The organism is Arthrobacter sp. 05T442 (assembly GCF_056395945.1).
In genome coordinates this window covers 1-48932 of sequence record NZ_JBFTKM010000025.1, presented here as the reverse complement: position 1 = coordinate 48932, position 48932 = coordinate 1, and the positions used below count along the sequence as shown (strand labels likewise).

Here is a 48932-nt window from a genome sequence, read left to right as displayed (position 1 = left end):
TCCAGACCCCTTCGCCCTCGACGACGAAGCGGAACGCGTTCTGGGAGTGCCGGTGTTCCGGGGCGGTTTCCCGGGCACCAAGGTACTGGATGGCCGCCCACAGCGTCGGGGTGGCGTACGGCGTCCCGGCCAGGCCCGGGTTCGCCAGGTCAATGGCACGGCGTTCCCCGCCGCGGCCCACAGGAACCAGATCCCCGGCCCGGGCCGCCAGCGGATACAAATCGCTCCACCGCCAGACATGCGGCACTGCCCTGGGCGTCGGGACCATCGGCATCAGGTCCGCGATCTCGGTCCAGAGCGGGATCAGGTTCTCCCGGTCAAAATCGCGGTACAGCTCCTTGAGCTGGGCAGCCTCCTTCGGAGTCGGTTCCGGTTGAGCATGGCCGGCAGCTACTGACTCATGGGTTGGGTTATCAAGCATTGTTTTCCTTCCGTCTATTAAGACCCAGGGCCCGCGGTACTGCGCTGGCCCTTGTCTTGTTGAGGTGCTGACGAGGACCGCCATCTCCGCACTGGGCTCGAACTTGAGCCTGAACGCACCGATCCACACACTTCTGGGCCGGAAGGAACGGGCACTGGCCTGAGTGCAGATGCCACTGGCGCCGATCGAGGCGCGGATCATCAACGACCTCATCCAAGTGGGCCGCCGGCATCACATCAGGTTGATGTCGTGCAGCGACGTCCCGGCGATGGTCGGCGGATTGGCGGTGCATCCCTGCCTCCCCTGATGTCTGTCCGGCCTGCTCATGCTTCCGTCAGGCGCCTCAGTACTCGCGGGAGCATTTACAGCCCCAATCCGTACCCGCATTCGTAAAGCGCACTTTCTGTATCGCCGGGCACATCCGGCCGCGACGCAACCACGGCGGCTTCCGAACGGGGGAGTTGGAACGGCAGGCGGCCCTCGGGATTGACTGACCCGGTAAGGGCCTGGAGGACTGCCGTATCCGAAGCCCCGTACACAGCGGCGATGGCAGCACAATGCGGTTCCAACGGCGTCAGCACTGCGGGGCGGTCCAGGTGCGGCACCAGGATCACGGGAACTGCGGCTGCCAGCCGCTGAACCCGGTCGATTGTTTCGTGGTCGAATTCCAGGCTTCCGGCGTGGAAGCTGGACTCCAGCATGTAGTGGTCGCGAAACTCGAAGGGCGCTGCTACCCGGACGATTGCCACGTCTGCCATGGCGGGGTCACCGGCCACGGTGAAGCCGGCTTCCGCGAGCGACTCATGAGTCATTTCGTCGGAATAGACGCGGAGGCCAGACTTCAGGGGCAGGACGGGTGCCCCGTTGCGGGCGGCGTTTTTCAACACGGTCACGGACCGGGCCTGGGCCCGCTGGCCGGCTTCCACGTACTCGGCAAGCCCTGTACGTTCTTCGGCCTGGGCCTCGTCGACGTAGGGGTCGTCGAAAAGTCCCAGTTCAAACTTGACCTTCAGCAGCCTGCGGACCGACGCGTCGATGCGCTCTTCGGTGATCCGTCCGGACCGGACCAGGTCCACCACGATCTCGGGACATTCCTCACCGCCGAACTGGTCGCAGCCCGCTTCGATGACCTTGAGCACCCGCTCCTCCTCGGAGAGGTGCTCGACACCCCAGGCCCGGGGAGGCAGCTGCTTACCATGCAGGCGGGATTCAGTGACGAGGCTCCAGTCGGTGCACACGACGCCGTCGAACCCCAGTTTTTCGCGCAGGAGTCCGGTGATGATCTGGCGGTTGAAGCCGAAGCCCACCTCTTCGACCGGCTCCCCGTCCAACTCCAGGCCAACGGGCATGCCGTAGTACGGCATGATGGCCGTCACGCCGTTGGCGATGACGCGCCTGAATGGCTCAAGGTGGTGCTCGAACATGCCGCCGGGATATACCTGCTCGCGTCCGTAGGGGAAGTGCGGGTCTTCGCCGTCGCGCTGGGGCCCTCCGCCGGGGAAGTGCTTGGCCATGCAGGCAACGCTGCGGTCGCTGAGTTGTTGGTCTTCGAAACCTTCCAGGTAGGCCAGGGCCAGGCGGGCCACCAGGTCAGCGTCCTGGCCGAACGTGCTGTATTGGCGTGCCCAGCGGGGTTCAGTGGCAAGGTCGATGGTGGGGTGGAGGGCGGCGCGGATGCCGATGGCGGTGTATTCAGCCCGGGCGATGGCTGCGAACTCGCGGACCAGTTGCTCGTCCCGGACGGCAGCGAGGCCGAGCGGCTCTGGCCACGCCGAGAAGTATTCGGCGGTGAAGGAAGCCCCCCAGTTCTCGATGAAGGAGTGCCGTGGGTCGGTTGAGAGTGTCACGGGGATACCGTGCGGGCTTGAGTTCATCGCCAGCCGCTGCAATTCGTTCACCCACCGGGCCGCGAGCCGTGGTTCGGGCACGAAGTGGAAGTTGAGGTGGTTGACGAGTTTGTCGGCGACAACTTCCTGAAGTCCCGCACGGCCGGCGCGCGGGCTCTCATCCCCGAGTTTTCCGCTTTCGGCGGCGCTGACCATGGTCTGGAACATCAGGCCGGCCTTCTCCTCGAGGGAGAGGCGGCCGAGGAGGTCTTCGACCCTTTCGGTTGCGGGCAGTGTGGGGTTCTCATACGGGTCCATGATGCCGTTGCCGTTGAGGTCCCTGAAGACCGTTCCGTCCGGCGCGCGCAGGAATTCTGGCGCAAGGTCCACGCTCATGCTGCCTGCTCCGAGCTTGTGGCGATGAGTTGGCGACGGGCTTCGCGCCGCTGGGCGGGGTTGGGTACGGGGGCAGACATGAAGAACCTTTGCGTGTAGGGGTGGATTGGTTGGGACGTCACTGGGCCAGTCCCGTCATCTTTGCCTCGGTGCGTTCCGGTCGGAGCCCTTGGGTGCTTTACAGCGTGGTCGGGATCAGCGAGGTCAGCTGGGCGACCTTTCCTAGAGGGCCATGTGTGACAGGGATCTGCTGCACGGTGTTCGGGGCTCATCATTTCGGCTCTTTCTGGCAGTCATACGCCGAGACAGTCGTGTCCCCGGAGGGGCGGGCGTGCTGCTAGCCGGCGAGGGCCCCGGCCTGTATCTGCTGCTCGGCCTGTTCTGCGAGTAGTCGCTGCCGGTTCGCGCGGTTCTGCGCCTGGCGACGAGGGTCGGGGATCGGAGACGCTAAGAGTAGTCGCTGGGTGTACGGGTGCTCGGGATGGCTCGTCACCGCCTCGCCGTCTCCGGTCTCCACGATCTCGCCGCGGTGCATGACCGCGACCCGGTGGCTGATGTAACGCACAACGCCCAGATCGTGCGACACGAAAAGGTACGCAACACCTAGCGACTCCTGCAACTCGATGAGCAGGTCAAGTACCGTCGACTGGGTCGAGAGGTCGAGCGCCGAGACCGGTTCATCGCAGACTACCAGCTTGGGTTTAAGTGCGAGGGCTCTCGCTATCGCCACCCGTTGGCGCTGCCCGCCGCTGAACTCGCGAGCAAACCGGGCGGATGCGTCCTGGGGCAGGCGGACACGATCCAGGAGCTCATGCACCCGCCGCTCGGCCGAGCTTCGATCAACGCCGGCCGCTCGTAATGGCTCGGTCAGGATGTCACCGACCGACATGCTCGGGTTGAGAGATGTATATGGGTCCTGAAACACCACCTGAAGGTGCCGGGCGATGTCGCGGCGCTCCGTCCGGGAAGCGTGTCCGATCTCCTGCCCCTCAAAGCGGACCGAGCCACGGCTGACGGGTGCGAGGCCGAGGATGGCGCGACCCAGAGTAGTCTTCCCGGAACCGGATTCTCCCACCAGCCCAACCGTTTCGCCCTCCTTCACGTCGATGGACACGCTGTGCAGAGCGCGGAACGGCTTCGCCCGGAATCCCTTTGCGGGGTATTCGACGATCAGATCGCGGACGGCGAGAAGTGGCTCAGGCATTGGTTTCCTCCAGATTTGCGGTGGTACGGGCCGCCCGTGACGGTCGGCCATCAAGCATCGAGCCGAGCAGGGTCTTGGTGTAGTTGTGCTTCGGAGCCTCGAAGATCGTTGTGGCATCCCCGGCTTCAACAATTTCGCCCTGAGACATCACGAGTACCCGATCACAGATGTCGGCGACGACGCCAAAGTTGTGGGTCACCAGAAGCACGCCAAGGTCCTTCTCCTGCTGGAGCCCACGCAGCAGGTCAAGGATGTCGGCCTGAACAGTGACGTCAAGCGCTGTGGTGGGCTCATCGGCGATGAGCAGCTCCGGATCGCAGGAGACGGCGCCGGCGATGAGCACGCGCTGGGCCATGCCGCCGGATATCTCGTGCGGGTAGGAGTTGTAGGTCCTGACGGGATCGGGGATCCCCACGTGAGCCAGCAGGTCGAGTACGCGCTGTCGGGCCTCACGGCGGCTCATGCCGAGGTGGACGCGGACTACTTCGCTCAGCTGGAAACCGACCTTGAACGAGGGATCCAGGTTACTCATCGGTTCCTGCGGAATGTACCCGATCCGCTTGCCGCGCACGGTGCGGAGGAAGGACAACGGACGGCCGACGAGAGGTTCGCCGTCGAGCAGTATGGTGCCCGAGGAGATCTCTCCGCCTTGCGGAAGCAGTCCGAGGATGGACAGGGCGACCTGCGTCTTGCCCGATCCTGATTCGCCCACGAGGCCCAGCACCTCGCCGCGGGCGATCTCGATGGATACGCCGTGAACAACCTCGGTGGCACCGCCGCCGTACGCCACCCGGAGGTCACGGACAGTGAGCAGGTCGTACGCAGAGGTGGCATCCTCGGCTGAACCAGGGCGCGCCGGTGGGATTGGATGCGCTCTGCGCGCCCGGCGCTTGTGCGCCGGTTTGGGAGCTCCCGGCTGGAGAGCGTCCCGGAGGCTGCCTGCGAAGAGCGCGAGCGATCCGGAGGTGAGGGCAAGGGCCAGACCGGGCCAGAAAAGCATCTGAGGTGCCTGGAAAATGTTGAGGAAGCCCTCGTTCAGCATCGAACCCCAACTGGCGGTGGCGGTGTCGCCGAATCCCAGGAACTCCAGACCGGCTTGGATGTCGATGGAGATGGCGAGGACGATAGCGCTGTGCAGGATCAAAGGTCCCTTGACCACCGGGAGTACGTGACGCGTGATGATTGTAATGTCGCTGAGGCCAGAGACCCGGGCGGCATCTACGTAGAGTTCGTTGCGTACGCCGCTCACCGTGGCGCGGACCAGCCTGTATGCGCCCGGCGAAAGCATCACTCCGAACACGATCATTGACACCCAGATCGAAGGACCGACCACGGTCCGCAATGCGAGCAGCACAACGATCGCGGGTAGCGCCTGGATGAGGTTCGACGCCCACGAGGCGGCTGAGTCGAAGGCGCGCCCGTAGTAGCCGGCGATCAATCCGGTGGGCAGTCCGATGACGAGCGAGGTGACGAGGGCTATCGTGGCACCGAGGAGGCTCACTTGGGCGCCGTATAGCAGTCGGGACAGCAGGTCCCGCCCCGCGCTGTCGCCACCCAGCGGGTGACCCACGGAGGCCGGCGCGAAGATGTCCGAGAGCGAGGACCGGGTCGGGTCCTGCGGTGCGAGGAGGGGGGCGAACGCGGTGATCAGCAGGATGAGCAGCAGCGTGGCAAGCGAAATGATGCCGACAGGACTGCTGAGTACTTTGCGCACGACTCCGCGACGAGGGGCCATTTTAACAACGGCAACTGGCGGAGTGGGAATGATTTGGCTCACGCGAGACGCACCTTCGGGTTGAGCAGACCGATCGCTAGGTCGATCAAAAGGTTCACAAGGACGACGATGACCGTCATGACGATAACCACGCCCATGATCACCGGCACGTCTCCGTTCACCGTCGCCTGGGTCGCCGCCAGGCCAAGTCCGGGCAGTGCGAAGATGCGCTCGATGAACACCGCGCCGCTCAACGTTCCAATGAAGGTCAGCGCAACAACGGTGAGTGCGGGAGCGCTGGCATTGCGCAAGACGTGGCCGAGCAGTCGGCGGAGCGGCAGGCCCCGGGCGTTCAGGGTGCGCACGTAATCCTGCTCGAGCACGTCGATAACCGCACCGCGTACCTGCTGCGCAACTCCGGCCACTGCCCCGACCGTCAGCGCCGCGATGGGGAGTGTGATCGACGTCGCCCACCCGCCCGGGGAGGTGGCGAATGGGACGAAGCCGGTCGCCGGGAAGAGCCGGAGGTTCAGGGCGAAAGTGGAGACGAGCAGAAGCGCGAGCCAGAACCCGGGCACGGCGAAGCCGACGATGGCTAGAACCTGCAAGGCGTTGTCCAGGATGCCGCGGCGCATCGCCGCCGTGACGCCGAGGGCGAAGGCGAGGGTCGCCGAGATGATGATCGCGCCAATAACCACGGTCAGCGTGATAGTTAAGCGGCTGGTCAGCAGGGAACCGACAGGCTCGGCCGTGAACCACGAGCGACCAAGGTTACCGGTGACCAGGCGGCCGACGTAGTCGAAGAACTGGTTGAGGAGCGGGCGGTCAACGCCGAGCTCGGCGGCTTTCGCGGCAATTTGTTCCGCGGTCGCGTTCTCGCCGAGGATCTGCCGTGCAGCGTTACCGGCGTTCCCGTACATGAGAAAGAATGTGAGGGAGGGGATCAGGGTTGGTGGGGGGGGCCGGCCGGCCCGCCCCACGACGAATGGTTCTACGAGCCCGCGGGCGCGTAGTTGTAGATCGCAGGAACGTTGAGTCCGGTTTGCAGTGTCACGTTGACGTCGGTGGCGACGAAGTACTGCTCCTCGACCCACAGCCACGGGTCGAACCAGGCGTTGTCAACGAGGAACTTGTTCATTTGCCGGACGAGCTCGCCGCGCTTGTCTTCCGGCGTGGACGGGTACTGCTCGATCAGGGCGGTGAGTTTAGGGTCGCTGGTGTGCAGCGGGTTCCAGACCGCGCCCTTGACGAGGTAGTTGTTCATCACGACCCAGTCAGTGGGGGTAGAACCGAGGACAGCGGGCGAAACCGCATACTTGCCGCTCTGGACGCCGGCGAAATACTGCGGGATTGTCCCGAGGTTATCGAAAGTCACGCGGATGTTGAGCTGGCCGAGGCTGTTTTTGATGTTTTCCTGAGCAGCCGGGGTTGTGTTGGCGTTAATCGGGATCGTCAAGGCGAAGCCGTCCGCGTACCCGGCATCCTTCATCAGCTTCTTGGCCTTGTCAACGTCGTAGGAGGAGGCCTGATTAAGGGATTTATCGTAGCCGGGCGAGGCCTGGTTGAAGACTTGGGTGTTCTGCACTCCTGTGCCGTTGAAGAGCGCCTTCTGAATCGCGTTCACGTCGAAGGACATCGCCATGGCCTGCCGGACCCGCACGTCGCCGAGCGCGGGGATGATCGAGCCAGTGCGGTCGTAGAAGATCATGCCGCTCCAGGCCAGGTTGGCATCCGGAGTCAAATGCTTAATTCCGGCCGCGTCGGCTGCCTTGCGGTTGTTGGTGGCGGTGAGGTTGGCTGCGTCGACCTGCTTGCTCTGCAGGGCGTTCAGGAGCGAGACTTCGTCCGGGAAGATTTTGAAGACAACCTTGGCGAACTTCTGCAGCTCAGGTTTCCAATAGTCCTTGCGTGCGGTGAAGGTGTAAGTGGAGCCCTGAACGGTGGCGGCGGGGTCCATCACGTACGGGCCTGACCCGACGGGCGTCGTCGCGAGGCCCTTTGGGTCCCCCAGTGCGTTCGGGCTCGCCATGCGTCCCGCCGCATCTGAGAGGCTGTAGATGATGTCGGGGTCCGGTGCCGAGTACTTCAGCGTGATGGTGTCCTTGTCGACCGCCTCCACAGAGTCGAGGCGGGCCAATTCGCGTGCGAGGGGGCCGGTGCCCGCCTTGAAGCGCTCGAGGTTCGCCTTGGCCGCCTCGGCGTCGAACGCTTTGCCGTCGCTGAACGTCACGTCTGTCCGTAGGTTCAGCGTGATCGAGGTATTGTCAGCAGCCAGTTTCCAATCGGTTGCGAGCATCGGAGAGTAGCTGCCGTCGGGCTGGCGCAGAATGAGCGAGTCATAGGGTGCCTGCGCGTAGGGCACGAAGTTGCTTTCGCCGACACCTGCCGGATCGAAGGTCTGCGGACCCACGATGCTGCCGAGAGTCAGGGTCTTGGTAGGGGCGCCTGCGGCACCGCCATTGCCGGCAGGTGCCGATTCTCCACCGCTGCAGGCGGTGGCGCCTACTGCTAGGCCGACGGCAAGTGCCGCGGACGTAAGGATGCGACTGCGCATCGAGTACTCCTTCGTATTCCAGTTCAAGTGCGGTACGTTGGCGACGGCGTCGCCGGACCCCTGAGGACCTGTGTGAGTCAGGCCTTGAGGACGATTGAGCGCATCGCCTGGGCGATGCGGAGGGCGCGTGCGTCGGCGCCGCCGGGCGGCGGCGTGCGGCGCACGGTGTAGCCGAAGCTGATCTGCGTTTCCGGGTCGTGGTAGCCGAGGGCTCCCCCTGCCCCGTCGTGACCGAACGCACGGAACCCGCCAAAGACGAGGTTCGGGGCCGGCTTTTGAAAGACGATCCCGTACCGCCGCTGGATGCCGATGACCTCATCGGTACCCACTACCTGGGTCTGGGCCATCTGCTCCACCGTGTCGGACGATAGCAGCGGTGTTTTGGAGATTCCGACGACCGCCTCTGCGAACAGCCCCGCTATTCCGCGCGCGCTTACGCTCGCGCCGATTGCTGGTTGCCCCACCGAGCGGTCCCTGCGCTGCAATTCCCGGCGCTGATCCTCCGTCTTCGGTGCGGCGATAGAGCCGAAAGTGTACCGGCCGAGTTGGCCGTCGAGCCGAGGGAACGGAACCTCTGCCATTGCGGCGATGGGTGCTGAGGGAAGGAGGTCGACGGCGCGAGGCTCGAGGGCCTTTGGCAAGCCGAGAAAGAAGTCGATGCCGCGGGGCGCCCGGATCTCGCGCTCGAAGAACTCAGCCAGCGTTAGCCCAGTGATCCGGCGGACCAGTTCGGATGCCAGGACCCCGATGGACACGCCGTGGTAGCCGAACGCCGCGCCGGGGCGCCAGAGCGGGCGCTGTTCAGCGAGGACAGCCGCGGCGCGGATGGTGTCGCCCATTTCGTCGTGGCTTAGCAGCGGCACGGCCTGCGGGAGACCTGCCTGGTGAGAGAGGAGCTGTCGGACCGTAACCCTGTCCTTGTCGCCAGCTGCGAATTCGGGCCAGTACTGGGCAACAGCGGCGTCGAGGTTGATCTGCCGGCGCTCAAGCAGGAGAGCGATGCTCATAGCGATTGCGTTCTTGGAGACAGAGTAGGGAATCACGAGGCTGTCCCGCTCCACCTGGCCGACGGCGATGTCGACGACAAGCTGGCTGCCTACGTAGGCCGCGATTTGGACGTCGTCATCCTCGAACGCTCCTCCGTCGAGGAGTTCCTCCAGTAGGGGCGCGAACGCAGCGTCAATGTCGGACTGCACCACCGAATTCGTCATGGCATCTAACTCCTTTGTCTGCCGCCGCGATCTATACTGACCGCCGGTTAGGAACTATACTTACCGGTGGTTAGTATTCTGTCAAGGACGTCTTATATGTCGTCGCCACCTGTTCGACCGATGAAGTTGGAGCCTTCCATGACCCGCAACTGCTGTCCGAATCGCCGCGCCGGAAGGAGCTTGACGTGAAGGAGTCACCGATGCTGAATTCGAACCCGGAAGCACCACCACGTTCCGGTCCCTATCTGAAAGGGTTGGCCAAACGGCGCGAGATTCTCGAGATCGCGCTCGAGCTCATAGCGGAGAACGGCTACGCGAACATCAACCTGCAGCAGATTGCGGACACGGCGAAGATCACCAAGGCGGGGCTGCTTTATCACTTCGGCTCGAAGGAGAACCTCCTCACCGAGGTGCTGCGCCGACGGGATGAGCGGGACACGGCGACATTCGCAACCGCTGCGACGACGGAGCCGCGCATCACGAGGATAGTGCGGCATAACAGTGAAGTGCCCGGACTGGTCGAGTTGTACTCCGCGCTGCTGCAGGAGGGAATCGCCCCCGAACACCCGGCCCACGACTTCTTCATCCAGCGTTTTGGGCGCGTGATAGGCAATGTTGCAGAAGACGTACGGCGCGGTGTCGAGGCGGGAGTGTTGCGTCCTGGGCTCGAGCCGGCGCTACTTTCGCGGATCCTCATCGCGGTTTCCGATGGTCTCCAACAGCAGTGGCAGTACGACCGCTCGATCGACATAGCCCACCACCTCGACTACCTTTGGTGGCTGCTCGGTGCCGGCGGGAGCGCCGGGACCTCAAGCGTACAAGGTGAGGCAGGGGCGGAGTGAGCGGCGCGATGTCGGCGTGATGAGGGGCAGCTCGTACCTGTGCCACGACTCCTGTTGCAACAGGCACCGGTTGGCGGCCCGCACCTCCAACACGCCGGAATCGTCAAGCGGAAATTGCGGATTCCGTACCGTCGCCCTGGATCAGGGTTAGACGGACAGCCATGTACTGACGCGCCGGAAGATCGATACGGAAGATCCCGCTACGCTGCCCGTCAAGCGCCTCGACGGTCATGTTCCAAGTGTCGATAATGTCCACAGTGCATGCCGTGTCCGGCGGAAGCATGATGGTCCGGTAACTGGGGCGGTTGAAGCCAAAGTACAGGAGTTCCATGACTCCCGGCACTCCACCGCGGGGAGTGTCCCAGTCTCCTGGTAGCGGGTCCCACACGCCACCGGGGGTCTGGGACAGGAGATCGGCAAGAAACCGGATGCGTGGGGGACTGTCACCCACGAGTTGTCCGCCTTTAGACCACCACAGTTCCTCGGCGTCATTCAGGTACGTTTCGCCGTGCCCGACGTAGCCGCCGCGTACGGCACCTTCCCAGAAACGGCGCACCATTTCTTCGCCGGTGATGTTGCCCCAGCCCTGGTCGATGTCGCCCTCGTAGGCGCACTCATCGATGACGACCGGTTTGCCCCAGGCTTCCCGCCACTGGTCAGTGTTCTCGGCGGTGCGGTAGACGTCGATCCGCTGGGTGCTCGCGTGGGTTATCCAGGGCTTGGTGTAGTCGTAAAAGCCGAAGCAGTTATGGATGGACAGCAGGTGCGCCGACGGATCATTGGTGGTGATGACCTCGGCCATCCGCTCCCAATCGTCCGTGGTCTTGGTGCGGAGCAGGTCGTATTCATTGGCGAGGGACCACCACACGTTGCGGTGGGCGGCCAGCCGCCGCACGACGTACCGGACGAAGAGATCGTCGGCGTAGGGGCCCATGTCCGAGAAACCCCAGCGGTCATAAGCGTGGAACAGGATGAGGTCCGCTTCGATGCCCAGCCCCGCCAGCTCAAGGATCCGCCCTTCGAGGTGACGAAAGAATTCGGGGTTGAACCGGGTGAAGTCCCAGCCGTCGCCGGTGCGCTCGTAAGGAAACAGGTCCGGTTCATTGGTGTTGAACAGGTAGGACTTGGGGAACACGCACATTCTGAGTTTGTTGAAGGGCGACTGGGCCAACGTCTGGAGTGTGCGCTCCTGGACCTCGGCCGGCTGGTGCGTCCAGGCGTAGGCAGTGGTGCCGATCGGGCTGTAGCGACGGCCATCAGCGTGGGCGAAATGGAACTGGTCGGCCACCCCGACCGGACCGTGGTTTCCCGCCGCTGGAGCGGAACACCGGAAGCTGCCCCCAAGCCCGTCCATGGAACGGGCGTTCGAGATCGTCCGGAACGTCCAGGTTCCGGGCCTATCGGGCATGAACCGGACTTTGTAGACTCCCTCGCCGTCGTAAAACCCGCCAATGCGGCGTTCAGCGGACTCAGTTGAACCAGTGGTGCCGGCGGAGCCGTGCTGGACGAAGACCGCGCTGAGATCCACGTCAGTGAACGGGTTGCCGTGCGCAGGACCATCAATGACCACCTCGAACGCGTCCCAGCGGGCGGCCTCTGCCACATGACGGCAAGGAGCGGACCCGCGCGCCACGGACTCGGGTTCATAGTCATGCCGGGGCTGCGCTCGGGTGCTCGGCAACGGCTGCCCGCTATCTCGTTCCGGAACAGTAGCCATCCGCTGCCAGAGCTTCTCAAGCTCATCAGTCCTGCTGCTGAGTTCGGCGTTCATGCCGATGACCTGGCCCACCGGCAGTCCCCTGAGCTGATGCAGCATAGGGGAGTTGACGATGCCAGGCAGGTAGTTCTGGATCATTGCCCGCGCGGCCCGATTTGCGAGGACATCGCTGAGGGGACTCTCCGGAGTTAGCTTCATTGATGTTCCTTTAGCGGTCGTGCCGGGATGGAAACAGACTACAAGCACGGGTGGCCCGGTGGGCGGCATGCGCCGGCACCGGGCCACACCGAAGCGTTAGTGCTTGACGGCGTCCAGCTTGAGCATCTTGGCGATGACGCCGTCCAGCTCGGAGTCGTCGAAGATCTTCTTCCAGTCGTCCTTGATGATGGTGTCCTTGCCGTACTGGATGGCGATCTCGCACGCCTCGGAGAACGGGTTGGAACCGCGGAGGGCGTTGGTGAGGGCAATCTGTACGTGGCCGAACAGCATGGCCTTGGCGGCGTCCTCCGGGACGCCGGCGGTGTGGATGGTCTCGTGCAGCGCCTCGTTGAGCAGGGTGCCGATCATGCAGGCAACCGTTTCCACCAGGGTGGGCTCAAGGATGGCGAGCTGCTTCACGGTGACCCAGTGGACGTCGATGACGGGGGCGTAGATGGTCCGGATGACGGCCTCGGCCGAGTCGCGGGTCGCTGCCGGTGCGTCGTCGTCGATGGCGGCAACGACGTTCTGCGGGGCACCTTCGCCGCCGAAGGTGTCGGCCCATTCTTCCTTCGTGGTGCGCTCCAGGAACACGGAGGGGTGGCACGGGTGTGCAACGGCCTGGACGACGTCGTCGCGCTTGGCCAGCAGGCCGGCGTAGGCTGCGGCCGGGTCCAAAGTGAGCAGGATGGCGCCGGCCTTCATCTGGGGGACGACGCCTTCGGAGACAACACCCAGGACGGTGTCCGGGACGGCGAGGATGACCACGTCGGCGCCCTTGACGGCCTCTTCGGTGGACGTGATGTCGCGGCCCTCGGCCTGGATCCGTTCCTGGCCGGCGGGGGAGTTCTCACTGTAGAACACGGTGTGGACGCTCTTCTGGAGGTTCCGGGAAACGCGCATCCCCATCTTGCCACCGGCTCCGATAACGGCGACGGTCAATTTTTCTGCTGACATTTCACTTGCTCCTTAGGAATTCGATGCTGTGCTGGGTCCACTGGTTTTCGAGGCGTATCGTTTCCGCCTCGGAGTCCTGCCACGGCAGCCAGTGTTCGACGATCTGGTTGATGTTTCTTTGGTGGGGGCGGAATTTGCTGACCATGTAGTCGTAGTCGAGCAAGCCTTCGCCGAGCGGTGCGCCGGCATAGGTGAAGCCGACCCACCCGTCCTTGCGGCTGAAGGCGAAGTCCTTGAGGTGCATGTTCAGGACGTAAGGCGCGACGGCGTCGATCACCTCGCGGGGCATCTCCAGCGCCGCGACGGTGTTCGCCGGGTCGCTGCAGATGCCCAGATTTGGGCTGTCCACGCCGCGGATGACCTCAAGGATCCGGGAGGTGGGGACCTGTTCGTAGGTCTCCACCGCGATCTTGACCCCGGCGGCTTCGAAGTCAGGCAGTACGTCCTTGAAAATTGCCGCGGCTTCCTCCGCCGTCGGGGTGTGGCCCGGGACGTTGAACATGGTCCGCAGCAGGGGCGAGCCCAGGATCCCGGCGATGTGCAGGAACTTCCGCAGGTGCTCCGGGCGGATGCCCTTGGTGCCGAGCTCCAGGGAGATGCCCAACCGGTCAGCAGTGGCCCCGACGGCTTCCAGTTCGAGGTCGGTCATGGCTTCCAGCGGGGCGTAGTCGCAGACCTGGAACAGGTCCACGCCAAGGTCCGCGGTCCGCTCCAGCGCCTGGTGGATGCTGAGTGGCCCGCTGACTTTGTCGGAGAGCTGCCAGAAGAACGCGTAGCTGCTCAGGCCGATTTTTGAACTCATGCGCCCGCCGCCGTTTCAGCCAGCAGGCCAAGCCGTGCGGCGGTCTCGTCCAGGATGGTCTTCAGGGCCTTCGGGTCGTGGGCGAAGCGGCCCAGAAAGAGGCCGGCGACGGCGGAGTCCAGCCTGGTGATGAGGCCGGGGCCGGCGCTTCCGCCATAGATGACCCGGCTGTTCCCCTGCCCGGGGAGTGTGCGCAGGTGCGCGTCCAGTCCGGCGATGACGGCGCTGATGTACTCCGGCGTTGCAGGTTCCGGGGCGCCGATGGCCCACTGCGGCTCGTAGGCCACGATGGTGCGGCCGGCGGGTCCGAGCGACTGCGCGCGGGTGAGGGCGCCGTCAATCTCGGCAGAGCACCCGGCGATGGCTTCCTCGACGGATCCTTGCTGCAGCTCTCCGACGCACAGCACCGGGGTGAGTCCATTGCGGTAGGCGGCAGCGGTCTTCAGTCCGATGATCGTGTCGTCCTCGCCGAAGATCCGCCTGCGCTCGGCATGGCCCACTTCGGCGTAGCGTCCGCCGAGTTCCGCGACGGTCTTGCCGCCCACCTCACCCGTGAACGCGCCTTCGTCTTCCCAGAAGATGTCCTGGGCGCCGGCAGCGGCTCCGGCCGCACCCAGGATTCGTGTGGCCTCCGGCAGGACCGGCAGGCTGGGGAGCACGAACAGCTCAATGTCCCCGCTTTGGACGGCCGGGTGCGCACGCGCAATGGCAGCCACGTCGAGGCAATAGTCGACTGCGCGCTGGTATCCGAAGTACATCTTCAGGCTGACCCCGACGATGGCCTTGGGCCCGGTTGCGCCGACGGCGCCGCCCGAGCGGTTCTTAGCAGGAAGTGACACCTTCATAGTCCTTAATCAGGGAGACTTTTTCGGCCGATGCCGAGGTCTCGTCGAAGGTGTACGTGAGCCACTCGCGGGCGAGCCGGCGGGCGAGCTCAAGCCCCACCACCCGCTGACCGAAGGTGAGGACCTGGACGTTATTGCTCAGGATGGAGCGTTCGACGGAGTAACTGTCGTGGGCCGTGACGGCGCGGATTCCGGGGACCTTGTTCGCGGCGATGGCCACGCCCAGTCCGGTGCCGCAGACCAGCAGGGCCCGGTCGGCCTTGCCCGCGGCAATGAGTTCGGCGGCGGCAATGGCCACGGACGGGTACGGGGTGTGGCTGACGGCGTCGACCCCGACGTCGGTGACGGAACCGACCAGGTCGGAGGCCTCCAGATCTGCCTTCAGGGCTTCCTTGTACTCAAAACCGGCGTCGTCGCAACCGACGACCATGCGCAGTTTGGCGCTCATGCTTTCTCCTTAGGGGTTGTCCGCTCGATGAGCATGTTGTGGATGGCTCGGATGATCAGTGCCATGGAGACCGCGCCCGCGTCCGGGGTGCCAAGGCTCTTCTGGGCGTGGGGTCGGGCGCGGCCCATGAGGGGCAACAATTGGGCGGTGTCCTCGGCGGCCTGTTGGGCCGTGGCTGCAGCGGTGCCCCAGGCGTCCGTGAGGGACTTGCCCGCTTTCACTGCGGAGGCCAGGGCGTCGCGGAAGGGGACGAGGACATCCACCAGGGTCTTGTCGCCCGGCTTGGCTTTGCCAAAGTCCATGATCGCGGCCGCGGCGCCCGCCACTCCGGCGGCGACAGCGCCGGCGTCGGGCGCTTTGGTGTCTCCCATGGCGTCGCCGAGGGCCCGCAGGCCCATGCCCCAGAGGGCGCCGGACGTGCCGCCGCCCTTGTCCGCCCAGGCGTCCGCGGCGACATGCAGCGTGGTGGCGGCGCCGGCGCCGCGTACGACGGCGTCCGTTGCGGCGTCGACGGCGGCGCGGACGCCGCGTTCCATGCCGATGCCGTGGTCACCGTCCCCCGCGATCGCATCGATCCTGCCCAGCTCGTCGGCGTTGGCGTCCACGACGGCCTTCGCCGCGCCGAGGGCGGCGAGGACGCAGGCTGCGCCGGCACGGGATGCCGGGGTCGCTTCCGGGATGGACAGTTCGGCCTGGGCTCCCTGGCCGGGATAGGCAGCGTCGTCGCCGGCTTCAAGAGCTTCGGCAGTGACCGCACCGCGGCGGAAGGCCGGTGCGTCGGCGGGGGCGTTCCAGAGCGCCTCGAGTTCGTCGTCGAGCCAGAAGAGGGTGAGGGAGGTGCCGGCCATGTCGAAGCTGGTGACGAGTTCTCCAACCTGCGGGTCCACGGCCTCCAGGCCGGCCTCGGACAGGAGCTGGGCGACGCGGCGGTAGAGAACAAAGAGCTCTTCGTATTTGACGCTCCCGAGCCCGTTGAGGATGGGAACAACGCGGACGCGGGCTTCGGCGCCCTCTGAACTGTCTGCGACGCGGATGCCGTCGGGAATTTCGGTGAGGAGTTTGGCGACGAGCAGTTCGGCGAGGTCATCCGCCGTCGGGATGTCCGTCTCGTCGATACCGGGCTCGCCGTGGATGCCCATGCCCACCGCCATCCGGCCCTCCGGGACGGAGAACAGCGGGTGGTCCGCGCCCGGCAGGGTGCAGCCGGTGAAGGCGACGCCGAAGGAGCGCGTGCGGTCGTTGGCCCGCCCGGCGATTTCCGCCGTGGCGTCCATGGAGTAGCCGGCCTCCGCGGCGGCAGCGGCCACCTTGAACACGGTCAGGTCGCCTGCAATGCCGCGGCGTTTGGCGCGCTCGGCCAATGGGGCAGAGGAAACATCGTCCGTGACGGCAATGCTCCGGCAGTCGATGCCTTCCTTGCGGAGGCGGTCCTCGGCCTGGTTGAAATGCAGGACGTCCCCGGCGTAGTTGCCGTAGCCAAGGAGGACACCGGCGCCGTTGTTCGCTGCCTTGGCCACGTTGTAGACCTGCTGGGCGGAAGGGGACGCGAAGAGGTTGCCCATCGCCGCGCCGTGCGCCATGCCCTGTCCCACCAGGCCGGCGAAGGCCGGGTAGTGGCCCGAGCCGCCGCCGATGACCAGCGCCACGGTGTCCGGGGTGCTCCTGGTGTTGCGGACCACGCCGCCGGAGACACGCCGTACCCAGCGTCCGTGGGAGGCGACGAAGCCCTCGATCATTTCGTCAGCGAAGGCTGCGGGTTCGTTGAACAGGCGGGTCATGGGAAAGCTCCTGGGCCTAACGGGGAAAGTCTGACGGGGGTAGTGCAGGTTGGTGCGGAGGCGTCCGCGGGTAGGGCGGACGCCTCCGGGGACGGGGCCTGTTACGGCTCGGCGTGGAGTCCGGCGCCCTTGGGGTCCAGCGCTTCGGCGGGGACGCCGTCGCTGACCTTGCCGGCACGGCTGAGCGCCACCATAAGGATGCAGGAGAGGAGCATGAAGCCACCCACCACAAACATCGGAACGGTATAGCTTCCGGTCCAGTCCTTGAGCCAGCCGGTGATGTAACCGGCGCTGAAGCCTGCGAGGTTGCCCACCGTGTTGATCAGGGCGATTCCTGCGGCGGCGGCCGCGCCGGTCAGGAACTGCGTGGGCACGGTCCAGAAGTTGGGGAGCGCCGCGAAGATGGCCACGGCCGTAATCGTGATGACGGCGATGGTGGCTGCCGGCGAGCCGGCGAACAGTGCCAGCGGGATGCTGACGGCGCCGAGCAGGGCAGGGACCGCGATGTGCCAGGTCTTGACGCCGCGCCGGGAGGCATCCCTTGACCAGAAGTACAGGGCGAAGGCTGCCGGCAGGTAGGGGATCGCGGTGATCAGGCCCTTCTGTAAGACATCGAACTTGGTGCCGTAGAGGCCCTCGAAGCCGGAGATGATGGTGGGCAGGAAGAACCCGAGGGCGTAGAGGCCGTAGATGAAGCCGAAATAGATCGCGGAGAGCATCCACACTCGGCCGTTGCCGAACACTGTGCGGACGCTGACGTGCTTGTTGCTGGCCGCCGTGTCGTTCTTTTCCTTTTCCAGTGCGCCGGTCAGCCAGGTCTTCTCATCCTGCGTCAGCCACTTGGCTTTGGCCGGCGAATCGGCCAGGAAGAACCAGGAGATGACACCGATGAGGATGGCCGGGATGGCGACGCCCAAGAACATGACGCGCCAGCCTTCGAGTCCGAAGAGGCCGTGCTGCTGGATGAGGAGGCCTGCCAGCGGGGCGCCGATCACGGTGGTGAGCGGCTGGGCCAGGTAGAAGAGGGCGAGGATCTTGCTGCGGTGCCGGGCCGGTACCCAGAGGCTCAGGAAGAGGATGGCGCCCGGGAAGAAGCCGGCCTCGGCCACGCCCAGGATGAAGCGCAGGATATAGAGCTGGTCCACGTTGCCCACCCAGGTGAAAAGCAGGGACACGATGCCCCAGCTGACCATGATCCGGGCCAGCCAGCGGCGGGCGCCGAACTTGTGGAGGGCCAGGTTGCTGGGAACCTCCAGCAGGATGTAGCCGATGAAGAAGACGCCGGAGGCAAAGCCAAACTGAGCCGCGGACAGCGCCAGGTCTGAGTTCATGCCGTTCGGGCCGGCGAACGAGATGGCCGTGCGGTCCAGGTAGTTGATGAAGAACATCAGGGCGACGAACGGCACAAGCCGGATCGCTACTTTCCTGATGGCAGATTTTTCGACCACCGATTGTGTGGTGTCCACGTTGACTCCTAGCTGTATGTGTTCCCCTGCTGCGTCCTTCACTGGAGCTTGGGGGTCTGTCTCTACGCCGACGAAGGTCAGGGGGACCAGCCGGCTGCAAAAGCATGTGACTTCCACCATAAGAGCGATTCGTAAATTGGTCAACCGGTTGACGTGTTGTTTCTGGAAGAGGGCGCTTCGGCCGGAATCAGCGGCGCCGTTGCTACGCTTGGGCTGTGTCCATAAACTCCGCCGCGTCGACGGCCAAGATCAGCGCAGCACTCGGTTCCGTGGGCCAGGGTTCGGTTGTCTCCGAAGTTGCCGAACGTCTGCTTGCCTATTTCACCAGCGGTGAAATTGCCGTTGGCACAAGGCTTCCGGCGGAGCGCCAGCTGGCGGCCTCCCTCGGCGTGGGCAGGTCCGCAGTGCGCGAGGCGTTGGCCGCACTGGAAATCCTGGGCATTGTCATCGTCCGTCCCGGGTCCGGCACCTATCTTCGCGATGGCATCTCCGAACTCCTTCCCCGCACGCTCAGCTGGGGCATGATGCTGGGGGCTCCGCGGACGCGTGAGCTGGTGGAACTTAGAAGCGGTCTGGAAGTGCAGGCCGCCCAGCTCGCCGCGGAACGAATCACGGATGAAGCTCTCGAGCGCATGCGCGGGAACCTGGAGACCATGGCCCATACCCTGGCTGACCTCGCTGCCTTCGTGGAGGCGGACGCCGCTTTCCACCGTGAGGTTGCCGCGAGCTCCGGCAACCAGGTGCTGGAGGAGCTGCTGCAGAGTATCCGCTCGCTGCTGAGGATATGGGTGGACCGGGCGCTGAATGATGAGGGGCACGCGGCGGCGGCCCTCGCGGAGCACCAGGAAATTTTTACCGCCCTTGAGGCGCGGGACCCCGAGGCAGTCACCAGGACAATGCGGTCGCACATGCAGACCGCCTCCCGGCGGCTGCTGGCCGGCTTTGACGCCTCGCAGTAGCCTTCCTCTCTCGTGATGAGCCGGTTGTCCAGATATTGGTCAACCGGTTGACTGATCACCCCGATGTGCCGATAATCGGGTAGGGCCTGCCTCACGGGCCCTCCACGAATTTGCACCAGCAAACGCCGGGCACCCGGGCCGCAGCAGCCCCGGGCATGGCAGAGAGCAGCGACGTGTCCTTCCAGCCCCTGACCGATCCGCCGGAACTATCTCCCTCCCTCCAAGCCCGCCTTTCACCCCCGCTCCGGCTTCTGTCCGCGGGTCCGTGGTCCGCCCAGCTGGTCGGTGACGAGCTGGCGCACCTCAGCTATGGAGGCCTCCCGGTCCTGCGCGCCATCAAGGCAGTGGTGCGCGATCAGGACTGGCAGACCCCGCAGCCCTCCCTCTGTGATGTTGAGATCAGTCAAGAGGACACGGGTCTCCACGCGCGTTGGACCGTCACGTATGCCGGGCACGGGGTGGAATACAACGGACTGCTGACGGCAGATTTCACTCCGGCCTCGGTGGAGGTAACGTTCGAAGGAGCTGCGGTCCAGGCGTTCCGAAGCAACAGGATTGGGCTGGTGGTCCTGCACCCGCCTGCTGATGCAGGACGCCACATCACCGTGGAACACCCCGGAGGGAGCACCACGGCCGCACACTTCCCATCTGACATCAGTCCGCACCAACCGTTCATGGACATCGCTGCCCTGGAATGGGCCGACGCCAACACCGCTTTCCGGCTGTCATTCACCGGCGACGTCTTCGAGACCGAGGACCAGCGGAACTGGACGGATGCGTCGTTCAAGACCTACAGCACACCGCTTGCGCTGCCGTTTCCGGTCGACGTCGCGGCGGGGGACACCGTCCGGCAATCTGTCCGGCTTGAAGCCGCCACGTTCGCGCCCCAGGGAGCAGTGGAGGGGGCCGCGGCCAGCACTGCCGGGAGCGGTCCTGCCGCGTCCAAGCCCCTGCACGCCAGCGTGGGCGGAGCAACGGGTCGCGTTCCGGCCGTTGCCGTCGGCGCGGGCCCCCGTCCCGCCGTGCTGCCTCCTTTCCAGGGGCTGGACGCCATCCTGGTGGAACTTGTTGAACAGCCCGGGGCTGCAGCCCGGTCCGGCTGGCCTGCGCAGCTGAAGGAGGCGGCAGCAGCGGCGGCCATCCACTCTTCGGGCCTGGACATCCGGGCAGAGACCGTTGACCCCGTCGGCGCCGTTTCAGACCTCGCGCCGCACTTGCCGCGCGCCAAGCGGCTCGCTGTTTTCCACCCCGCGAGCCACCTCACCGAACCGGACACCTGGCAGGACCTTAAGGCGGCCGTACGCGCTGCCGGTTTCCGCGGGAGCCTCCTCGCCGGTGTCCGGTCCCATTTCACGGAACTGAACCGCAACAGCGACCGCACCCCGCTGGACTCAGACACCCTCACGTTCAGCATCACCCCGCAGATGCACACCAACGAAGCCGCACACATCGTCGACAATGTAGCCATGCACAAGGTCGTGGCGCAGAACGCGCTGCGGCTGGGCGGCGGAAGGACCGTCCATGTGGGTCCGGTGACACTCCTGCCCCGGTTCAATGCAGTGGCGACGTCGGGGAATGCCCCGGAGGGCGAAGCGGATGAACTCCAGGCCGAGCCGTTCGCGGCGGCCTGGCTGCTGGCGAGCATTGACGGGCTCACCGTGGACGGGGTAGCGTCCGTCAGCTACTTCGAGGCGTCAGGGCCGGGCGGTATCTCCGACCACACAGGCCGGCTTAATCCCGCCGGCGAACTCCTCAAGGAAGTCGCTGCTCTCCGGGGCAACGTTGTCTTGTCAGTGGAAGCGGATGCTGCCGTGCCCGGGATGAGCTCTCCGGTAACGCTGTACCCAGTGCAATCATCCGCTGGCCTCATGGTTTTCGCGGCCAACCTCTCCGGGTCGGCTGTCGATATCGAGCTGCAGCTTCCAGACGGCGTTGCCGCCACCGATGGCCGGTGCGCCGCCTTCGGGCATGAGCGCGGGTCTGTCATTGGCTTCCGTGCCCACGACGACGGCGGCCCCGCGCAAGCGTGGCTGGGCCTCGGACCCTGGGCTGCCGGCGTCGTACGCTTTTTGTCGCACGGCTGAGCCTCTCCCATATGTTGCTGCCGGCTTCCGACGGCGGTGTGCGACCACGTGAAAGGAGACCCATGGGTCTGCGTCTTGAAGGAAAAACTGCCCTGGTCACGGGAGCTGGCTCCGGGATCGGCCTTGCCGTCGCCCGGCGGTTCGTCGCCGAAGGGGCCGCGGTTTATTTCGCCGACATCAATGAAGAGGCAGCCGCAAAGGCTGCCTCGGGCGCGGGAAGCTCCACAGCTCACGCGTTGCCCGTGGATATTTCGGATGAGGCGAGCGTTGCCGCAGCCTTCGCCACGGTGACGAGTGCCGGAAAACTCGACGTGGTGGTGGCAAATGCCGGAGTGCAGCTTTTCGGCCAGGACGCCAAAGTTGGGGACCTGGACCTGGCGGTCTGGGAGAAGACCGTCGAGATCAACCAGCGAGGCGCATTCCTGACTCTCAAGCATGCTGTCCGGGCGATGGAAGCATCCGGTGGTTCGATCATTTGCACGGGGAGCCCCACCGCCGTGGTGGCCTGCGGCCAGACGTTCACGGCATACACCAGCTCCAAAGCCGGGGTCCACGGACTGGCCCGGGTGGTGGCCGCCGACTACGCGCACGCCGGAATCCGCGTCAACATCGTCGTCCCGGGCTACACCGAAACCCCGCTGGTCCAGACCATCGCTGACGATCCCGTCAGCCGCGCCGGCCTGGTGGACTCCACCATGCTGGGGCGACCCGGGAAGGCCGCCGACGTGGAGGGCATCATGGTGTTCCTCGCCAGCGACGACTCCGCATACGCCACGGGAGGGGTCTTCACCGTGGACGGCGGCCTGACGGCGCTGTGACCACGAGGCGCCGCCAACCCGCCCCGGGGCAGCGACGTCGTCCATCCAGTGGGAACGGCAGATCAGGAAGCCGCACCGTCGTCCTCAGGACTTAGCGGTCGCAAGCTTCGACCGGACCCGCACGAGGGGTGCTTTCGGATCCTGCGGTTGGGGGATGGCGGCAAGAGCGAACTGGTCGATGACACCGGGCCGGAAGACGAGGCACTCCGTCGAGCCACCGAACTGGAAGTACCCCAGCTCGTCGCCCTTATTCACATGGTGGCCCGGGACGATCTCCGGATCGATGACGCAGGACGAGACCTCAATCATGCCCACGGGGATCACCGCCATGAGACCGATCACGGGGTCGTCGGCCTGGATCAGGATGATCGCCCGGGCGGCGACATGGGCCAAATATGACTGCGAGAGGGTCGGCTCGACGGCGTCGGCCCCCTCGGATTCCGCCTCCGAGAAGTACGTGCCGTCCTTGAGGTACGCCCGCACGATCGTTCCAGCGACGGGAGCGTGCCACCGGTGATAGTTCAACGCGCTCAAGAACGCCTGGTACACCGTCCCGCCGACAAAGTGATCCACCGACTCGTCCCGGGCGAGCAGGTCCTCGAGTGAGTAGGGCTGGTTCTTGACCCAGAACCGGCTCTGGCGTTGAACGTCGGAGCTGATCTTGTAGGGGGTCGACTCGCAGGCGCTGACGATGACCTTGTCGTCGTCGGGTGCAGCGACGGGCCTGGAGGTCGATGTGAGCCGGCGGGCGAAGAAATCGTTCCACGACGTGAAGCCCCAGTGCTCGGCGAGGGCATCGTGCTGGTAGTCGTCCATCCCGACGACCTCCCGCGCCTTCTCCGACATCCACCCGGACGGCGAGTCGTTTAACACATACAGCGAGTCCTCGCTGGTCAGGAACACGCACCAGGCGTCCAGAATCTTGCGGAACATGGCGACGATCCGCGGATCGCGGTGGGCCGCGAACCCGGCCTCGGTTCCCATGGTCCAATCGAGGATCGCCGTCAACGGCGTGGTGACCATGCCGCCTTCGCTGAACTCCGGGGCCGTCGTCAGGACCTCGTTGATCAGCCGGAGCATCTGGTCAACGCTCGTGAGGTGCCGTTTGCGGTAGGGCTTCGACTTCGGAACCTGCTCGATCATCTCCGTCATGTAAAGACGGACAACCGGATCGCTGGCAATGAGTTCCTGGAACTCCACGATCACGGGGTGCAGAGGAACATCTTCACCCCGCGCCTCCACCCGTTCCCGGTGGCCGGCAATCCAGTCCTCGAGGTCGTCCTGTTGCTCGGGCAGCCAGCCGCCCGGTCGCCGGACACGGTCGGATGAAGAGTTAATGGTCATAATGCCGAGCCTACCCGCCTCCTGACCGGTACCGGCGACATTTGCTCGTCCGCACGGGGCCGGAGGCGGCCTTTCTGCTCCTGCATCCGTCGTCGGTGCGACGTCGTACGGGCGATTCGAAGCGCAGGCGACTACCACCGTCAAAGAAGGGCGGGAGGGCCCGAATTGGGCTGGGCGTAGGGTGGAAGGTAGACGAAAGGAGCACTTCATGAAGAAAATCCTCATGGTACTGACCAGCGTTTCCGAGATCGGCGATACCGGAGAGAAGACCGGCTACAACGTGGCCGAGGCTGCACATCCCTGGAAGGTCTTCAAGGATTCCGGGCATTTCGTCGACTTTGCGTCCATCCAGGGCGGCCAGCCCCCGCGCGATGAGGTGGACTCAAAAGATCCCATCCAGGTTGCCTTCACGGAGGACGAGGCCACTCGCGCCGGTCTCTACAACACGGCCCGCGTCGACGTCGTTGATCCCGACCAGTACGACGCCGTCTTCCTCGTGGGCGGCCACGGCACCATGTGGGACTTCCCGGACAGCGAAGGGTTGCAGAATCTCGTGGCCAGCGTCTACAACGCCGGCGGCTTGGTGGGCGCGGTCTGCCACGGACCGGCCGGCCTGCTGAACGTGGAATTGAAGAACGGCCTTCGCCTCGTCGAGGGCCGGAAGGTGGCCGCCTTCACCAACGAGGAGGAGGTCGCCGCAGGGAAGGACAAGGTCATCCCGTTCTTCTTGGCAGACCGGCTTGAGGAACAGGGCGCCACCCACGTCTTCGCTGGTGTCTTTGAGGAGAAGGTCGTGGTTGACGACCGGCTGGTGACCGGCCAGAACCCGGCCTCAGCCGCCGGCGTGGCCAAGGAGATGGAGAAGCTCTTCGCAGAGGTTATCCATCAGGAAAAAGCCGAGGAACAGCACGAGACGGAGGCTCTGCGCGCCGAAAAGGACGCCGAGAAGAACGCCAGGAAGGCTGCCGCAGAAGCGGAGCACTAACACCAATAGTGCACTGAAGCTGGCGGCCGCCCCGACGACGGGGTGGCCGCCAGCTGGCGTACGCGCGCCGGCAACGACACCGGCCGCCGCACCGCCATCCCGGTTCCGACGCTTACCGACATCGCCGGCTGGGGCCAGTTTCAGCTGTCTTTCCCGGGCCGGGAATACGTGACACAACCAATCTGCGGAGCCACGAGGCGCCAAGCCAGGGGCAAGACTTGCAGCGATGTGTTCACCACCCGGCCGTGCCCGGGCCACCCTTGAACGGACCAACGATCGGTGTGGCGATCCAACCGCCGTAGAAGTCACCATCCTGGAAGGTCACCTGCTCGCCGTTGACCTCGCAGGAGTCCATGCGAGCCGGGTAGAGGGCCACTCGGGTCCTGAGCGCCTCGAAACCCCGGGTGGGTTCCGGGTAGGTCCACCCGGCGCGGGGAACGACGACTCCGCCGGCAACGACGTCGAAGTAGTGCGCCTCTCCCTTGAACTCGCAGAAGCTGGTGCCCTCGACCGGGACGAGGACACCGGCAGGGAATGAGTCCAATGGCAAGTAGTAGACAGGCGGATGACTGGTCTCCAGGACGCGCACTGCATCGGTGGTGTCGGCAATCACCTGCCCGCCAACTCGCACGATGACCCGTTCGGCTCGCGGCTCGACCCGTGGCGGCCGCGGGTAGTCCCACACCGATTCTTGACCGGCTTTGGGTTTGATGGGCTGGGGACGCCGGACGAAGCCGGAAAAACCGTGCGCAGGAGTCATGTCCCCATGCTTCCATCTTCCGCTGGGATGCCACCGTGAACGCCGGGGGAGGTCCCGGCTGGCGCATATGGCCTGGACGAACGGGATAGGCCGTAGCCACGTTATCGTTGGTCCATCACATCTGCTCAGGAGGACGCGTGCAGTACGTTGTTGACTTCGAGAACGTTTCTACGATCGGCCTGGAGTCGTCTCCAGTGGCCGGGTCGCTGGCTGGGCTACGCGCCAACGAGGGGCGCTACTACCGCAACAAATACGACCACGTCTTCACCGTTAGCCCTGCCAGCGAGGTTCCCGAGGTGGTCGGCCGGGTGAGCCGCATCCTGAGGGACGAGCGCGACATCGTCATCGGCTCCCGCCCGGTCGAAGCAACCGCCTTCGAAGTTGACGGTTTACGGATGGATTACGTGTTCTACGAGTCGGGGCTGTCGATCAACGTCATGTACAGCATCGAGGACGGCGGGAAGCGCGCGGTCGGATTCAAACTCGCCGAAGGCATGGAGATTCCAGAAGAACTGGCATCACGTTTCAAGTTCGCCCGCCAGAAATCAAAGCTGGCAGGCGTTATCCGAGGCTCCTACTTCGTGATCAAGGGCGAGTACTGACCAGCTGACGTTCCGCACCCGGTGCCGTCCCGGGTGTGGTTTTCGCCGTCAGGCTGACGGAATGCATAATCCGCACACTTGCCGCCCCGACTGTATGGTCGTGATCAATCCGGGCATGGCACCGCTGCTGGACCGATCATCCTGAGCCCCGGCCTCAAGGGCCAGCTTGCCTTTCCGCCCTCGAAGCGGGCACAGCTAAGCGATTATCAGTCCGCTTATTGTTACGATCCGGGACTGTTTTTTGTGGCGTTCGCCAACTCGATAGGGAATCGGTCGTAGGTTGGAACCCACGACGGCGATCGGGTGGGTGTCGCCGGCCACGAGAGGACCAGCTCATGTCAGATCCTGAACGCGTTTCTTCACTGCTCTTGAGCCGGCGGGGAGCGCTCGCCCTGGGGCTGGGAACCTTGGGGGCAGGGGCCCTCGCCGGATGTGGCGGCACACCGTCCTTGCCGGCACCCGCCGGCTCCGGTACGTCCAGCGGGGCGGCCGGCGGCTCGGTCATCGACGTGGCCGCCTTCGACGCCGTCGTGGCCAAGGGTGCGGTGGCCGCGGACTCCGTGGTGCAGGCGAGCGCCTGGGCGAAGGCCATCAAGGCCAAAGGCCAGCTGGTGCGTGGCGGCACCGACACGTCGACGCTCTTTTCGCTGCGGGATCCGGCCACCGGCAAGGTGGCCGGCTTCGACGCCGGCCTGTCACAGCTGCTGGCTAAATACATCATCGGCGAGCCCAAGGAGAACCTCTCGCAGGTAACCGTGGACACGCGTGAGACGCTGCTGCAGAACAACTCGGTGGACATCATCTTTGCCACCTACTCCATCACAGCCAAGCGCGCCGAGAAAGTGGATTTCGGCGGCCCCTACTACGAGTCAAAGTCGGCCATCCTGGTCAAGGCGGACAACACCACCATCAAGTCCGTGGCCGATCTCGCAGGCAAAACGGTCGCAACCCAAAGCGCGTCCACAGGCGTGACCCTCCTTAAGGAGGTTGCCCCGCAGGCCGACGTCCAGACCTTTGACGACAACCCCAAGTGCCTCGCCGCGGTCCAGCAAGGCCGGGTGGAGGCTTACGTGATCGACCAGTCCATCCTGTTGTCCAATGCTGCCAAGAACAAGGACGTGAAAATCGTCGGCGAGACGTTCGGCAACAGCGACAAGTACGGCATAGGGCTGCACAAGGGCACGGACGCACTGGCGTTCGTCAACGCGTGGCTGAAGATCGTGGAGTCCGACGGCTCCTGGGATGCGCTGTGGAAAGCCACGGTTGGCCAGGTCCTCAAGACCGACCCGCCGAAGCCGCCTGCCATCGGCGCTTAGGGCCGCGCCTGTGGACCAGTTGTTCACCACCTACCTTGATGATCTGCTGGCCGGACTCTGGATGACAGTGCGCCTGACCGCCGTCGCTTTCCTCGGCTCGCTCGTGGTCGGTACCGCAATCGCCGCGTGCCGGGTCAGTCCCATTCTGCCCCTGCGCGCGCTGGGGCGGCTGTACGTGGAGCTCTTCGTCAACATTCCGCTGATCAGTCTCTTGGTGGTGGTGACCTTCGGCCTCCCGGACATCGGTATCACCTTCGACCTTTTCAGCTGCGCGGCCATCTCCATGATCCTGCTGGGGGGCGCGTTCACCTGTGAGGCCATCCGGACGGGCGTCAACGCGGTGTCGGTGGGCCAAGTTGAGGCCGCCCGCTCCATTGGCCTGGATTTCTTCGGAGTGCTCCGGTACGTGCTGTTTCCCCAAGCCTTCCGCAGCGTGGTCCAGCCCATGGTCAACGTATTCATCGGCATCCTGCTCAGCTCGTCCCTGGCTGGCGTCATAGGCGTGAAGGACCTCACCCTCCAGGTTTCGGAGATCAATAACGAAGCGGCGCTCGGGCTGACCACCTACTTGTTGGCCGCCGTCGCCTATGTGATCATTTCCCTGCTGGCCGGCGGCCTGGGAGCCCGGCTGGAACACCGGCTACGGGTTCAGCGATGAGGGGCCTCCAGCCATGAGCACCCAGGATAGTCTCTTCGACGCGGCCGGACCGAGGGCGCGGCGCCGGATCCGCATCCTTACAGTGCTCAGCCTCGTCGGTATCGCCGGGCTCGCGGCGGCAGTGCTGCTGCGCTTTGGCCAGGCGGGGCAGCTTGCCGCCGACCGCTGGGCTGAATTCACGCAAGGGCCCTACCTGCTCTTCCTGCTTGCCGGGCTGGGCAACACCGTGACCGCGGCGGCTGTGTCCGCGGTTTTTGCGCTGCCCCTTGGACTGGTCCTTGCGCTCGGCAGGCTGTCGGCGCGCACGCCACTTCGGCGCCTTTCCACGGGGTGGATCGAATTCTTCCGCTCGGTTCCGCTGCTCCTGGTGGTCTACATCTTTGTCAGTGGCCTTCCCCAATACGGGATCAACCCGGATATTTTTTGGAAGCTGGTTATCCCGATCACGCTGTGCAGTTCGGCGGTCATGGCCGAGATCTTCCGGGCAGGGATCAGGGCCCTTCCCGCCGGCCAGAGCGAGGCCGGGCTGAGCCTGGGCCTGGCGCAAGGGGAGCTCATGCGCAGCATCGTCCTTCCCCAGGCGGTCAGGATTGTAGTGCCGTCCATGGTGGCGCAGTTGGTGGTGTTGCTCAAAGACACCACCCTGGGCTACGCCGTCAGCTACCCGGAACTGATGAAAACCTCCAACAATCTCACGGCCTACACGAACCACCTGATCCAGACGTACCTGATCATCGCGGCGGTCTACGTCGTCACCAACGTCCTGATTTCCCACTTGGCCCGGTACCTTGAGCGTCGAATGTCCGGGCGGGCCGCCCGGTTGGGGCAGGAGTCCCTGGAAGTCGGCATCGGCTAAGGGAAAACGGCCGCGCACTGGCATTGTGCGGGGAGAGGTAGCTCCGTCTGCACATCAGCGATCTTCCCCCCACGGATCCTTATGCGGGGCCCCTCTATCGGGTCCGTTGCCCTCGATCATGCTTTGTTCTATAACAGATATAGCAAAGAGGGAGGCGGGCAGCGATGATCCTCAACGTGGACCTGGGCAGTGAGGTTCCGATCTATCAGCAGCTTCGGGACCAGATCGTGGAGGCGATCGCGGAGGGCGTTTTGACTGAGGGCAGTTCGTTGCCTGCCACCAGGACACTCGCTGCCGATTTCGGGATCAACTTCCACACCGTGAACAAGGCCTATGACCTCCTGCGTCAGGAGGGACTAATGCGGCTTAACCGCAACACTGGCGCGGTAGTGGCCACGACAGTCGCGGCTCCTTCGTTCTCCGCGGAGTGGACCGCGAGGGCACGAACTCTTCTGGCCGAGGCCGTTGCCAAAGGCTTACCGTCCGACGAGGTTCTTCGGACATGCCGGTCGGTGCTCGATTCATTTGGTGCCACGCAGCGAGAGGACACGCCATGAGCATTGCCATCATCTTGAGTTCTGTGTTGTTAGCGCTGGTGCTCGTACTTGCGCTGGTGCTGCCTTCGATCAACAGTCCAACCGTGCCTTTCGGCGTCCGGGTACCGGCCCAGCGTGCCGGGGACCCGGTGGTGGTCCGGCAGGTCCGCAATTATCGGTTGCGGGTACTCATCAGCGGGCTCATCGCCGCCGGGGTCGGTGTTGGCATCTACACTCTGTCTGGCGAACCGATGCTGCTGCCGTTGTCGGTGCTGGTGCTAGTTGGCGCCTGGTACGGCTGCTTCTTCGTGGCCAATCAGGAGATCCGGGCCGCGAAGGCCGCCGGAGGCTGGTACACAGGCCTGCACCAAGGCATCGCGGTGGACACCGAACTGCGGACCGCCCCTCCGCGGTTCCCCTGGCTCTGGCTGGCGCCGGCGCTGGTCATCACGGCCGCCACGGTGGTGATCGGTGTCGTGAGCTACCCGGCGATGCCCGAAATGCTCGCGGTGCACTATGGCTCGACAGGGGTGCCGAACCGGGTCGTTGCCAAGTCGGTCGGCACGGCTTTCACACTGGTGTTCGTGCAGATCGGCATGACTGCGCTCCTCGGGGGTATGGCGGCGGCCGTCGTCCGCAGCAGACCCGACCTTGACCCTGCCCGCCCGGTCGGCTCCGCGCGCTGGTCCCGGCAGTACATGTCACTGGGCGCCAAGGCGCTTCTCGGGCTGGTCGCGATGATCGACTTGGGAATGCTCGGATCATCGCTGTTGATGTGGACCGGAACAGTCACGTCGTGGGCGCCGCTGGTGATCGCGCTGCCGATCCTGGCCGCCGTCGTAGTAACCGTTGTGGTCCTGGCCAGGAACAACCGGGAGCGGGACGAGAGCGACGAAGGCACCGGCCTGACGCACCGGGACGACGATAAGTACTGGCACGGTGGCCTCGTCTACATCAACAGGGAAGACCATGCCCTGCTGGTCCCGCGCCGCTTCGGCCTGGGATGGACCCTGAACCTCGGCAATCCCGGGGCAGCAATGCTTCTGGCCGGCATGATCGCGCTGATCAGCCTGGTCATCACCCTCCGGCTGGGCGGCTGACCCCCCCCGCCAGCAGCCGAACTCGGCGGGCGATAGGGCCACTGCTACCAAACGGCGCGTCGTGGAAGTCGAGGGCAGCCAACGCATCGTCCCCCACGGTGCGGCGGGCAGCCCGGCGCCGAAATATTACTCCGTCGACAATGACCGCAGATCCGACTCAGAGTAAGGGCCGGAGCGGGACCAGAACCGCTTCGCTGAACCGCGCGAGCGGGGGCCTGTCCTGCCATTCTTCCAGGGTCAGTATCCGGCAGTTCGCGCTGTCGACGTCGAATATCTTCTGCATGTCCGAGGCGAAATTCTCGTCATGGATTGCGAGATTGATTTCGTAGTTGCCGGTCAGGCTCAGCCTGTCGATGTTGGCGCTGCCGACGGTTGACCAGCTGCCGTCGATCGTTGCCGTCTTGGCATGGATCATTGCGTTGCGGTAGAGCAGGACGGTGACTCCCGCTTCAAGCAGAGACCGGTAGAACCCGCGCGAAAGCCAGTCCGAGAGGATGTGGTTCGAATCTTCAGGGAGGATCAGCCGCACATCGACACCCCGCCTGCTGGCACCGAGCAACGCTCTGAGGATCTGCTGATCCGGTATGAAGTAGGCCATAGTGACGTAAATGTGGCCCCGGGCCCGGTCAATCGCATCAAGGTAGACCCCGCGGATCGGGAAGACAAGATTCGCCGGGATGTTGTTCACGGCCCGGATCCGCGGCTCCCATACATCCGGAGTTGTGTGCGGTATCTCGGGCAAGGACCCTGAAGCGTGGTCGTTCCAAACGTTTACGAACGCCTGGCGAAGATCCCACACCGACGGACCGGCGAGCCGGAGATGTGTGTCCCGCCACTCCGTCGCATACAGGGAGCCGATATTATAGCCGCCCACGAAACCGATGTGATCATCGACGATAAGGAGTTTGCGGTGGTCAAGTCCGGTGCTGCGTAGGGTCTTGAGGAGCAATGAGGGACGGATCACCGGGAAGCGGTACACGTGGATGTCCGGGTGGAACCGGAAAAAGGAGCGTGGCACGACAAGATTGGCGAACCCGTCATAGATGACGAAGACCTCGACGCCGCGGCGGGCGGCTTCAGTCAGGGCGTTTTTGAACTCCCGTCCGGTGTCGTCGTCCTTCCAGATGAACGTTTCAATAAAGATCCGGTCTTTGGCTTCGCCGATCGCACGGATCATGTCGCGGTAAAGGTCGGCCCCGTAGGTGTACGTCGTGACCTGAGAGTCGGAGACGGCGTTCTCAAAAGTGCCGGGGCGCGGGAACCCCTTGCGCTTGCTGCGGCGGCGCTTCTTCGCCATGTCCAAAAGGACGAGCCCTGCGATTACCGTGGCCTGAACCGAGGCGAAAGCCAGTATCGATCGGCCCAGGGTCTTCCGAGCAACGGCCGCAACGGGCTCCGGGAGCAATTCGTTCATTTACTCAGCGTAGTGGCCCTCCTGGGTGCTTCGGCGACGCAGACCCGAGGGTCTCAGAGCCGCGGATCGCTTGGGTCGGCACCAGAGCGCCGGCCTGCGGCGCAACCCCCAGCCTGCGACGGAACCCATGGGGGACCGAGGCTAAACGTACGTTAGAGGCCGCGGCGCCCTACCCATAGGCCATGCAGCAACGGAACCACCGATGCGATCATCAGAACGTTGCCGAGCACCGTGTCGTCCGCCCGGACCACGGAACCTGCGATGAGCAGGGCGCCGAATACCAGTGCCGAGGTCGATCGCTGTGCGGTGCGGTCAAGCCGTGCCACCTGGCGTTCGAGGCGCGGGTTGGCCACCGATACTGAACCGTCCTCTATTCGGGTGACAAGCCCGTCGAGTCGTTTGGGCAGCCGCAGGGCGGTCCCGGCGGCGTCGAGCGCTTGTTGTGCCACGTCCTGCACGATGTTGCCGCGCTCGTCGCGCAGCAGCTGCGCCGCATAGGGTTCGACCGAGTCCCAGAGATTGAACCGGGCGTCCAGTGAGCTGCACACACCCGACGTCAGTGACATCGCGCGGATGATGAGCAGGAAGTTCTCCGGCATCTGGAACGGCAACGAACGCACCACGTCACCGAACTCCACCGCAAAATCACGGAACTCCCGCGGGTCCACCTCCCGAAGCTCGGCGAAGCCCATCCCGCCGAACCGGGCGAAGAGGTGCGTCATAGCCCGCTCGAGCTCGGCCGTGTCGGCCGACGGCACCAGCACACCCACGTCGCTGATCGCGGTCATCAAGCCTTTACCGTCACGCGAGGCGGCCGCGATGAGCAGCTTCCGCAGGCCACTGCGTGTGCTGGGCGGAACCTCACCCATCATGCCGAAGTCGATGAACGTCAGCTTCCAAGGGCGCTCTGTGGAGGACTGGGTATTCGGAGTGACAAAGATATTGCCCGGATGCGGATCTGCGTGGAAAAAACCGTTCATGAACATTTGGTCGAACATGACCGACGCGAAAACCGGGGCAACCTGAGTCGGATCGATGCCGGCCGCGAGAAGTGCCTCCGAGTCCGTGATCTTGATCGCCGTGACATCTTCGAGGGTGAGCACGCGGCGGCTGCTCCGCTCCCACACGACGTCGGGCACACTCACCCTGTCGTCGTCGGCGAAATCAGCGGCAAAGCGCTCTAAATTCACCGCCTCATGCAGGTAGTCGATCTCCTCGAGACTGGTCTGCGCAAACTCCTCGACCAGGGCTCGCACGTCGGCACGAGCGGACACCAGGCGCACGTGGCTGAGCCAGCCGCCCACTTTGCGCAGTGCCGCCAGGTCGACGTCGACAATGGCGTCGATGCCCGGTCGCTGTACCTTCAGCGCCACACTGCCGAGCCCGGTGTCGGCGGCATCGGTGCGGAGAAGTTGGGCCCGGTGCGCCTGCCCGAGGGAAGCTGCTGCGATCGGCGTCTCCTCGACCGAGGCGAACAGCCGGTCCAGTGGCGCACCCAGCTCCGCCTCGGCAAGGCTGCGGATCGCGGAGAACGACACCGGGGGCACCTCGTCCTGCAGGCCCTCAAGTTCTTTGGTGATCTCAGGCGGGAGCACATCGAGCCTGGACGACAGGAACTGGCCAACCTTGATCATCAGACCGCCCAGGTCCACGGCGAGCACATGGAAGCGCTGCGCAAAGCGCCGCATCCTCTTGGTCCGGGTGCGTTCGGCAAGCCTGACCAGTCCGATGCGAGGGAGGAACAGCTCAAACCACCACGTCACCGCGAGATGCCACGCGGCGAAGCGCAGGATGCGTCGGTAACGGGCACGGGTGTTCCCGGCGCCGGGTACCGGATCTGCCCGGTCCCGGCGAACCGACGTCACCCCGTCAGTCCTGGGCGAGGATCGAGTACAGCCGACGACGTGCCTCCTCGAGCACCGCCACGGCCTCCTGTACCTGCTTCGGGGAGCCTGTGCGACCCACCTGGGACGCAGCCTGCGCGAGCTCGACGCCAGCCTTGGGCAGCGCCGTAAACCCTGTGCCTGATGCCGGACCGGTTGACTCCCAGAGCGCTGACGCATCAGCACCCGCTACCTCTTCCCGGCCTGCTTCGGTCAGCGAGTAAATCTTGCGGCCGTTGGATTCCTCGGCACTGATGAACCCCTCATCGGCCAGCAACTGCAGCGTTGGGTAGACCGAGCCGGCGCTTGGCTTCCAGCTGCCACGGCTGCGCTCCTCGATCTCACCGATGATCTGGTAGCCGTGCATCGGCCGCTCCGCGAGCAGGGTCAGTATCGCCGACCGCACCTCGCCTCGGCCCGCCCGAGTGCCCGAGCGCTTCTCAAACCTTGAACGCAACTCCTCAACGGCCTGCCACATGCCGTCGATGTTGGGGGCGCCAAATCCGCCAGCCGGGTACGAATTACGCATTATGCTCTCCTCTGCGGGTCGCGAACGATAGTCAACGATACATCCGATTCGCACAAGCCCAACAGGGTTCGACGAGACGGGGGAGCGACGCACGCGGTTCCCGCCGGTGCCGGCGACCGCGAGGAGCTGGCACACCAGCGGGAGCGTCCGCAGCTACCGCACCCCCGAGCGCGATGAAATCGGACTCGATGTTTCGTCGTTTTCGCCCTGAGTGCGTGGTGGCCACCTGCCGAAGAGGTTTCGCTTTTCACCGCGCAACCAATGTTGTGGCCGAGCGCAGCTAGCGGCTGGGGCGAAGCGCTGGACGAAATAGTCTCTGCGAAGATAATCTATGCACGGATTATCTATCTAGTCGAGGAGGCAACTCATGTGGGAATACGAAAACAGCATCGAGACAAGCGCCACGCCTGAGGCGATCTGGCGGCTCTGGGCCGACGTTGAGAACTGGGGCGCCTGGAACGCCGAGATCGAGAAGATCGAGATCAGCGGTCCGTTCGCGGCAGGCACGCAGATTGCGATGACGCCCCCGGGAGACGATCCGATACTTCTGCTCATCGCCGAGGCCGTCCAAGACGAACTATTCGTCGACGAGGCCCGCTTCAACGGCCTCCTGCTGCGCACCACCCACCGGATCGACCGAATCGATCAGGACCGGATCCGCGTCGTGTACCGGCTGGAGATCACCGGCAGCGGCGCCGACGAAGCCGGCCCGCAGATCGGTCCGGGCATCACCGCGGACTGGCCCGACACGATGACTGCTCTGGCAAGGATGGCTCGCGGCTAATGCCGCTCAGCCCCGGCGAAAGCCCCGGATTCCTGCTCTGGCACGCCACGCTGCGCTGGCAGCGTGACATCGCCATGGCCCTGGCCCCGCTCGGCCTCACCCATGTGCAGTTCGTATTGCTTGCCTGCGCCTGGTGGCTCAACACCCAGGGTGAGCATCCAAACCAGCTGGCCCTGGCCCGCCAGGCCGGCACCGACGTCAAGATGACCTCCCAGGTCCTACGCGCGCTGGAAGTCAAAGGGCTCATCGAGCGTGAAGTCGACCCGGCCGACACCCGGGCCAAACGGCTGCACGTCACGGACGCCGGAGCCGACTTGGCGCCGCGCGCGATTGCCGCCGTTGAGCTCGCCGACGAGCAGTTCTTCCGGCCGGTGCCCCTCAAGGACGCGTTAACCCTGCTGAGTCGCCTGGCCCATCCCGAAACCTGAAACCTGAAACAGACAACCGGGGGCGATCTGCTGGCCAGACCCTACCGGCGTCGCTGATCACCACCGGCCAGCGGATAACGGCCGACGGCGCCGAGGGCACCGTAACGTCCCTTGGATGACCTCCCGCGATTGAGCGTCAGCTCTTAGCGGATTACCCGATAGCGCACGTGGGTGCGATGTTTGAAGTCGCAGTTCGTCGATCAGACCTGCCGAAAGGTATTGGCGGAGGGTCTGCGCGCCTCATGCAATGGCAACGCCCTGGGTGCCCGCGGCTTTCCTCGTCCCGGGCCAGTGCCGATTCGATCCCGTCGCTCACGAAGTTGAACGTGGAGATTCCTCACCACCATTCCCGCCATTCCTCACACCACGCCTCGCCCCGCGAACATGTTCTGTCCCATGATGTGGCCGCCGGCCGCGGGGTGCCTCCGAGCGCGGCTGTGTTGGACTGGGGGTTCTTCGAGAATCCGCCTGTGCAGGAATTCTCTCCGTCCGCGCCCAGGGTGCCGCCAGGCTTTGGTGCGGGTCCTGCCACCCGCGTGCAAGGTGGGAGTGGGAGGACCCGGTGACGACGCCCGGGCCTGCTCGCCAGTTCCCGTTCACATCACAGGGGGCGGCGCAACGGGGGATTGCGCATTTTCGTGTCGTCAACTATTGCTTGATAAGCAACCCAAAGTCCCGTCTCAACGGCCTTGCACAGGACTCAGGAGCGAAGTGACTGATGAATTCGCTTGCAGACGTCGCGGTCTGTTCGATGGATCTGGTCATCAGAGGCGCACGCGACCATATGGAAGGGGGGAATGGCCATGAGTATGCAGCGGACGCTCGTGACGGATCTGGAAATCGGAGAGTCGCCACGGTGGCATGACGGTTGCTTATGGCTGGCCAACTGGGGCACGCAGGAGGTTCTCACGGTTGGCGCCGACGGCAGCACGAGAGTCGTCGCCCGGGTGCCGACATCCATCCCATATTCGATCGATTGGCTGCCGGACGGGCGGCTCCTTGTCGTCTCTGGCCAGGAAGCGAAGCTGCTGCGGCAGGAGGTGGACGGCTCGCTGGTGCCCCACGCAGATCTCAGCGATATCGGCGATGTCTTCAACGAGATCGTCGTCGATCGCCACGGCAGAGCTTATGTCAACGGCGACATCATCGCGCTCGTCCTGCCTGACGGATCGGCACGCCCGGTAGCAGAAGATCTCGCGTTCGGAAACGGCATGGCCATCACACCTGATGATTCGACACTGATCGTCGCGGAGTCATACGGTGGACGGCTTACCGCGTTCGACATCGCGGATGATGGTGGACTGTCCAATCGCCGGCTCTGGGCGGACCTCGGCGACGGCGCACCGGACGGCATCTGCATCGACGCGGAGGGCGCGGTCTGGTATGCGGACGTGCCACACGAGCGGTGTGTCCGGGTACGCGAGGGTGGCGAGGTTCTGCAGACCGTCGAGGCCGACCGGGGATGCTTCGCCTGCATCCTCGGCGGGGATGACGGCTCGACGCTGTTCATTCTGGCGGCAAAGTGGCGCGGCTTCGAGCACATGTTCGAGGGGTCGGGGTCCGGCGTGGTTATCGCCGTCGACGCTCCGGCGCCGGCAGCAGGCCGCCCGTAGCCAGGTGGCATGATCACAGAAGTACATGGGTGTTCCGATTCCGGCAGTCACGTGGGTGTGTTTTTGTCTTGCGACGCCGGTGAGTAACCGCCCGGCTCTGAGCGGCGCGGGGGACCCTTCTATCCATAGGCAGCGGACCCCGATCAGTCCGACGGCGCTGGCGGCCCATCCACGTGAGGGAAAGCCTGAGCGTCCGACCGGGCTCGATCGTGGGGTCTCTGGCGGCCGACCAGCCCAGGGCCAATGTCGTATCGATTGCGGTCGACGACCGGCTTCCGTGCAATCTTGCTTTTCAGGCGGGTGGATGATCCGCGCATCGGGTGCGATAGTGGCTCGATGATCAACCAGCAACAGCTCTGGGACGACGAGGCCGCGAGACAGTACGACACCCCCGGAGAGGGAATGTTCTCTCCCGAGGTATTGGTCCCGACGGTAGATGCCCTGTCAAAGCTCGCGGGCGACGGTCCGGCCGTTGAGTTCGCCGTTGGCACAGGTCGCGTCGCCATCCCTCTCTCAGAGGCGGGCGTCCAGGTCAGCGGCATCGAACTTTCTCACGCGATGATCTCCCGTCTGCGTGAGAAGGTCGGAGATGACCGCATTCCCGTCGTTCAGGGAGACATGACCGAGGCAGTTGCGGGCGACAACTTCTCTCTTGCATTCCTGGTGTTCAACACCATCTCCAACCTCCTGACTCAGGACGAACAGGTCCGGTGTTTCCAGAATGCTGCCCGTCATCTTGCACCCGGCGGGAGCTTCGTCGTCGAGCTTTGGGTGCCACAGCTGCGATCGCTGCCACCCGGACAGGGCGGGACCGTCGAGGTGAGCCAGCCCGGGTATCTCCTGGTCGATACCTATGACGTGCTGCACCAGCACGTCATCTCACACCACGTGCGATTCGGTCCAGGGCTATCGGACGGGCGGGAAGCGCAGATCGGACGGACACCACACCGGTACATCTGGCCCAGCGAACTCGATCTCATGGCGCGGCTGGCCGGGTTTGAGATGGGATCCAGGTGGGCGGACTGGAACCGCAGCGAGTTCACCGTGGATTCTCGCAGTCACGTGTCGGTCTACCGGCTCACCGCACGCTGAGGCATCGCCAGCGGGCCGGGGAGGACGAACAGGTCAATAGCGCGGCGAAAAACGTGCCAGATAATTCTCCGATTCACACGTCTGTGCCCATCGAATGAAGAGGGCTTTGACCCGACGGTGACGGGGACGCTCCGGTTGCGGCAGTGGACGGCCACTGCTGACCGCTCGCCTAGACTTCTGGGATGGCCATTCCTCGCGAGAGCGTTGTTCTAAACGGCACTGGGCTCCGGCAATCCACGACGGGGAATCATTGCACCAGCTGCTCTCCAGTGCCGCAACCGGCAATCGGGCAGCACATTGGAACGGCAGCGCAATGATGCCGTGTCCGGAAGGAATCCTGAGTCCGGTGATTGAAGCATGCACCGAGGGCCACATGGGCCTCGATGAACTGGCGCGCGGTTGGGAGCGTATCGGCCTGTCCGATGGCATGACCGTTATCGTCCATTCATCCCTTTCGAGCCTTGGAACCGTGATGGGCGGCGCCAACACCGTCGTGTCCTCGCTGCTCGCGGCAGTCGGGCACCGCGGCACGGTGGCCATGCCTGCGTTTACGCCTCAGGTGGCAGATCCGGCCCCTGGAACCGTTGGCGTGCCAAATGCCGCCGAGCGCGAGCGACGGGATGCGGTGCCCCTGTTTCATCCAGGCTTGCCCTCACAAATGGGTGCGATACCGGAGGCGTTTCGCAAGCTCCGGGGCAGCGTGAGAAGCGCTCACCCTCAAGTGTCCGTAGCCGCCCACGGACGTCACGCCGACCATATTGTGGCACCCCATCCGTTGGAATTCGCCGTTGGCCGAAACTCGCCGTTTGGCCGGTTGCACGACCTCGAAGCGCACATTCTGCTCGTTGGCGTCGGGCACAACCGAAACACATTCCTGCACCACGCCGAGACCTTGTCCCCGGCACGGCGTTTGAAGATTCGGTGCTTCCCCAAAGCCGTCGATGGTGAGCGGGTCTGGGTCGAAACGTTCGATGTTGCAGACGACAACGGCCGGTTGTTCCCGGGAATCGGGGATGAATTCGAACGGAAGAGCGGAACCAAAATCTTCACTGTCGGCAATGCAACCTGCCGGCTCATCCCGTCGCAACCGTTCGTTAGCTTCGCGACGGACCGGTTGGCCCACCTCCTGAATCACGCACCATCACCCATGCCTGATTGATTCGGGCCGCCGTCTCCGGACCGATGCCACAATCCCGGCCGCCCCGGGAAATAACAATGCCGCCGGAGCTGCCAGGTGCGGCCTTGGCCGCAGGCCTGGCGATGCGCCGGGCGTTTTTCTCGTTTGCCTCCTCAGCCCTTGGGTGTTAGGCCCGGTCCTGTGGAACGACAGGGGAGGGGCGGTACCGGACCTCATGACGGTGGCGAGGACGGTGGTGCTGGCGGCCACCGGCCGCGGCCCTGCATGAGCCCGGGGTGTTAGTCCTTGGCGCCGGTGATGTTGACCAGCCAGGCCACACCGAACTTGTCGTTGCACATTCCGAAGGTGTCTCCCCAGGGTGCTTTTTCGAGGGGCATGGTCACGCCGCCGCCGTCGGAGAGCTTCTCCCAGTAGCCGCGGAGCTCGGCGTCGTCTTCCCCGCTGAGGGAGATGCTGAACGTGTTGCCGGGGTTGAATTCCATGCGGGCGGGCGTGTCCGAGGCCATCAGTGTCAGGCCGGAGGGTGATTCCAGTTGTGAATGCATCACCAGATGATCTTCGGCGGGTTCCTGGCTCGCGTGGAAGTCGGCAAAGGTATTGGTCACCAGCTCGCCGCCGAAGACGCTCTTGTAAAACTCCATGGCTTCACGGGCGTTGTTGCGGAAGCTCAGATATGGATTGAGGCGGGTCGTCATGATGGATTCTCCTGGGTTGTCGGGGGTAATCGTGCAAGCGCCGGGCCATGCTCGCAGGGCGACGCGGGCTCATTCGGTCATGCTCGTTCAAAACCCAATGGTTGTCAAGGCTTGGGATTTGCTTGACGAAAACTCCTGCTTGCGTAGTATAAAACCAATTGATTTCAAAACAGATTGGTTATGGAAGTGGAAACCGATAATCTGAGTGCCGTCTTCGGCGCACTGGCGGACCCGACGCGACGGGCGATTCTACAGCGGTTGACGGTGGGCGATGCCAGTGTTGCCGATCTGGCCGGCCCGTTCGCTATCAGCCAGCCGGCCGTGTCCAAACACTTGAAAGTCCTCGAGGGCGCCGGCCTGATCTCCCGCAAGCGAGTGTCGACAGCGCGGCTTAGCCATCTGGAAACCGAGCAATTGAAGGCGGCGACGGAGTACATGGAAAAGTACCGAAGGTACTGGAACGAATCTTTCGACCGTCTCGACGACGCCCTCGCCATGTTTCAACGATCCGCAGAAAACCCGGACGGAAACGTCGATGCCTGAGGCCACCAGACCGGAAATGGCTGACCTGAACGTCTTCGTCACGCGGGCATTCAAGGCCCCACGGGAGGTGGTGTGGCGCTTCTGGACCGAGCCGCACCTGCTGGCCACCTGGTTTGGCCCGGCAGGCGTAACCGTGCCGATCGACAGTGTCACAGTCGAGCTCCGGGCCGGGGGCCGATGGGAGCTATCCATGGTCGACTCCACTTCCGGTGCCGTGAATCCCATTCGCGGACGGATCTCGTCGTTCGTCGCGCCCGAATTTCTTGAAATTCGGATGGACGCGGACACAGCCGCCGGCCCCGCCCAAGGCGTCCTGCTGCGCCTGAAGTTCCATGACCATGGTGACCTCACCCGCGTCACCCTCCACCAGGGCCCGTTCACCGAAGAGATCCGGGACATGACGATCACCGGCTGGGAGCTCTCCTTCAACAAACTCGACCTTCTTATCGATAGGAACCCGACATGAAACCGCACACCATCGACACCTCCGTAGGAGAGGTGATCTCCGCGGATGGAACCCCGATTTCGTATGAAAGAACCGGATCCGGACCGAGCGTCGTTCTCGTCGACGGAGCTTTCTGCGGCCGCGCCTTCGGCCCTTCGCGCAAGCTAGCCGGGGAACTGTCGTCCTCGTTTACCGTGTACTTTTACGACCGCCGCGGCCGCGGCGACAGCGGGGACACGAAACCCTATGCAGTGCAGCGGGAAATCGAGGACCTCGCCGCCGTCCTGGCAGCTGCCGGAGACACCCCGTACGTCTACGCCATTTCCTCCGGTGCCGCACTTGCGCTCGAAGCTGCCGCGGCCGGCATCGGGATCCGTAAGCTGGCGATTTTCGAAGCACCCTACACCGGTGTCGGCACGGCAGACGGGGTTCCGGAGGACCACGGCGCGCGCCTCGATGAGCTGCTCGCCGAAAACATGCGGGGCGCGATGGTTTCCTACTTCCTGGTCGAGATGATCAACCTCCCTGCCTTCGTGCCTCTCTTGCTGCGCCTCATTCCCGGCGTCTGGAAACACCAAACGGCGGCGGCCAACACGCTGCCGTACGAGACGAAAGTACTGAACAATTTCATTGCCCCCCTCGAACGGCTCACCGCCATTTCAGTACCCACCCGGGTCATGGTCGGAGGGAAGGCAGCCGCCGTGATGGCGGCCGCGCAATCGGACATCGCGGGGAGCATCCCGGGCGCCGAGCATCGTGTTCTCGCCGGCCAAACCCATCAGGTTTCCGAAAAGGCCGTCGCACCCCAACTCGTCGAGTTCTTCACCGCCTGACACCGGAACCGGAGGGTTCCGCCCCACTCCAGTCACCTCGCGTCAGGAAAACAGCCATGACAACAAGAACGACGCCCGCCAGCGGCTCCACAACAGACTCAGTCCCTTCCGCCACTGATGAACGCACCCGTTTCCTGCTGGCCTGCGGAATTGTCGCCGGACCCCTCTACCTCATCGTTGGGTTTACGCAGGCATTCACCAGAGCCGGATACGACGCCGCGCACAACGATTTGAGCGTGCTTGCCAACGGAGACCTCGGCTGGATCCAGATCAGCAACCTCATTCTCACCGGACTCCTGACCTTTCTCAGTGCACTGGGAATCCGCCGCGCCCTCCGCGGCGGAAAAGGCGGCACCTGGGGACCGGCACTCCTCGGGGTCTACGGCCTGGGCCTGATTGGAGCAGGAATCTTCGTCGCCGACCCCATGAACGGATTCCCGCCCGGAACGGCTCCCGGCCACACCACACCCGGTTCGCTCCACGGGTTCCTCCACTTCGTCACCGGCGGCATCGGTTTCATCGCACTAATCGCCGGATCCCTCGTACTCTCCCGCCGGTTCTTCGCCGCAGGGGCACGAGGCTTAGGCACGTTTTCAATCATCACCGGCGCGCTGTTCCTCGCCGCATTTGCTGGCATAGCCACCGGATCCACCGATGCCCTCGTTGTTCTTGGCTTCACCGCGGCGGTCATACTTGCCTGGATATGGCTCGCGCTGGTTACGATCCGCCTGCGCAGACGGACCGGGCACCCATGAGACATCCCGACGGCGGCCAGGGAACCAACCCTGCCGGCGACCAACGCACCTCCTAGGCTCGCCCATCTGGGCCGGCTCGAGCCGCCCGATCGGGGAACCCGGGGCCGGGTCCCGGTGCCGACCTTCCCGAGATCGAGGAATGGATCGCAGCGGTGTTTACCTACCACACCCCTCGCTACCGCCGCCGCAGACAGACTCCTGCGCCATGCCCACGTCCGCGAGACGGGCCGCGATGCCCATCTCTTCCAGCCATGGCCTCGGAGAACTGATCACCCAACGATGGACAAACCCGCAAAAAAGCGGGCAAACACGTTGGCCGCCGACCGGCACATTCGCCGGTAGCCCGTGGGGCAGATCCCACTGACCATTGACATCCGGAAAAGTATTTTTCGTCAGGTGTCCTTTTGGCGGCATGCCGGCCGTCGTAGTGGTGTGGCAACCGACAGGGGAGGAGTCAAAGTGGAGTACATGCTTTTTATCTGTAGTGATCCCGCGGCGCCGGAATATGTGGCGGCCGAGGACAATATCGTGGAATGGGCGGCCGAGATGGAAGCCCGCGGTGTCGCCCTTCGCCGCTACCTCGCCAAACGCCTGGCCGAGACCAGCCCCGAATCGCTGTCCGCGCCTGACCCCAGCCCGACCAGAAGCCCGGTACCCGCCGCAAAGGAGCAGAATTGAAACACCTCATGCTGATCCCAAACAATGTCGAGACCTGGAACGCGCTCTCCGCGACCGAGATCGAGGCGATCATGCAGGCGCACACCGCTGTGCAGAAAGAACTCAGGGCCTCCGGAGAGTTCGTCGAGGCTCATGAGCTCGGTGAGGAGGCGAAGTTCGTAAGGAACAGCGGCGGCACCTGCACCGTGACCGACGGTCCGTACATCGAGACGAAGGAAATCGTAGCCGGCTACTACATCGTCGACTGCGTGGACATGGCCCGCGCCGCGGAAATCGCCGGCAAGTTCGGCGAGGCCAGGCTGTGGCCCATCGAGATACGACGGATCGACCCATGACAACCGCAACCACCGTGAATCCTCCCGGGGCCGGCCGGCGGCCTTCGACACTGATCCGGATACCGCTGTCCGATGTCCGGTGCCGAGCCTGGGCCACGGGATCGTGGAGCCCAACCCACGAGCACCTGCCAAACGACCTGACGGAGATTGATATGGGCAACGCGTATATCCCCGTTGACGGCTCTGCCATCGTTCGTGGTTCCTTTGCCCCCTTGCCTCGGCGGCATCCGGAAGGCATCAGGCGACTGGCCATGTGGATTGGGGCCGGGTTGCTTCGCTGGGGCTCAGCCCACGCCTCCCGCCGAGACCTGGCTCTTGGAGAATGCCCGCTGCGGCGCCAGAACGCCCAACAGCTGGAAAGGCGTGAAGAGGCGTTCCTGCGCATGTGGTTCTCCGGCCGGTAACCCGCGAGTTCAACCACGGCTGCCGGTAAGACGGGGGATTGCAGTGGGCTCGCCGTGACCATGGACGGTGTCGGACGGGAATCCTGACGCCAGTTGGTCGCCGGCCCTTGCGACCGGCTCTGGGAGCGATCCGGGGTACACGGGTCTGACTAGCGACCGCCGTCGACCTGTTGGTGGCTGAGAACGGGAGGCATACTGTGAGCATGAAATTCACTGCGACAATCCAGGGCAGCGGCAACAAAGCAGGGATCACGGTGCCCGAGGACGTCGTCGTCGCACTCGGGGCTGGCAGGCGACCGCCGGTGGTCGTGACCATCAACGGCAAGAGCTACCGCAGCAGCATCGCGGTGATGGGCGGCCAGAATATGGTTGGGGTTAGCGCTGTCAACCGGGATCTGACGGGAGCCTCAGCCGGGGACGTCGTGGAGGTGGACGTCGAACTGGACATGCAGCCGCGAATCATTGACGTGCCCGAAGACCTGGCGGTCGCCTTGGAGGCGGACCCGGAGGCGAAGGCATTCTATGCGACGCTGAACTACAGTAGCCAGCGGCGTTACGTGGATCCGATCGCAGATGCCAAATCGCCAGATACCCGCGCCCGCCGAATTGCAAAGGTAGTGGCGGACCTCAGGTCCGGCAAAAAGTAACTCGGGCATACTCTGATGCCCGTCCGTGCCGGGCCAGGTTTCCGCAAACAGAACGGAAGAAGCTGCCACACAAGCTGGGATTGGCAGTCCGTCCGCGGGCCGGGCCTTAGCCCAGCAAGGAGACGGCGTGGGCGATCACGAGGGCCAGGAGAACGAATCCTCCGGCGGCTTCGAGTCCCATCATCATTTTGGCTCGTGGCGACAAGGGCATGGTGTCGGTGGGGCTGAAGGCCATGGAGTTGGACAGCGAGAAATAGGCGTAGTCGACGAAGGAGGCCACCCAGCCACTCTTGACGGAGGATCGCGTAGCAACTTCCGTGACAGCGTCGTGGTCTTCGTCCTGGGGAAACCGGAAGTCAGCAGCAGGAAGGTTGTCACGGTGGGAATTCCGACGTGCCACCGGTCCGCCGCGGTCCAGTTCCCAAAAGACCAGGGCGAAGGCGATGACGTTTGTGACCCAGATTTGCAGCGCTGCCAGAAGGAGCGTGCGCCCGTCGCCGCTGCCGGAGGCGGTCAGCAAAATGATGAGTTGCACCAGGGCGACGCCATTGGCGGCGACGAGGAGGAGTGCCTGGCCCGTGGCCAATCGTTTTGACCAGCGTGTCTCTTTGTGCAGGCGGCGGGGGTTAAGAATCAGCAGGGGGATCAGCATCACGAGCCCGATTCCGACGACTGTGTAGCGGATGAGCGGCAGGAAAGCGCTGGGAAGGGCGGCATAAAGACCAAGCGCAATGAACAACCCGATTACTGCCGGCCAGCGGTGTTCGGAACGATCCTTCAGGTTTGCAGTTTCAGACATCCACCGAGTCTAGGCAAAGCAACGGCGCATGCCGGCCTGGGCGCGTACTGAACCGAGACCAGACATAGTCGTAAAATGCGATTTTTGGGTGTTTTGGTCATGATTGTCCAGCGCTCTTTGCCGTACGGCGATTGCGGGTGACGCCACGGCACAAAATTCCTGGTCCTTGCCATCCTCAGACTCGCAGCACAGCGGGAGGGGCCGGACAAAACGAAGGGCGCACCTCTTTGACAGAAATGCGCCCTTCGCCTGCGATCAGGTCAGTCCTTCTTGAAGGCGTCCTTGACCTTCTCGCCGGCCTGCTTCAAATCACCTTTGGCCTGGTCAGCCTGTCCTTCAGCCTTCAGGCTGTCGTCGCCCGTGGCGTTCCCGGCAGCTTCCTTGCCCTTACCGCCCGCCTTCTCGGCAGCGTTCTCAATCTTGTCGCCTAGTCCCATGGTGTTTCCTCCTCTGGTTGGCAGCCGATTGATACGGCCATACCCCTATCCTAAGCATGCTTGCGATCAGGATTTCAAGTCCGAGCTTGCCCTGGAGTGCGCCTGCTTGCATCTCGACGCATCCATCCGGATGGACCAGACCTTGAAGGCGGGGGCATATGCAACCGTCTCCGGATGCGCGGCTAGCCCAGTCGGGTCTTCTATCCGTCAAACCTGCAACCAATGGTTGCGCATGTCTGGGTCATGCCCTACATTTATGTGCAACCAAGGGTTGCGCAGACAGGGGAGTCGGATGGAGCACGGCAGCATCGAGCGGGAGATCGAGATCGAAGCGGCACCGGAGGTGGTGTACGAGGTCATCAGCAAGCCGGAGCACCTGCGGGAGTGGTGGCCGGATAGGGCGGAGCTCGAACCGGTGCCCGGCGCCACCGGGGTCATCTCGTTTGGCGACAGGTCTTCGCCGCAGGCAAAGATCGTCACGCTCACGGTGGTAGAGGCCGAACCGTCCCGGCGGTTTTCCTTCCGGTGGGTGTACGACGACGGTGAGACCGCGACGTCGTCCAACTCGCTTCTGGTGACCTTCGACCTGATCCCATCGGACAGGGGCACGCTGCTGCGTTTCACCGAGACGGGATTCCGTGAAAAGGGTTGGGAGGAGGCAGCCGTGCTCGAGCAGAATTACCGCGACCACGTCCGCGGCTGGGACTTCTTCCTGCCCCGGCTCGTCACCTACGTCGCGCGGCTGGTATCGGCGGCATGAGCGTCGCCGTCGACGACGCCCTCTGGTCGGCGGTGGGCGATTCGACCCGACGGCGGATGCTCGACCTGCTGCTCGACGACGGCGGCGGCACAGCAACCACGCTGAGCAGGCAGCTGCCGGTCTCACGGCAGGCGGTCGCCAAACATCTTGGCGTGCTCCACCGGGTGGGAATGGTCCATGTCAGGCCTTCGGGGAGGGAGCGCATCTACGTGGTGAGCCAGGCTCAGCTGGCCCGCGCCGTCGCGCAACTGTCCTCGGTCGGCGCCACCTGGGACGCCCGACTGCAGCGCATCAAGGGAATCGCCGAAGCAATCCAGCACGGCCGCGACGGATGAGGCCCCGCGAACGAGATCTCGCCACATCCGTGGCGGAGCTGAGGGATTCCGCCCAAATACAGGCGCGCACACGAAAATAATGAGGTATCGAAATGTCGGACTTCACCACCGCCTTTACCGTGGAGCGGACTCCCCGGGAAGTCTTTGAGGCCATCACAAACGTCCGCGGCTGGTGGTCGCAAGAAGTCGAGGGCGTCACCGACCAGGTCGGTGGCGAGTTCGAGTACCACTACCAGGACGTCCATCGCTGCACAATCTGCGTCACGGAACTCGTGCCGGGCCGGAAGGTTGCATGGCTCGTCTTGGCCAACTACTTCAACTTCATCGAAGACCAGACCGAAGGGCAGGACACCCAAGTCGTCTTCGAGATCTCCGAAACGGCCGGCGGGGCCGAGGTCCGCTTCACGCACGTCGGCCTGGCGCCGCAGTACGAGTGTTATGACGTGTGCTCCAACGCGTGGGGCGGCTACCTTGGCGGCAGCCTGCGGAACCTGATTAATACCGGTGAAGGGCAGCCCAATCTGAAGGAGGCCGGCGACGCCCCGGCACACCAGCACGCCGCCGCGGTGCTGCGCAGCGGTAGCTCACGTCAGGCAGGCGGGCCGCCTGACACTGGCCGCCGAGCATCGAGGCCCGGGTCGAGCGGATCTTCCAGCTGATCAATGACGCCGAAACCGGCCAGTTGGTCTCCGTTGACCCGACGGTCGAGGCCGAAGAAGCCTGGACCATCACCTGCCAGGAGATCGCCGACATGACGCTCTTCCCGAAGGCCGACTCCTGGATCTTCGGGGCCAACATCCCGGATCAACAGCAACGCTATAGCTGGTGAAGCTGGAGCAGCGGACGGAACGATCTGCTGCGGCGGTCGACGACGGCGCCGCGGCTGGGCTGGGATCACGAGCCGCGCGCGGGCGTCCGCTCCGCGTTTCCGGTGCTGCCGGGTTGGAGGAGCTCAGTGACCCGGTCACGAGCCGCTTGACGATAAGCCTCTCTCATTGCTTAAGCCAGGGCCGGCGTCGCGCTACAGCATCGCCAGTTTCAGCATTATTGTCGGTGGCTGGTCATAGTCTGTGAGTGTGAAGAGCGGAGCGGTTTTGAGTGCGGGGAGCAGGGAGGCGGTGGCGGCTGTCGCCGCGTCCGTTGCTGCGCTGGCCGCGTTCACGGGCGCGGGTGGGGACGGCGCTGAGCCGTCCGGCGCGGATCCGTTGCGGGGCGCGGGCCGCTCTGATCAGCCCGGCGCGGACGGGCTGGGGGACGCGGATCCGTTGCGGGATCTGGCGGATGATTGCCTGGACGGGTTGGCCGAGGTGGCCCGGTTGGAGGCCCGGACTGCGGCGTTGAAGGTGCGGCTGGCCGCGGAGTATGTGCAGGCGGCCAGGTTGCTGGCGGCTCCGGGGGCGTCCCCGCAGGACCGCGCCGCGTCGGAGATGGCGGTGGTGGCCGAGGTCGCCTGTGTCCTGACCGTCAGCGAACGGACCGCCGGGGCCTTCCTGGCCGAGTCCCGGGCGTTGACGGCGGTGCTGCCGCTGACCCTGGGAGCGCTTGAGGCCGGGACGATTTCCTGGCAGCACGCCCGGATCATCGTCGACGAAACCGGCGGCCTGGACCGGTCCGGGGCGGCGGCGCTGGAGGCGCATTTCCTGGACCCGGACGCAGCGGACGCGGCCCGCGGGTGCCCTGCCGGGGACCTGGTGGCGTCCCGGTTCCGGGCCAGGGCGCGCGCCTGGCGGGAACGCCACCACCGGGAGAGCATCGAGAACCGCCACACCGCGTCCGCTGCGGACCGGCGGGTCGAGTACGTCCCGGACCGGGACGGCATGGCGTGGCTTTCGGCCTACCTCACGGCCGGGACGGCGGCGGGGATCTGGGAACGGTCCACCGCGGCCGCCCGTGCCCTGCAGGGCCCGGGCGAGGCCAGGACCCTCAGCCAGCTCCGCGCCGACATCACCGCCACCTGGCTCCTCACCAGCGGAATGACTGACCGTACC

General features: G+C 64.6%; 49 protein-coding genes and 2 pseudogenes. 29 read left to right on the top strand and 22 right to left on the bottom strand.

Annotation, left to right across the window (positions count from 1 at the left end; translation table 11 throughout):
* The 7 genes and pseudogenes from AC1DES_RS17625 to AC1DES_RS17595 form a co-directional block, all read right to left on the bottom strand.
* Positions 1 to 421 (bottom strand): annotated as a pseudogene (locus AC1DES_RS17625) (cupin domain-containing protein); the annotation flags it as partial.
* Between the two features lie 362 nt (positions 422 to 783).
* Positions 784 to 2643: a glycoside hydrolase family 3 protein gene (locus AC1DES_RS17620; protein WP_476896999.1), complete on the bottom strand. Its 1860-nt coding sequence runs from the start codon at positions 2641 to 2643 to the stop codon at positions 784 to 786.
* A gap of 337 nt (positions 2644 to 2980) precedes the next feature.
* Positions 2981 to 3847, bottom strand: coding sequence for an ATP-binding cassette domain-containing protein (locus AC1DES_RS17615; protein WP_476896998.1), 867 nt, complete (start codon positions 3845 to 3847; stop codon positions 2981 to 2983).
* Positions 3840 to 5624: an ATP-binding cassette domain-containing protein gene (locus AC1DES_RS17610; protein WP_476896997.1), complete on the bottom strand. Its 1785-nt coding sequence runs from the start codon at positions 5622 to 5624 to the stop codon at positions 3840 to 3842. The genes AC1DES_RS17615 and AC1DES_RS17610 overlap by 8 nt, the downstream gene beginning before the upstream one ends.
* On the bottom strand, positions 5621 to 6541 hold the full coding sequence (locus tag AC1DES_RS17605; RefSeq protein ID WP_476896996.1) for an ABC transporter permease: 921 nt from the start codon (positions 6539 to 6541) through the stop codon (positions 5621 to 5623). Before AC1DES_RS17605 ends, AC1DES_RS17610 begins: the two co-directional genes overlap by 4 nt.
* 11 nt (positions 6542 to 6552) lie before the next feature.
* Positions 6553 to 8115 carry an ABC transporter substrate-binding protein gene (locus AC1DES_RS17600; protein ID WP_476896995.1) on the bottom strand — a complete coding sequence of 521 codons (1563 nt, stop codon included), beginning with the start codon at positions 8113 to 8115 and terminating at the stop codon, positions 6553 to 6555.
* Between the two features lie 77 nt (positions 8116 to 8192).
* Positions 8193 to 9326, bottom strand: coding sequence for a serine hydrolase domain-containing protein (locus AC1DES_RS17595; RefSeq protein ID WP_476896994.1), 1134 nt, complete (start codon positions 9324 to 9326; stop codon positions 8193 to 8195).
* A 200-nt stretch (positions 9327 to 9526) separates the two neighbouring features.
* Here AC1DES_RS17595 and AC1DES_RS17590 point away from each other — a divergent pair, with 200 nt between their 5' ends.
* On the top strand, positions 9527 to 10168 hold the full coding sequence (locus tag AC1DES_RS17590; RefSeq protein ID WP_476896993.1) for a TetR/AcrR family transcriptional regulator: 642 nt from the start codon (positions 9527 to 9529) through the stop codon (positions 10166 to 10168).
* Between the two features lie 16 nt (positions 10169 to 10184).
* A pseudogene (locus tag AC1DES_RS17585) lies at positions 10185 to 10319 on the top strand (SUMF1/EgtB/PvdO family nonheme iron enzyme); the annotation flags it as partial.
* Here the strand turns inward: AC1DES_RS17585 and AC1DES_RS17580 are convergent.
* From AC1DES_RS17580 to AC1DES_RS17550, 7 genes are all read right to left on the bottom strand, one after another.
* Positions 10272 to 12083: a DUF5605 domain-containing protein gene (locus tag AC1DES_RS17580; protein ID WP_476896992.1), complete on the bottom strand. Its 1812-nt coding sequence runs from the start codon at positions 12081 to 12083 to the stop codon at positions 10272 to 10274. The pseudogene AC1DES_RS17585 and the gene AC1DES_RS17580 overlap by 48 nt on opposite strands.
* A 96-nt stretch (positions 12084 to 12179) precedes the next feature.
* A complete protein-coding gene (locus AC1DES_RS17575; RefSeq protein ID WP_476896991.1) occupies positions 12180 to 13040 on the bottom strand; it encodes a phosphogluconate dehydrogenase C-terminal domain-containing protein in 861 nt (286 codons plus the stop codon).
* Between the two features lies 1 nt (position 13041).
* Entirely contained in the window at positions 13042 to 13842 is an 801-nt protein-coding gene (locus tag AC1DES_RS17570; RefSeq protein ID WP_476896990.1) for a sugar phosphate isomerase/epimerase family protein, read from the bottom strand.
* Positions 13839 to 14681 (bottom strand): triose-phosphate isomerase family protein, encoded by an 843-nt coding sequence (locus tag AC1DES_RS17565; protein WP_476896989.1) that lies wholly within the window; start codon positions 14679 to 14681, stop codon positions 13839 to 13841. Before AC1DES_RS17565 ends, AC1DES_RS17570 begins: the two co-directional genes overlap by 4 nt.
* Positions 14665 to 15135, bottom strand: coding sequence for a ribose-5-phosphate isomerase (locus AC1DES_RS17560; protein ID WP_476896988.1), 471 nt, complete (start codon positions 15133 to 15135; stop codon positions 14665 to 14667). The genes AC1DES_RS17565 and AC1DES_RS17560 overlap by 17 nt, the downstream gene beginning before the upstream one ends.
* Positions 15132 to 16913, bottom strand: a complete 1782-nt coding sequence (locus AC1DES_RS17555; RefSeq protein ID WP_476896987.1) for a dihydroxyacetone kinase family protein — start codon at positions 16911 to 16913, stop codon at positions 15132 to 15134. The genes AC1DES_RS17560 and AC1DES_RS17555 overlap by 4 nt, the downstream gene beginning before the upstream one ends.
* A 101-nt stretch (positions 16914 to 17014) precedes the next feature.
* Positions 17015 to 18379 (bottom strand): MFS transporter, encoded by a 1365-nt coding sequence (locus AC1DES_RS17550; protein ID WP_476896986.1) that lies wholly within the window; start codon positions 18377 to 18379, stop codon positions 17015 to 17017.
* A 215-nt stretch (positions 18380 to 18594) separates the two neighbouring features.
* On the opposite strand from AC1DES_RS17550, the gene AC1DES_RS17545 reads away from it, so the two are divergent.
* The 3 genes from AC1DES_RS17545 (at position 18595) to AC1DES_RS17535 (ending at position 22240) form a co-directional block, all read left to right on the top strand.
* Positions 18595 to 19338, top strand: coding sequence for a FadR/GntR family transcriptional regulator (locus tag AC1DES_RS17545; protein ID WP_476896985.1), 744 nt, complete (start codon positions 18595 to 18597; stop codon positions 19336 to 19338).
* A gap of 155 nt (positions 19339 to 19493) precedes the next feature.
* Entirely contained in the window at positions 19494 to 21422 is a 1929-nt protein-coding gene (locus AC1DES_RS17540) for a D-apionate lactonase family protein (RefSeq protein ID WP_476896984.1), read from the top strand.
* 62 nt (positions 21423 to 21484) lie between these two features.
* Positions 21485 to 22240, top strand: a complete 756-nt coding sequence (locus AC1DES_RS17535; protein WP_476896983.1) for an SDR family NAD(P)-dependent oxidoreductase — start codon at positions 21485 to 21487, stop codon at positions 22238 to 22240.
* Positions 22241 to 22324: 84 nt separating this feature from the next.
* Here the strand turns inward: AC1DES_RS17535 and AC1DES_RS17530 are convergent, their stop codons facing one another.
* Complete coding sequence (locus AC1DES_RS17530; protein ID WP_476896982.1) at positions 22325 to 23584, bottom strand: phophatidylserine decarboxylase associated domain-containing protein; 1260 nt, start codon at positions 23582 to 23584, stop codon at positions 22325 to 22327.
* Between the two features lie 208 nt (positions 23585 to 23792).
* On the opposite strand from AC1DES_RS17530, the gene AC1DES_RS17525 reads away from it, so the two are divergent.
* Positions 23793 to 24569 carry a type 1 glutamine amidotransferase domain-containing protein gene (locus AC1DES_RS17525; RefSeq protein ID WP_476896981.1) on the top strand — a complete coding sequence of 259 codons (777 nt, stop codon included), beginning with the start codon at positions 23793 to 23795 and terminating at the stop codon, positions 24567 to 24569.
* 232 nt (positions 24570 to 24801) lie between these two features.
* Here AC1DES_RS17525 and AC1DES_RS17520 read toward each other — a convergent pair whose 3' ends face one another.
* Entirely contained in the window at positions 24802 to 25329 is a 528-nt protein-coding gene (locus AC1DES_RS17520; RefSeq protein ID WP_476896980.1) for a DUF427 domain-containing protein, read from the bottom strand.
* Between the two features lie 137 nt (positions 25330 to 25466).
* On the opposite strand from AC1DES_RS17520, the gene AC1DES_RS17515 reads away from it, so the two are divergent.
* The 6 genes from AC1DES_RS17515 (at position 25467) to AC1DES_RS17490 (ending at position 30397) form a co-directional block, all read left to right on the top strand.
* A complete protein-coding gene (locus AC1DES_RS17515; protein ID WP_476896979.1) occupies positions 25467 to 25931 on the top strand; it encodes a phage tail protein in 465 nt (154 codons plus the stop codon).
* A gap of 335 nt (positions 25932 to 26266) precedes the next feature.
* Positions 26267 to 27247 (top strand): glutamate ABC transporter substrate-binding protein, encoded by a 981-nt coding sequence (locus AC1DES_RS17510; RefSeq protein WP_476896978.1) that lies wholly within the window; start codon positions 26267 to 26269, stop codon positions 27245 to 27247.
* A 10-nt stretch (positions 27248 to 27257) separates the two neighbouring features.
* Positions 27258 to 27905 (top strand): amino acid ABC transporter permease, encoded by a 648-nt coding sequence (locus tag AC1DES_RS17505; RefSeq protein ID WP_476896977.1) that lies wholly within the window; start codon positions 27258 to 27260, stop codon positions 27903 to 27905.
* A gap of 13 nt (positions 27906 to 27918) precedes the next feature.
* Positions 27919 to 28761 (top strand): amino acid ABC transporter permease, encoded by an 843-nt coding sequence (locus AC1DES_RS17500; RefSeq protein WP_476896976.1) that lies wholly within the window; start codon positions 27919 to 27921, stop codon positions 28759 to 28761.
* A 164-nt stretch (positions 28762 to 28925) separates the two neighbouring features.
* Entirely contained in the window at positions 28926 to 29318 is a 393-nt protein-coding gene (locus AC1DES_RS17495) for a GntR family transcriptional regulator (RefSeq protein WP_476896975.1), read from the top strand.
* Complete coding sequence (locus tag AC1DES_RS17490) at positions 29315 to 30397, top strand: DUF1648 domain-containing protein (protein WP_476896974.1); 1083 nt, start codon at positions 29315 to 29317, stop codon at positions 30395 to 30397. The genes AC1DES_RS17495 and AC1DES_RS17490 overlap by 4 nt, the downstream gene beginning before the upstream one ends.
* 157 nt (positions 30398 to 30554) lie before the next feature.
* Here AC1DES_RS17490 and AC1DES_RS17485 read toward each other — a convergent pair whose 3' ends face one another.
* The 3 genes from AC1DES_RS17485 to AC1DES_RS17475 form a co-directional block, all read right to left on the bottom strand.
* Positions 30555 to 31811 carry a phospholipase D-like domain-containing protein gene (locus AC1DES_RS17485; RefSeq protein WP_476896973.1) on the bottom strand — a complete coding sequence of 419 codons (1257 nt, stop codon included), beginning with the start codon at positions 31809 to 31811 and terminating at the stop codon, positions 30555 to 30557.
* A gap of 152 nt (positions 31812 to 31963) precedes the next feature.
* On the bottom strand, positions 31964 to 33676 hold the full coding sequence (locus tag AC1DES_RS17480) for an ABC1 kinase family protein (RefSeq protein ID WP_476896972.1): 1713 nt from the start codon (positions 33674 to 33676) through the stop codon (positions 31964 to 31966).
* 4 nt (positions 33677 to 33680) lie between these two features.
* Positions 33681 to 34223, bottom strand: coding sequence for a PadR family transcriptional regulator (locus tag AC1DES_RS17475; protein WP_476896971.1), 543 nt, complete (start codon positions 34221 to 34223; stop codon positions 33681 to 33683).
* Positions 34224 to 34590: 367 nt separating this feature from the next.
* On the opposite strand from AC1DES_RS17475, the gene AC1DES_RS17470 reads away from it, so the two are divergent.
* From AC1DES_RS17470 to AC1DES_RS17450, 5 genes are all read left to right on the top strand, one after another.
* Positions 34591 to 35007 (top strand): SRPBCC family protein, encoded by a 417-nt coding sequence (locus AC1DES_RS17470; RefSeq protein WP_476896970.1) that lies wholly within the window; start codon positions 34591 to 34593, stop codon positions 35005 to 35007.
* Positions 35007 to 35435: a MarR family winged helix-turn-helix transcriptional regulator gene (locus AC1DES_RS17465; protein ID WP_476896969.1), complete on the top strand. Its 429-nt coding sequence runs from the start codon at positions 35007 to 35009 to the stop codon at positions 35433 to 35435. Before AC1DES_RS17470 ends, AC1DES_RS17465 begins: the two co-directional genes overlap by 1 nt.
* A gap of 797 nt (positions 35436 to 36232) precedes the next feature.
* The gene (locus AC1DES_RS17460) at positions 36233 to 37048 is read left to right on the top strand and encodes an SMP-30/gluconolactonase/LRE family protein (RefSeq protein ID WP_476896968.1); all 816 of its coding nucleotides are present in this window, start codon (positions 36233 to 36235) and stop codon (positions 37046 to 37048) included.
* A gap of 336 nt (positions 37049 to 37384) precedes the next feature.
* Entirely contained in the window at positions 37385 to 38140 is a 756-nt protein-coding gene (locus AC1DES_RS17455) for a class I SAM-dependent methyltransferase (protein ID WP_476896967.1), read from the top strand.
* A 346-nt stretch (positions 38141 to 38486) separates the two neighbouring features.
* A complete protein-coding gene (locus AC1DES_RS17450; RefSeq protein WP_476896966.1) occupies positions 38487 to 39299 on the top strand; it encodes an AAC(3) family N-acetyltransferase in 813 nt (270 codons plus the stop codon).
* A 257-nt stretch (positions 39300 to 39556) separates the two neighbouring features.
* On the opposite strand, the gene AC1DES_RS17445 is transcribed toward AC1DES_RS17450, so the two are convergent.
* A complete protein-coding gene (locus tag AC1DES_RS17445) occupies positions 39557 to 39973 on the bottom strand; it encodes a VOC family protein (protein WP_476896965.1) in 417 nt (138 codons plus the stop codon).
* 180 nt (positions 39974 to 40153) lie between these two features.
* Here AC1DES_RS17445 and AC1DES_RS17440 point away from each other — a divergent pair, with 180 nt between their 5' ends.
* The 7 genes from AC1DES_RS17440 to AC1DES_RS17410 all read left to right on the top strand — a co-directional run bounded on the left by AC1DES_RS17440 (position 40154) and on the right by AC1DES_RS17410 (position 44613).
* The gene (locus AC1DES_RS17440; protein WP_476896964.1) at positions 40154 to 40516 is read left to right on the top strand and encodes an ArsR/SmtB family transcription factor; all 363 of its coding nucleotides are present in this window, start codon (positions 40154 to 40156) and stop codon (positions 40514 to 40516) included.
* A complete protein-coding gene (locus AC1DES_RS17435; RefSeq protein WP_476896963.1) occupies positions 40509 to 40982 on the top strand; it encodes an SRPBCC family protein in 474 nt (157 codons plus the stop codon). Before AC1DES_RS17440 ends, AC1DES_RS17435 begins: the two co-directional genes overlap by 8 nt.
* Entirely contained in the window at positions 40979 to 41794 is an 816-nt protein-coding gene (locus AC1DES_RS17430; RefSeq protein ID WP_476896962.1) for an alpha/beta fold hydrolase, read from the top strand. The genes AC1DES_RS17435 and AC1DES_RS17430 overlap by 4 nt, the downstream gene beginning before the upstream one ends.
* 56 nt (positions 41795 to 41850) lie before the next feature.
* Positions 41851 to 42549, top strand: a complete 699-nt coding sequence (locus tag AC1DES_RS17425; RefSeq protein WP_476896961.1) for a DUF998 domain-containing protein — start codon at positions 41851 to 41853, stop codon at positions 42547 to 42549.
* 459 nt (positions 42550 to 43008) lie between these two features.
* Positions 43009 to 43227: a hypothetical protein gene (locus tag AC1DES_RS17420; protein ID WP_476896960.1), complete on the top strand. Its 219-nt coding sequence runs from the start codon at positions 43009 to 43011 to the stop codon at positions 43225 to 43227.
* 8 nt (positions 43228 to 43235) lie between these two features.
* Positions 43236 to 43562 carry a YciI family protein gene (locus tag AC1DES_RS17415; RefSeq protein WP_476896959.1) on the top strand — a complete coding sequence of 109 codons (327 nt, stop codon included), beginning with the start codon at positions 43236 to 43238 and terminating at the stop codon, positions 43560 to 43562.
* A gap of 607 nt (positions 43563 to 44169) precedes the next feature.
* On the top strand, positions 44170 to 44613 hold the full coding sequence (locus AC1DES_RS17410) for a YdeI/OmpD-associated family protein (protein ID WP_476896958.1): 444 nt from the start codon (positions 44170 to 44172) through the stop codon (positions 44611 to 44613).
* 106 nt (positions 44614 to 44719) lie between these two features.
* Here AC1DES_RS17410 and AC1DES_RS17405 read toward each other — a convergent pair whose 3' ends face one another.
* Together AC1DES_RS17405 and AC1DES_RS17400 are read right to left on the bottom strand one after the other, a co-directional pair.
* Positions 44720 to 45412 carry a hypothetical protein gene (locus AC1DES_RS17405; protein WP_476896957.1) on the bottom strand — a complete coding sequence of 231 codons (693 nt, stop codon included), beginning with the start codon at positions 45410 to 45412 and terminating at the stop codon, positions 44720 to 44722.
* A gap of 260 nt (positions 45413 to 45672) precedes the next feature.
* Entirely contained in the window at positions 45673 to 45849 is a 177-nt protein-coding gene (locus tag AC1DES_RS17400; protein ID WP_476896956.1) for a CsbD family protein, read from the bottom strand.
* Between the two features lie 292 nt (positions 45850 to 46141).
* Between AC1DES_RS17400 and AC1DES_RS17395 the strand changes: the two genes are divergently transcribed.
* The 5 genes from AC1DES_RS17395 to AC1DES_RS17375 all read left to right on the top strand — a co-directional run.
* Entirely contained in the window at positions 46142 to 46609 is a 468-nt protein-coding gene (locus AC1DES_RS17395) for an SRPBCC family protein (RefSeq protein WP_476896955.1), read from the top strand.
* Positions 46606 to 46944, top strand: a complete 339-nt coding sequence (locus AC1DES_RS17390; protein ID WP_476896954.1) for an ArsR/SmtB family transcription factor — start codon at positions 46606 to 46608, stop codon at positions 46942 to 46944. The genes AC1DES_RS17395 and AC1DES_RS17390 overlap by 4 nt, the downstream gene beginning before the upstream one ends.
* Positions 46945 to 47036: 92 nt before the next feature.
* Positions 47037 to 47603 carry an SRPBCC family protein gene (locus tag AC1DES_RS17385; protein WP_476896953.1) on the top strand — a complete coding sequence of 189 codons (567 nt, stop codon included), beginning with the start codon at positions 47037 to 47039 and terminating at the stop codon, positions 47601 to 47603.
* 23 nt (positions 47604 to 47626) lie between these two features.
* Complete coding sequence (locus tag AC1DES_RS17380) at positions 47627 to 47773, top strand: hypothetical protein (protein ID WP_476896952.1); 147 nt, start codon at positions 47627 to 47629, stop codon at positions 47771 to 47773.
* A gap of 241 nt (positions 47774 to 48014) precedes the next feature.
* The coding region (locus AC1DES_RS17375; protein WP_476896951.1) for a DUF222 domain-containing protein at positions 48015 to 48932 on the top strand (918 nt) is incomplete at its 3' end.

Coding starts and splice junctions, on each gene's coding strand:
- AC1DES_RS17620 (WP_476896999.1), bottom strand. CDS start 2,643: ATGAGCGTGGACCTTGCGCCAGAATTCCTGCGCGCGCCGGACGGAACG.
- AC1DES_RS17615 (WP_476896998.1), bottom strand. CDS start 3,847: ATGCCTGAGCCACTTCTCGCCGTCCGCGATCTGATCGTCGAATACCCC.
- AC1DES_RS17600 (WP_476896995.1), bottom strand. CDS start 8,115: ATGCGCAGTCGCATCCTTACGTCCGCGGCACTTGCCGTCGGCCTAGCA.
- AC1DES_RS17595 (WP_476896994.1), bottom strand. CDS start 9,326: ATGACGAATTCGGTGGTGCAGTCCGACATTGACGCTGCGTTCGCGCCC.
- AC1DES_RS17590 (WP_476896993.1), top strand. CDS start 9,527: ATGCTGAATTCGAACCCGGAAGCACCACCACGTTCCGGTCCCTATCTG.
- AC1DES_RS17580 (WP_476896992.1), bottom strand. CDS start 12,083: ATGAAGCTAACTCCGGAGAGTCCCCTCAGCGATGTCCTCGCAAATCGG.
- AC1DES_RS17575 (WP_476896991.1), bottom strand. CDS start 13,040: ATGTCAGCAGAAAAATTGACCGTCGCCGTTATCGGAGCCGGTGGCAAG.
- AC1DES_RS17570 (WP_476896990.1), bottom strand. CDS start 13,842: ATGAGTTCAAAAATCGGCCTGAGCAGCTACGCGTTCTTCTGGCAGCTC.
- AC1DES_RS17560 (WP_476896988.1), bottom strand. CDS start 15,135: ATGAGCGCCAAACTGCGCATGGTCGTCGGTTGCGACGACGCCGGTTTT.
- AC1DES_RS17555 (WP_476896987.1), bottom strand. CDS start 16,913: ATGACCCGCCTGTTCAACGAACCCGCAGCCTTCGCTGACGAAATGATC.
- AC1DES_RS17540 (WP_476896984.1), top strand. CDS start 19,494: ATGGCAGAGAGCAGCGACGTGTCCTTCCAGCCCCTGACCGATCCGCCG.
- AC1DES_RS17535 (WP_476896983.1), top strand. CDS start 21,485: ATGGGTCTGCGTCTTGAAGGAAAAACTGCCCTGGTCACGGGAGCTGGC.
- AC1DES_RS17530 (WP_476896982.1), bottom strand. CDS start 23,584: ATGACCATTAACTCTTCATCCGACCGTGTCCGGCGACCGGGCGGCTGG.
- AC1DES_RS17525 (WP_476896981.1), top strand. CDS start 23,793: ATGAAGAAAATCCTCATGGTACTGACCAGCGTTTCCGAGATCGGCGAT.
- AC1DES_RS17520 (WP_476896980.1), bottom strand. CDS start 25,329: ATGACTCCTGCGCACGGTTTTTCCGGCTTCGTCCGGCGTCCCCAGCCC.
- AC1DES_RS17510 (WP_476896978.1), top strand. CDS start 26,267: ATGTCAGATCCTGAACGCGTTTCTTCACTGCTCTTGAGCCGGCGGGGA.
- AC1DES_RS17500 (WP_476896976.1), top strand. CDS start 27,919: ATGAGCACCCAGGATAGTCTCTTCGACGCGGCCGGACCGAGGGCGCGG.
- AC1DES_RS17495 (WP_476896975.1), top strand. CDS start 28,926: ATGATCCTCAACGTGGACCTGGGCAGTGAGGTTCCGATCTATCAGCAG.
- AC1DES_RS17490 (WP_476896974.1), top strand. CDS start 29,315: ATGAGCATTGCCATCATCTTGAGTTCTGTGTTGTTAGCGCTGGTGCTC.
- AC1DES_RS17485 (WP_476896973.1), bottom strand. CDS start 31,811: ATGAACGAATTGCTCCCGGAGCCCGTTGCGGCCGTTGCTCGGAAGACC.
- AC1DES_RS17475 (WP_476896971.1), bottom strand. CDS start 34,223: ATGCGTAATTCGTACCCGGCTGGCGGATTTGGCGCCCCCAACATCGAC.
- AC1DES_RS17470 (WP_476896970.1), top strand. CDS start 34,591: ATGTGGGAATACGAAAACAGCATCGAGACAAGCGCCACGCCTGAGGCG.
- AC1DES_RS17465 (WP_476896969.1), top strand. CDS start 35,007: ATGCCGCTCAGCCCCGGCGAAAGCCCCGGATTCCTGCTCTGGCACGCC.
- AC1DES_RS17460 (WP_476896968.1), top strand. CDS start 36,233: ATGGCCATGAGTATGCAGCGGACGCTCGTGACGGATCTGGAAATCGGA.
- AC1DES_RS17455 (WP_476896967.1), top strand. CDS start 37,385: ATGATCAACCAGCAACAGCTCTGGGACGACGAGGCCGCGAGACAGTAC.
- AC1DES_RS17445 (WP_476896965.1), bottom strand. CDS start 39,973: ATGACGACCCGCCTCAATCCATATCTGAGCTTCCGCAACAACGCCCGT.
- AC1DES_RS17440 (WP_476896964.1), top strand. CDS start 40,154: ATGGAAGTGGAAACCGATAATCTGAGTGCCGTCTTCGGCGCACTGGCG.
- AC1DES_RS17435 (WP_476896963.1), top strand. CDS start 40,509: ATGCCTGAGGCCACCAGACCGGAAATGGCTGACCTGAACGTCTTCGTC.
- AC1DES_RS17430 (WP_476896962.1), top strand. CDS start 40,979: ATGAAACCGCACACCATCGACACCTCCGTAGGAGAGGTGATCTCCGCG.
- AC1DES_RS17425 (WP_476896961.1), top strand. CDS start 41,851: ATGACAACAAGAACGACGCCCGCCAGCGGCTCCACAACAGACTCAGTC.
- AC1DES_RS17415 (WP_476896959.1), top strand. CDS start 43,236: ATGCTGATCCCAAACAATGTCGAGACCTGGAACGCGCTCTCCGCGACC.
- AC1DES_RS17410 (WP_476896958.1), top strand. CDS start 44,170: ATGAAATTCACTGCGACAATCCAGGGCAGCGGCAACAAAGCAGGGATC.
- AC1DES_RS17405 (WP_476896957.1), bottom strand. CDS start 45,412: ATGTCTGAAACTGCAAACCTGAAGGATCGTTCCGAACACCGCTGGCCG.
- AC1DES_RS17400 (WP_476896956.1), bottom strand. CDS start 45,849: ATGGGACTAGGCGACAAGATTGAGAACGCTGCCGAGAAGGCGGGCGGT.
- AC1DES_RS17395 (WP_476896955.1), top strand. CDS start 46,142: ATGGAGCACGGCAGCATCGAGCGGGAGATCGAGATCGAAGCGGCACCG.
- AC1DES_RS17390 (WP_476896954.1), top strand. CDS start 46,606: ATGAGCGTCGCCGTCGACGACGCCCTCTGGTCGGCGGTGGGCGATTCG.
- AC1DES_RS17385 (WP_476896953.1), top strand. CDS start 47,037: ATGTCGGACTTCACCACCGCCTTTACCGTGGAGCGGACTCCCCGGGAA.